This window comes from Klebsiella sp. 64, from assembly GCF_018223915.1.
Lineage (GTDB): Bacteria > Pseudomonadota > Gammaproteobacteria > Enterobacterales > Enterobacteriaceae > Klebsiella > Klebsiella pneumoniae.
In genome coordinates, this window is sequence record NZ_JAGRQZ010000019.1 from 57,672 (window position 1) to 113,825 (window position 56,154).

The following is a 56,154-nucleotide window of genomic DNA, read 5'->3' on the forward strand; positions in this document are numbered from 1 at the left end:
GCGTTCTGGCGAAATGCCGCGACGTACTCCCGCGAGGCGGCGCCCTCCACCGGCACAAAGGTCATCAGCGGGATCATCCCCAGCGCAGTGGACATGGTGCCCGGCCGTAAGCCGACGGTACTGACATAGCCATCCTCCGGGGCGCGGACGACGGTGTTCTCCAGCTGAAACTGCGCCTTTTGCAGCTGCGCCAGCAGGGAGGCCACGGTGGTGTTTTTGCCCTTCACCACCGAGTCCAGCGCATTACGCGCCTGAACCACCTTCGCCTGAGCCGCGCTGACGCTGGCTTCATCGGCTTTCCACGTCTGCAGACGGGTATCAACCATTTGATCGGAGAAGGCGCCCTGGGCATGGCCCTCCCGATAGCGGGCATACTCCCGCCGCGACTGGTCGCGCTGGGCCACCGCACGGCTCAGCTCGGCCTGCGCCTGGCTTAACGCCGCGTTTAAGGAGAGCGCATCCTGACTGGCTGCTTTTATCTGCGCCTGCAGATCGTCCACTTTCGCCTGGAACGGCGTCGGGTCGAGGGTAAACAGCACATCGCCCTTATGCAGCATCTGGTTAGGCTTCACCGGTACGCTCTGCACCCGGCCGCGTACCTGCGACACAATCGGCACGGTGCGAAACACCTGGTTACCGACGTCGGTATAAGGGAAGTTGTAGTTCATCCCGAAGATCACCGCGCCAATCAGGGCGATACCGCCGAGCACCGCCGTCGGCACGGTCCACTTATTGAGCGGGATGCGAAAAACTTTAAACACCACGATGCATAGCGCGGCGTAGGTCAGCAACATTAACGTTTCCATTATTTTGCCTCCTTCGCTTTCAGAACGTCCACCTCGCGCTGGACCTGTTCCAGCTGCTGGACCACCGTTTCCAGACGCTGATGCAGCGCCTGCTGCTCGTCGGCAATGTGGCGCATCCCCCATCCGCGGTCTTCGCGCCACAGCGTCGCCCAGATCCATAACAAGGGCCACAGCGCGTGGAGGGTAAATAAGCTGACCCAACCGGCATAATGAATCGCATCCTGATGAGGATGACGCCGCTCTTTGGCGATTTCATAAGGAATATCGTGAATAACAATCACGCCATAAAAAAGTATTAAGGCCACGGCGATCAGAATGGCCAGCGCCACATAGTCCAGGGTCATAAAATAACTCCAGAGTGCAAGGTTAAATAAATAAAACAGCCAGATTCAGGCGTAACGGGGCCGGGGGAAAAAGCGCGCTTAGCGCTTTCCCTGGCGGTAATAGCAACGTGATGGCGTGAATCTGCCGAATCGGATTTAGAATTTCTCAGGAATATGACGGTCGATGGAGATCAGCTTGCCTTTTTTCACCGTGATATATCCCCCCTCGCGCAGCGCGGCCAGCACCTGGTACACATAGCTGCGCGAGAGATTGGTTCGTTTAATAATAAATGCCGACAGGCTCTCATGCTGACCCCCATCAATTTCGCCGCGATATAAATAGCGCGACAGCATCGATTTAATGGTCTGAAAGCTGGTCTGGCTGCCGCGTTCATAGTGGGCATCAAGGGCAAATATGCCCATATAGGCCAGGATCGTGGTCAGCTCTTGCATATAGCCCGGCGACGAATGAAAGAATATTCGCTCAAAATCGCTGGCGGTTATTTTCGCCAGCTGGCACTCGCCCAGACACTGATAATAGAGCGCGACCGACGGACAATAATGTTCCAGTAATCCTAACGGCATATGCGCGATAACAATCCCGACCAGGTTCTGCTCATCGCCAAAGGCCAATGTCATTTGCCCCTGCAGCAGAAAGTAGAGATAGCCCGGCTGCGGAATAAAGCCCTGGTCTTTGCCCAAACTCAGCGTTTCACTGCAGGCGATCACCGCCGGCAGATGCGTAGTCAGCGTCAGCTTCTGGTACCGATCGTAAATATCGCCAAAACTGGGGTTCATCGCGCTACGCACTCCTTTACCTTTGGCCACCGCGGCGGGGCTAACCGCGACCTGGTGAACTATACCTAAGCGGGTGGGGAAGGAAAAGTCCAGATCTGGAGTGGCGAAATATTCCGCCTGGCTCACATTTTTTACCCTCGCCTCCCTGTTTCGTGACCCAATCGTTCCGCTTACCGGTGGGCTGTGCTTTAATGAGCTAAACCGGTTTAATAAAGTTTAGCTTAGAGGAGCTTGTCGTATGAATGGAAAAATCTGGGTACTCGGCGATGCGGTCGTCGATCTCCTGCCCGATGGAGAGGGCCGCCTGCTACAATGCCCCGGCGGCGCGCCGGCCAACGTGGCGGTCGGTGTGGCGCGGCTCGGCGGTGACAGCGGGTTTATCGGCCGCGTCGGCGACGATCCCTTCGGCCGTTTTATGCTTCACACCCTGGCGCAGGAGCAAGTGGATGTGAACTATATGCGCCTCGATGCGGCGCAGCGCACCTCCACGGTGGTGGTCGATCTCGATAGCCACGGGGAGCGCACCTTTACCTTTATGGTCCGTCCGAGCGCCGACCTGTTCCTTCAGCCCGAGGATCTCCCGCCGTTTGCCGCCGGTCAGTGGCTGCACGTCTGCTCCATCGCTCTCAGCGCGGAGCCGAGCCGCAGCACGACATTCGCGGCGATGGAGGCGATAAAGCGCGCCGGGGGCTATGTCAGCTTCGACCCCAATATCCGCAGCGACCTGTGGCAGGATCCGCAGGACCTTCGCGACTGTCTCGACCGGGCGCTGGCCCTCGCCGACGCCATAAAACTTTCGGAAGAGGAGCTGGCGTTTATCAGCGGCAGCGACGACATCGTCAGCGGCATCGCCCGGCTGAACGCCCGCTTCCAGCCGACGCTACTGCTGGTGACCCAGGGTAAAGCGGGGGTACAGGCCGCCCTGCGCGGGCAGGTTAGCCACTTCCCTGCCCGCCCGGTGGTGGCCGTCGATACCACCGGCGCCGGCGATGCCTTTGTCGCCGGGCTACTCGCCGGCCTCGCCGCCCACGGTATCCCGGACAACCTCGCAGCCCTGGCTCCCGACCTCGCGCTGGCGCAAACCTGCGGCGCGCTGGCCACCACCGCCAAAGGCGCCATGACCGCCCTGCCCTACAGGGACGATCTTCAGCGCTCGCTGTGATCCCCTTGGGCCGGTTAACGGCCCACTTTGCTGGCGACATCACAATTCTTAAACCGGTTTAGCAATTTTTATTTTCACCGCGTTACCGACATGTTTACCATATCAACTAAACCGGTTTAGCAAACATTAGCACACTCACTGATTTACCTTTGGATGTCACCAACATGTATAAAAAACGGAAGTTAGCCATTCTTATTGCTTTGCTAACCGGCACCGCCGCCGCCCATGGGCAGACAGACCTGAACAGCATTGAAGCGCGTCTCGCCGCCCTGGAAAAACGCCTGCAGGACGCCGAGACCCGCGCCAGCACTGCCGAAAGCCGCGCCGCCTCAGCGGAGCAGAAAGTTCAGCAGTTAACCCAGCAGCAGCAGCAAACCCAGGCCACCACCCAGCAGGTGGCCAGGCGCACCACTCAACTGGAAGAAAAAGCCGAACGGCCCGGCGGCTTTGAGTTCCACGGCTATGCGCGTTCCGGGGTGATCATGAACGACTCGGCCGCCAGTACCAAATCCGGCGCTTATATGACCCCCGCCGGGGAGACCGGCGGCGCCATTGGTCGCCTGGGCAACCAGGCCGACACCTATGTGGAAATGAACCTCGAACATAAACAGACCCTGGACAACGGGGCGACCACCCGTTTCAAAGTGATGGTGGCCGACGGACAGACCACCTATAACGACTGGACGGCAAGCAGCAGCGACCTGAACGTACGCCAGGCGTTCGTCGAGCTGGGCAATCTGCCGACCTTCGAAGGCCCGTTCAAAGGCTCGACCCTGTGGGCCGGGAAACGCTTTGACCGCGACAACTTCGACATCCACTGGATTGACTCGGATGTGGTGTTCCTCGCCGGGACCGGCGGCGGGATCTACGACGTGAAATGGAACGACAGCCTGCGCAGCAACTTCTCGTTATACGGCCGCAACTTTGGCGATATCGCCGACAGCAGCAACAGCGTGCAGAACTATATCGTCAGCATGAATAACTTTGCCGGCCCGGTGCAGATGATGGTCAGCGGGATGCGGGCGAAAGATAATGACGACCGCCAGGACGCGAACGGCAATCTGGTGAAAGGCGATGCCGCTAACACCGGGGTTCATGCCCTGCTGGGCCTGCACAATGAGAGCTTCTATGGCCTGCGCGACGGGACCAGCAAAACGGCCCTGCTGTACGGCCACGGGCTGGGCGCCGAGGTTAAAGGCATCGGCTCCGACGGCGCGCTGCGCCCGGGGGCCAATACCTGGCGCTTCGCCAGCTATGGCACTACGCCGCTGAGCGATCGCTGGTTTATTGCCCCGGCCGTGCTGGCGCAGAGCAGTAAAGATCGTTATGTCGATGGCGACAGCTATCAGTGGGCCACCCTCAACCTGCGTCTGATTCAGGAAGTGACGCAGAACTTCGCCCTCGCCTGGGAGGGCAGCTATCAGTACATGGATCTGCAGCCTGAAGGCTACAACGATCGCCATGCGGTCAATGGCAGCTTCTACAAGCTGACCTTCGCCCCGACCTTCAAGGTGGGCAGCATCGGCGACTTCTTCTCGCGGCCGGAGATCCGCTTCTATACATCGTGGATGGACTGGAGCAAAAAACTGGACAACTACGCCAACGATGACGCGTTAGGCAGCAACGGATTCAAATCGGGCGGCGAATGGTCGTTCGGTATGCAAATGGAGACCTGGTTCTGACGGCCACCGGGGCGACAGGGTAAATAACACATAAATATAAGGTTCGCGGCGCCTGCCACGGCTGGCGCCGCCCACGCCATATCATCATGCATTTAGAGGGTACTATGGATTTTGAACAGATTTCCCGCTCACTGCTTCCCCTGCTGGGCGGCAAGGAAAATATCGCCAGCGCCGCGCACTGCGCCACCCGCCTGCGGCTGGTGCTGGTCGACGACGCGCTCGCCGATCAGCAGGCGATTGGCAAAATCGACGGGGTGAAAGGCTGCTTTCGCAATGCCGGACAGATGCAGATCATCTTCGGCACCGGGGTGGTCAATAAAGTCTATGCCGCCTTTATCCAGGCCGCAGGCATCAGCGAATCGAGCAAATCCGAAGCCGCCGACCTGGCGGCGAAAAAGCTGAACCCGTTCCAGCGCATCGCCCGCCTGCTGTCCAACATCTTCGTGCCGATTATTCCGGCCATCGTCGCCTCCGGCCTGCTGATGGGCCTGCTGGGGATGGTGAAAACCTACGGTTGGGTCGACCCGAGCAACGCTCTCTATATCATGCTGGATATGTGCAGTTCGGCGGCGTTTATCATTCTGCCGATCCTGATCGGCTTTACCGCCGCCCGCGAATTTGGCGGTAACCCCTATCTGGGCGCGACCCTCGGCGGGATCCTCACCCACCCGGCGCTGACCAACGCCTGGGGCGTCGCCGCCGGCTTCCACACCATGAATTTCTTCGGCATCGAAGTGGCGATGATCGGCTACCAGGGCACCGTCTTCCCGGTGCTGCTGGCGGTGTGGTTTATGAGCATGGTCGAGAAGCGGCTGCGCCGCGTGATCCCTGACGCGCTGGACCTGATCCTCACTCCGTTCCTGACGGTGATTATCTCCGGCTTTATCGCCCTGCTGCTGATCGGCCCGGCCGGTCGCGCGCTCGGCGACGGCATTTCGTTTATCCTCAGCACGCTTATCAGCCATGCCGGCTGGCTGGCGGGCCTGCTGTTCGGCGGCCTCTATTCGGTGATCGTCATTACCGGTATCCATCACAGCTTCCATGCCATCGAGGCCGGACTGCTGGGCAACCCATCGATTGGCGTCAACTTCCTGCTGCCGATCTGGGCGATGGCCAACGTCGCCCAGGGCGGCGCCTGCTTTGCGGTGTGGTTTAAAACCAAAGATGCCAAAATAAAAGCCATCACCCTGCCGTCGGCGTTTTCGGCGATGCTGGGGATCACCGAGGCGGCAATCTTCGGGATTAACCTGCGCTTTGTGAAACCGTTTATCGCCGCGCTGGTGGGCGGTGCCGCCGGCGGCGCCTGGGTGGTGTCGATGCACGTCTACATGACCGCGGTGGGCCTGACGGCGATCCCGGGAATGGCTATCGTGCAGGCCAGCTCGCTGCTGAACTACATTATCGGAATGGCGATCGCCTTCGCCGTGGCCTTCGCGCTCTCTCTGACGCTGAAATACAAAACGGACGCTGAATAATGTCATTACCGTCACGTCTGCCTGCGATCCTGCAGGCCGTTATGCAGGGCCAGCCGCAGGCGCTGGCCGACAGCCATTATCCGCAATGGCATCTGGCGCCGGTCAACGGACTGCTGAACGATCCTAACGGCTTTTGCCAGGTCGCCGGGCGTTACCACCTGTTTTATCAGTGGAACCCGCTCGCCTGCGACCATACCTATAAGTGCTGGGGACACTGGAGCTCTGCCGATCTGCTGCACTGGCGGCACGAACCTATCGCCCTGATGCCGGATGAAGAGTATGACCGCAACGGCTGCTACTCTGGCAGCGCGGTCGAGTTCGAGGGTGCCCTGACTCTGTGCTACACCGGCAACGTGAAATTCCCCGACGGCGGGCGCACCGCCTGGCAATGTCTGGCGACCGAGAATGCCGATGGCACCTTCCGCAAGCTGGGGCCGGTGCTGCCGCTGCCAGAAGGCTATACCGGCCATGTGCGCGACCCTAAAGTGTGGCGGCAGGACGGGCGCTGGTACATGGTTCTTGGGGCGCAGGATGTGCAACAGCGCGGCAAAGTGCTGCTGTTTACCGCCAGCGACCTGCGGGAGTGGCGCCTGGTGGGCGAGATCGCCGGGCACGACGTGAACGGCCTGGCGAACGCCGGCTACATGTGGGAGTGCCCGGATCTCTTTCCGCTGGCGGACACCCACCTGCTGATCTGCTGCCCGCAGGGGCTGGCCCGCGAAGCGCAGCGCTTTCTCAATACCTATCCGGCGGTGTGGATGGCAGGCCGCTTCGACGCCGAACGCGGGATCTTCGACCACGGCCCGCTGCACGAGCTGGACAGCGGATTTGAGTTCTACGCGCCGCAGACCATGCAGGCCGATGATGGCCGCCGCCTGCTGGTCGGCTGGATGGGCGTCCCCGACGGGGACGAGATGCATCAGCCCACCCGCGCGCAGGGCTGGATCCATCAGATGACCTGCGTGCGTGAGCTGGAGTGGCAGGCTGGCACTCTGTATCAGCGTCCGCTGCGCGAGCTGGCCGCTCTGCGCGAGGAAGCTCAGGGCTGGTGCGGACAGACCCTGCCCCTCGCCCCGATGGAGCTGACCTTTGACCTTTCCCCCGACAGCACGCTGGGGCTGGACTTTGCCGGCGCCCTGCAGCTCACCGTCAATCGCGACGGCCTGCGTCTGTCGCGCCGCGGGCTGCAGACCGCCGAGATGCATCACCGCTACTGGCGCGGCGAAGCGCGGCGCCTGCGGATCTTTATCGACCGCTCCAGCGTGGAAATTTTCATCAACGATGGCGAAGGGGTGATGAGCAGCCGCTTCTTCCCGGGCTATCCGGGGCAGTTAATCTTCAGCGGTGCGACGCCGGTGGCATTCTGCCGCTGGCTGCTGCGGCCATGCATGGTAGTATAAGCGTTTTGCTTTCAGGCTCCTGAGTGGTGATGAAAACCAAACGCGTAACTATCAAAGATATCGCTGAACTGGCGGGCGTCTCCAAAGCGACCGCCAGTCTGGTGCTCAACGGCCGTGGCAAAGAGCTGCGCGTGGCGCAAGAGACGCGCGAGCGCGTGCTGGCGATCGCCCGCGAGCAGCACTATCAGCCCAGCATTCATGCGCGCTCGCTGCGCGATAACCGCAGCCATACCATTGGTCTGGTGGTGCCGGAGATCACCAACTACGGGTTTGCCGTTTTCTCCCACGAGCTTGAGACGCTCTGCCGGGAAGCCGGCGTGCAGCTGCTTATCTCCTGCACCGACGAAAACCCAGGCCAGGAGAGCGTGGTGGTCAATAACATGATCGCCCGCCAGGTCGACGGCCTGATAGTCGCCTCTTGTATGCACAGCGATGCCGACTATCAGAAACTCAGCGAACAGCTGCCGGTGGTGCTGTTTGACCGCTCCCCCAGCGACAGCGCCCTGCCGCTGGTGATGACCGACTCGGTCACCCCAACGGCCGAGCTGATCTCCCGTATCGCGCCTCAGCATGCGGACGAGTTCTGGTTTCTCGGCGGCCAGCCGCGGCTGTCGCCGTCGCGCGACCGGCTGGCGGGGTTCACCCAGGGCCTGGCCCAGGCGGGGATCACGCTGCGCCCTGAGTGGGTGATCAACGGCAACTACCACCCCAGCTCCGGCTATGAGATGTTCGCGGCGCTCTGCGCGCGGCTGGGGCGTCCGCCGAAGGCGCTCTTCACCGCGGCCTGCGGGCTGCTCGAAGGGGTGCTGCGCTATATGAGCCAGCATCATCTGCTGGATTCCAATATTCATCTCGCCAGCTTCGACGATCACTATCTGTATGATTCGCTTTCCCTGCGCATTGATACCGTGCAGCAGGATAATCGTCAGCTGGCCTGGCACTGCTACGATCTGCTCAGCCAGCTGATCGACGGTCAGGCCCCGGAGCCGCTTCAGCGCTACCTGCCCGCCACCCTGCAGATTCGCCATCCCTGACGGCGCGGTTGGCAATTAGCGTTTTCGCCTGGCGCGCGCCGCTTGCCTCAGCGCCAGCAGCGCGCTGGCGAGCACCCGCCAAGGCCGATCGTTACCGGCCAGCGGTAAGCCACCAGCAACGAGGGCAATCCACCATCCGGCGCCAGCATCACCAGATTCCAGCCCGCCAGCCCCGCGTTGCCGTTCAGCGCCCGGCTTAACATCCTTTGATGCGGGGCGAATGGCTGAATGGTCTGGTAGTGGCTGCCGAACAGCGGGGGCTGCATCTCTCGCGGGAACTGCGCCTGCACTTGGGCCAGCACGCTGGCCGGCAGCGCGTGCGATGCCGCCAGCAGATGCCCGTCGCCATTCACCAGCAGCAGCTGATAATGCCGCTCCTGGGCGAGGGTCTGGAGAGCGGCGCGCATCGCCGCCAGCGGCCAGGTCGCTTCCCGCTGCGGCGCCGGAATGTTCATCCGCCGCTCAAGGCGTTCCGCCACCCACTGCGCATCCTCCTCCAGCTGGCGGATCTGCCTCTCACGGTAAACCTCTCTGGCAGGCAAATTCATGCCCCGACCGAGCGCCAGGATCGCCAGCCCCGCGAGCAGCGTGACGATAAGGCCCCTTTTTCCCGCTAGCCAGCGCGGCGAGAATTTGCCAAAGGATGGTGTATTCATACGACTCCAGAAACCGCAGGCCACGCGTGGCCCCTGACGAATGGACAACGGAAGTGGCGAAACTGTACAGGATGCGCAGCGCGGGTAAAACAGACAGGCGGAGCCTGGCGGGGAGTATTTTGTTTATTTCTGGACAGGACGGGCGGCAACGGCATCCTTCGCCGTTGCCGCCCGTTGATAAGATTAGTGTTTTTTCCGGTTGCGACGCATATCGATGGTTACCGCCGCAACGATAATGATGCCTTTAATAATATCCTGCACATAGGCATCGACGCCGACAAAGGTAAAACCGCTTTTGATCAGGCCAAGGATCATCGCGCCAATCAGGGTGCCGGTAATGCGCCCCACTCCGCCCATTAAGCTGCTGCCGCCGATCACCGCGGCGGCAATCGCGTCCAGCTCGTAGGACATCCCCATGCTCGACTGGCCGCTGCTGACGCGCGCCGCCAGCACCACCCCCGCCAGCCCGGAGAGCGCCCCGGCGATGGTGTAGACGATCACCAGATATTTATTCACATTGATGCCGGACACTTTGGCCGAGGTCATGTTGCCGCCGATGGCATACACATATTTGCCATACCGGGTATGCTTCAGCGCAATGTGAAACACGGCGGCGATCACGAAGAAGATAATCACCGGCATCGCCCCCTGGCCTATCGCCGTAAAGCTGTCGGAGAGGAAGCTGATCGGGTTGCCCTGAGTGTAATACTGCGCCAGACCGCGCGCCGAAACCATCATCCCGAGGGTGGCGATAAACGGCGGGATACCGGTCCGCGTCACCAGGAAACCGTTGGTCAGGCCGCACAGCAGGCCGATGCCGATCCCCGCGCAAATGGGGATCACCGCCGGCAGGTTGACCAGCGCCGGGAACATTGGCGACAGGCTATCGGAGGTTTGCGCCAGGCTGGCCGCCACCACCGCCGCAAGGGCAATAACCGAGCCGGAGGAGAGGTCAATCCCGGTGGTGATGATCACCTGGGTGACGCCCACGGCGATGATGCCGATAATCGCCACCTGCAGCACAATCAGCACCAGCCGGTTGGTATTGAGCAGGAACGACTGGTCGCGAACATACCAGCCGGCGATTTCAAAGGTCAGGGCAATCACCAGCATCACCACAAAGATGCCGGTATCTTTCGGCATTTTATGCCGCAAATTAGCGAAGAAGGAGGAACCCTCGCTGGCCGGAGCCGCCGTTAATTTCATATTACTCATTCTCTGTGCCTCAATGGGATGCCAACGACAAAATGGTTTCCTGGTCGGCTTCGTCTTTTTCCAGGATGCCGGTGATACGACCTTCATGCATCACCATGACCCGATCGCTCATGCCAAGGATTTCCGGCAGTTCAGAGGAGACCATAATCACCGCCACCCCCCGATTCGCCAGTTCACTGATAAGATGATAAATCTCCGCCTTCGCCCCGACGTCGATACCGCGGGTCGGCTCATCGAGAATTAAGATTTTCGGTTGCGCTAACAGCCAGCGCGCAATCAGGACTTTTTGCTGATTCCCCCCGCTGAGGTTATTAATAATTTGATCCATCGTCGGCGTTTTAATATTGAGCCGGCGTATTTGCTCCATGCAGTCTTCGGCCATTTTCACGTGCTGGACAAAACCGCTCTTGCCGATATATTCCGGCATTTTGACGATACTCATATTTTCCAGCACCGACAGCACCAGAAACAGGCCCGACTTTTTCCGGTCTTCGGTTAATAATGCCATCCCCTTTTCAATCGCCACGGAGGGGGAATCGATGGTCACCGGCGCCCCGTCGATCAGCACTTCGCCGCTGTCGAAGCGCTCCATACCGAACAGGCTTTCCATCACCTCGCTGCGCCCGGCGCCCACCAGCCCGGCCACGCCCAGGATTTCGCCACGGCGTACGCTAAAGCTGACGTCATGGAACACGCCCTGACGCGTCAGGTTGCGCACCGTCAGCACCTCTTCGCCGATGGTGTTATTAAATTTCGGAAACAGCTGGGTTAATTCGCGGCCCACCATCTGGGTGATCAGCGACTGACGGGTAAATTCGGTGGTGTTTTTGCTCCCCACCCAGGTGCCGTCGCGAAAGACGCTGATCTCATCGGTGATGGCAAAGATCTCATCCATTTTGTGGCTGATATAGATGATCGCTTTACCCTGGGCGCGCAGGTCGCGGATGATGGTGAACAGGTGAGCCACCTCGCCTTCGGTCAGCGCCGAGGTGGGCTCATCCATGATCACAATATCCGCGTTCCATGAGACCGCTTTGGCAATCTCCACCATCTGCTGGGCGGCGATGCTCAGGTCGCCCACCAGCCGGTCAGCGGTTAAGCGGATATTGAGCTTATCCAGCAGCGCCTGGGTCTGGCGGGTCAGCTGGCCGTGGTCGACAAAGCCGTACTTCATCGGCTCGCGCCCCAGCCAGATATTCTCCGCCACCGTCATATGCGGCACCAGATTGAGCTCTTGGTGGATCATCGAGATCCCCGAGCGCAGCGCATCCATGGTGTCGGTAAACTCCACCGGCTCCCCTTTCACGCGAATCGACCCTTTATCGGGGCGATAGATACCGATCAGGCATTTCATCAGCGTGGATTTACCGGCGCCGTTCTCGCCCATCAGGGCATGCACCGTTCCCGGACGCACGCGCAATGAGACATTATCGAGCGCCTTCACGCCGGGGAAGAACTTACTGATACCTTCGGCTTCAAGGGCAAAAGCGTTCATACATCCACCTCCGTACCACAGGTTGGCCAGGACTATTTCTGATTACGGTTGGTAAATTCAGCCATGTTCTCTTTGGTGATCAGCTGATACGGCACGTCGATGATTTTTTCCACTTTCTCGCCGTTCGCCAGCTTGATGGCCGCGTCTACTGCGCCTTCACCCTGGCCTTTCGCATCCTGGAAGATGGTGGCGATCATCTTGCCGCTCTTCAGCATCTGCAGGGCATCCGGGGTGCCATCCACGCCGGCGATGAGAATATGGTTCGGGTTTTTGCCCAGCGCCTGCAGGGCGCCGATCGCCATTTCATCGTTGTTGGAGGCGATGGCCTGGATATCCTCACCGCTGGTCATCCAGTTGCTGACCACATCCACTGCGTCATTGCGGGTAAATTTCGCGGTCTGCTTCTGGACGATTTTGATGTTCGGGTATTTCGCTACCACCTCTTCCACCCCTTTGGTGCGGTCGCGAGTGGATTCATTCGCCAGGTCGCCGAGCAGGATCGCCACATTGCCCTTACCGTTCATCGCTTTCGCCAGCGCTTCCATCTGCAGACGGCCGGCAAGAATGGAGTCCGATCCCACATAGGCCATCTTGTCGGTCAGCTCCGCCTGCGGACGGCGGTTCACAAACACCAGCGGGATCCCGGCTTTGGTGGCCTGATCCATGATCGGTTTCACCGCGTTGGTATCCACCGGGTTGACGATAATGGCGTCCACCCCCTGGCCGATAAAGTTCTGCACCTGCTGCAGCTGCTGGGAGACATCCCCTTTCGCGTCCTCGATCTGCGATTTAACGCCATCTTTTTTCATCTCTTTTTGCATCGAGGTACGCAGGATCGTCAGGAAGTTATCGTCAAACAGCGCCATCGAGACGCCAATGGAGACATCTTTTGCCATAACCACCGCAGGCAGCATGCAGGCTAACAAAGAGGCAACAATCGTTTTCTTAATATTCATAGTTGATCCTTGATTTTGTAGGTACGCCGGTGAATGAAACAAAATGAAAAATTAATTTCAGTTACGTTGCGGCAAATGTCTGCTGGTATATCGACGACGCTGCGGCACCTCTCGCACTCCATCGTGATCTAAATCACAAATAACGGCTGTTTTATCATCACTATTTTGAAACATCAGTCCATTTACGCCGCAACCTGGATTTCAGACCATTTATTTCATTAACAAGACATTTGAAACTTTTATAAGTAAATAACTGAAATGAAAATTTTAAAACTATGCAGTAACAGAATTTTGACAGACATCTAACATTGCCGCATAAATGAGCGAAAAATGAGAAGCAGACAACGCTTTGAAGCGATCCCTCCCGGCGGGGTTGGCATTTACCCGCCGGGGAAATCCGTGTTGTCAGGAAGGGAGGCGCCGCACGCCTTAGTCCACGTTCTCGGCGCTGTAGAGGATAAAGTCGACTTTACCGTCGGCATAGGTTTGCGGCTGGTAGCCGGACTCCAGATGGCGCAGCATCAGGTCGATCGCAAGCTGGGCGTGCTGGCGGGTGTTCTGATCGAGCGTTAACGCCAGGCTGCCCTTCGCCAGCTGCTGCCGGGTGGTGTTGTAACGCTCATGGGTGATCCAGCAGACGTCGCCTTCGCGGCGGTGGCGGGCCAGCGCCTCGGCAATCTGGGTATTGCCAAGCCCGGTGTTATAGATCCCAACAATATTTCGGCTGCGGCACAGGGCTTGCTCCACCAGGCGGGTGATCTGCTCCCGCCGCTCCTCGCCCGCCAGCACGTCGCTGAGCTGCAGGTGGGGAAAGCGCTGGCTCAGCACCTCGCGGAACCCCTGAATGCGCAGGCGATGCGCGCTGTAATCTTGCCGGCCGCTGACCATCAGCACCTCGCCGGGCCGCGGCGTCATTCTCCCCAGCATTAACCCCGCCGTGCGGCCAGCCTGCAGCTGATTGATCCCCACGTGGCAGAGTCGGTCGGTGCCGGGCAGGTCCGTCGCCAGGGTGATCGCCGGGACGCCAGCCTCCCGGCAGCGGCGCAGCGCGTCATGCACCGCGGGATGGTCATTGCCGAAGACGATGATCCCCTGACGTTGCTGGCAACTGCGCGCAATGCGCCGGGCCAGCGTCGTCGGCTGCGACTCCGGGACAAAGGTGCGGTGCAAGGTCAGACGGCGATAGCCGAGGCTATCCGCCACGGCGGCAAAATCCTGCGCCAGCTGCGGAAAGAAGAACGAGTCATTGCTGCTGAGAAAGACCTCAATCTGCCAGGGAAAGCGGTGCTCCTCCGGCAGGATCCGCTTCAGCCCCGCCTCGCGCGCCGCCTGCAGCACTTTGCGCGTGGTCTGCGGCGATACGCCGCCGCGCTCGTTCAGCACCCGGTCAACGGTGGCCACGCCGACGCCAATCTGTCTGGCCAGCATCGCCAGTGAAATGTTTTTCATCGCCCCTCTCTTCATGATGGAAATCCATCAAAACGGCAGTGTCAGTGAGTTTAGCAAACCGATTATGGTGGCAGCGTCCCCTCGCCATTCTGGAGAAAAAAATGATCTGCAAACGTTTTGCCCTGGTAGGCAGTGGTTTTATCGGTCAGGTTCATGCCGCCAGTCTTGCTCGTCATGAAGGAAGTTCGCTGACGATGGTGGCCGATGCCGCCCCGGAGCGCGCCCAGGCGCTGGCCGCCCGCTATGGCGCCCGGGCGGTGACAGTGAGCGAGGCGATCCATAGCGACGCCATCGACGCGGTGCTGATCGCCAGTTCAACCCCGTCGCATGCCGAACTGCTGGAAGCCGCCGCCAGGGCGGGCAAGGCGGTCTATTGCGAAAAACCGATCGACCTCTCCCTGGCGCGCGCCCGTGAGGTGGTGGAGCGGGTGCTCCCCCTGAACGTGCCGGTCACTGTCGGCTTTAACCGGCGCTTCGATAGCAGCCATCAGCAGCTCCGCCGCCAGCTGGAGCAAGGGCTGATCGGCCGGGTCGAGCTGGTGCAGATGGTCTGCCGCGCCTCCAGCATGCCGCCGCTCGACTATCTGCGCAGCTCCGGCGGCCAGATGCGCGATCAGGCGATCCACTTCTTCGATCTCCTGCGCTTTCTCACTGGCGATGAAGTGCGCACCGTAGCAGCGATGGGCGCGGCGCTGGCCCTGCCGGACATTGCCGAATTTGGCGATGTCGACACCTCCATCCTGATGATGCAGATGCGCGGCGGCGCGCTGGCGCAGCTGGACAATACCCGCCGCACCGGCCACGGGTACGATGAACGGATCACCCTGCTGGGCGCCGAAGGCGCGCTGGAGTCCGGTAGCCAGTCGCCGGCGGGCCCTACCCTGTGGCGCGGCAATCAGCGCATTGAACCGGGCCTGTGGCCAGACTGGTTCAGCCGGGTACAGGGATCTTATTACCAGCATCTTGACGCCTTTATTCGCTCCCTGAATGGTGAAACCGTCGCCGACCTGCCCGGCCTGCTGGACGGCCTGCAGGCGCAGGCCATTGCCGAAGCGGCGGTTCAGTCCCTGCAGCATGGTCAGTTTGTCGCCGTCGACGACTGTCGCTGAGCGGGTGCGATGCAACCGCTATCAGGCGCTGCACCTGCCTTTATGCCGGGCGGCGGCGATGCCTTGCCCGGCCTACATAACACAGGCATTAATCCACTTTAATATCAAACGGTTGCATAGATATCCCAGGCCCGCGCAAGCGCAGCGCCGCCGGGCAAGAACAGCGGGTGCGGAGCCGCTGTTATGCCGGGCGGCGGCGATGCCTTGCCCGGCCTACATAACACAGGCATTAATACGATTTAATATCAAACGGTTGCATTGATATCCCAGGCCCGTGCAAGCGCAGCGCCGCCGGGCAAGGACAGCGGGCGCGGAGCCGCTTTTATGCCGGGCGGCGGCAACGCCTTGCCCGGCCTACATAACACAGGCATCAATACACTGTACTATCAAACGGTTGCATTGATATCCCAGGCCCGTGCAAGCGCAGCGCCGCCGGGCAAGAACAGCGGGCGCGGAGCCGCTTTTATGCCGGGCGGCGGCAACGCCTTGCCCGGCCTACATAACACAGGCACTAATCTGATTTAATATCAAACGGTTGCAGTAAAATCGTAGGCCCGCGCAAGCGCAGCGCCGCCGGGCAACAGACATCAGGCATAGTACGCGTCCTTTTGCCGGGCAATGGCAGATACGCTCGCGCTATCTGCAAACCAATGCCCGGCCGGCTCCTTAGCGTTCTTCGTTAAACACCGCGCCCACCTGGCGCCGCACCTCATCCATCACCTGCAGATTCTGCAGCACCCGACTGAGCGGCCGCAGCGGTGAGTCCTGCAACCCCTGCCCGATGCACCAGGCAAAATGCTCCGCCTGCCAGAACAGCTGGTCGTAACGATTGCGCGGCTCTTCCCAGCGCAGCACCTGCCCGCCCTGGCTGGCAGCGAGCGTGAAGCCGCCGGGGGCGTAAAACTGGCCGTCGATCGTCAGGGTCGCCTGACGTCCGGCCACCACCGCCCCGCCCGGCGTGTTGCTGAACAAAGTGGTGTTTAACAACCCCTGCATCCCGTTCCGCCAGCTAAACAGCATCGACGTCTGACCGTTAAGCCCCTCCGCCGTGGCGCTGCCGCGGGCGACAATCTCCTGCGGCATGCCGCCCACCATCAGCGCAAACGAGGTCAAATAGCTGCCGAGGTCCATCATCGGCCCGCCGGCAAGATCGGCATTGAAGATGCGGTGCTCGGGGGTGAAATACTCGCCGTGATCGGCCAGCAGGGTATGCAGGTCGCCGAGCGCCCCATCCTCCAGCAGCTGGCGGATCACATCATATTTCGGCGCGTAATCGCACCACATTGCCTCCAGCGCCAGCTTCTCCTGGCGGGCGGCTTCGGCCTGCAGCTCACGTCCTTCGCCGAGGTTGAGGGCGAAGGGTTTCTCAATCAGCACGTGTTTGCCCGCCTTCAGCGCCTGCATGCCGTCGGGAAAGTGATGGTTGTGCGGCGTCGCAATATACACCGCATCAATATCCGGACGCGCCAGCATCTCCTCCACCTGGCCGTAAGCCTGGGGGATCCCCCATTCCGCGGCCACCCGGTCGGCCTTCGCCTGGCTGCGGGAAGCCACCGCCACCACCTGCTGCCGGCTGTAGGTTTTCAATGAGTGCACAAAGCGCTCGGCGATCCAGCCAGGACCAATAATGCCCCAGCGCAGGATGGGAATGCTCTGCGCCGCCGGGCGGCGCGGGGTTGGTAAGTGTGACGGAAACATAGCGGCTCCTTAGTCTTTAACCACGTTCACCCAGCGACGGCTGGCCATCGAGGCTTCAATCGCCGACAGCACGCGCTGATTCTGCAAACCAAATTCAAAGTTGGGATAGCAGTCGCCCTCCCCGCAAATCCCCTGCACCAGGTCATGCACTTCGATCACCTTGACGTCAAAATAGCCCAGCCCGCCGCCGCCAAAATCGAAGCCGAAGAAGCCGGCATAGGCCGGGATCTGGCTCCCGGCATACAGCGTCTTAAAGCCGCGGTCATGTTTGTCATCGTTGAAGCGATAGACCTGCAGCTCGTTAAAGCGCTCCCCGTCCATATACAGCGTGCCTTCGGTGCCGGAGACCTCCCAGAACACGCCGAAGATCCGCCCGGCGGCGATGCGCGAGGCCTCAATCACCCCCGCGGCGCCGCTGTCGAAATTGACCAGGCACTGAACCTGATCGTCATTTTCCACTTCCCGCCACTCGGCATCGGCCGCGACCCGGCTGGCATACCCGGCATCGGTTTGCGGCACCGGACGCTGGCGCAGGCAGGTTTGCGCGCTGGCGGTCACTTCACGGATCCCGCCCAGCAAAAACTGGGCGACAGACAGGGTATGGGCGCCGAGGTCGCCAAGCGCCCCGCTGCCGCCGAGGGTTTTCGAGCAGCGCCAGGACCAGGGCAGGTTCGGGTCGTTATAAAACCCCTGATCAAAGGTGCCGCGAAAGCGCACCGGTTCGCCAATATCTCCCCGGGCGATAATCTGCTTTGCCAGCAGCGCCGCCGGCGTTTTGATGTTGTTAAAGGCCACCATGGTCTTCACCCCCGCGCGCCGTGCCGCCTGCGCCATCTCCTGCGCCTGCTGCTCATTGACCGCCAGCGGCTTCTCGCAATAGACATGTTTACCCGCCGCGATCGCCGCCATCGCCATTGTGTAGTGCAGATGGTTCGGCGAGGTGATATCCACCACATCAACCTGCGGATCGTTTACCAGCTCGCGCCAGTCGCCGTAGGCCTTTTCCGCCCCCAGTTTCGCCGCGTGGCGTTCGGCCATCGCCTGATCCTGATCCGCCAGCGCGTAGAGATGCGGGCGCTTGGGCAGATCGGGATAGAACATCGCCGCGCGACGGTAAGCGTCAGCGTGTGCCTGCCCCATAAAACCTGAGCCGATAAGGCCAATATTTAACCGCGCGCTCATGATGCGTACTCCTCTGACGATGAAGGGGAAGATAAATGGTGCGCCAGCCAGGCATAGGCGCGGCTGGCGGTGGCCAGCGGCGGCGCCATCGCCGGGTCCTGCTCGGCTTCGATAATCAGCCAGCCGCGGTAGTCGCTGTCCCGTACAAAGTCGAGGATCGGCGCATAGTCGATGCAGCCGTCGCCTGGGATGGTAAACAGCCCGGCACGCACCGCCTCGTTAAAGCTCAGGTTTTCACGATACAGACGCCCCAGCACCTGCGGACGCACGTCTTTCAGATGCAGATGGCGGATACGGTGGCCATATTTGTGCAGTACGCGCGGGATCTCGACCCCGGCGACAAAGGCGTGCCCGGTATCAAACGCCAGCCCGACGTTGTCATGGGTGTGAGACAGAAACCGCTCCAGCTCGTCATCGTGCTCCACCAGCATCATCAGATGATGGTGATAGGCCAGCTGGAGGTCATAGTCGCGCAGCAGCAGGTCAGCAAAGGTATTCAGCTTGTGGCAATACGCCGCCAGGCTGACGCGGCTTAACGGCGGCGAGAGCGAAATAGGCTCATCAAGCGGGGTTTCACCTGGCAGTTGCCCGCATTCGCCGTAAACCATCACCTTCGCGCCGAGCTGCCGGAGGAGCTGGGCGTGCTCCCGCACCGCCTCCAGCTCCGCTTCCACGCTGCGGTCGGCCAGCATGCCGCTGTACCAGCCGGACGCCAGGCGCAGGTCAGCCGCCGCCAGCAGCGGGCCCAGGGTTGATGCCTGGCGGGGAAATTTCCGACCTAACTCAATGCCCTGATAGCCCGCCTCCCGCGCCTCGCGCAGGCAGGTATCCAGGGGAATATCACCGCCTAAATCCTCGAGTACATCGTTGGTCCAGCACAGGGGGCTCACGCCCCACCGCAGTTGCTCTGTCGCCATCTTGTTCTCCTTTCCACCCTGTGGTCTTGTCTGGCGTCACTATAAGCAGGCGACGACCGACGATGAAAACGGAGAAATGATGGAAATCCATCATTGCGCTGGCGGTATATTCGCTATTTCAGGTAACCCTGAAAAATAAATGGAAATAATGCTTGCCGCCGGCTTATTTTGTGGATAAAAATTACTGGCTTAATAACCCGCTTCAGAGGTTATCCCTTTCATTCAAAATATGATGATAGCAATATGAAAAAAAACTCAACACCGCACCAGCGCGGGCTTTTGCCGTGCACCAAGGACAGACCTGCTGTTATTTGCCTGAATGACACATAGCCGCTTTTAAAACATCAAATAATTAACATTCTCTCTGCAATAATATGACAAGCAGTGGGAAGGTTGGCTTGCGAAATAAGCATGAAACTTTGATGTTTTACTAATAAATAACCCCAGAGCCTCTTGCTAATTACTTATCAGGACTGGTTGGGTTATTTTATTCTGACGCCAACGGGAGAATACACCAACGTGTATCCCTCTCTCTGGCCCGGCACGCCGCTATCGCGATGAGAAACAATAAGATGAATAAGACCTGGCTTTTCACCACCCTCACCCTGGCGCTGGTCGCCGCCGCGCCGGCCCACGCCATTAGCGCGAAATACCGGGAACAGCTTGAACGTTCCGGCTGCACGCAGATGACCGACGGGATCACCTGCGATATTCATAAAACCAAAGCCGAGAATGCCGCCGCCGCACAGCACGCCGATAGCGGCTTCGGCCCCTGGGTGGGCACCTGGTATGTTTATACGGAGTATGGCGATAAAATTGATGAGATTACCGTCACCGCTAAAACGGTGAAAACCCATGGTCATCTGGTCGAGGCGGCGAAAGCCAGCCAGGGTAAACTGACCTTCCGGGTGAAAAGCTCAGCCTTTACGCTGAACGACGCCTTTAACGGCGTATGGGCAAACGGCAGCCAGCGCGGCACGTTGCAAAAAGTCCTGTAATAACATCGCTCTGCCGACAGGCCGGGGATAATGCAGACAGAACCTCCCGGCGCAGGCCGGGAGGGAGTGCAATGGATTACTTCTGCGGACGCATGGCCGGGAAGAGGATCACGTCGCGGATGGTATGGCTGTTGGTAAACAGCATCACCATGCGGTCGATACCAATACCCAGACCCGCGGTCGGCGGCAGGCCGTACTCGAGGGCGGTCACGTAGTCTTCGTCGTAGAACATCGCTTCGTCATCGCCCGCCGCTTTGGCGTTCACCTGATCCTGGAAGCGCTGCGCCTGGTCTTCGGCATCGTTCAGCTCGCTGAAACCGTTACCGATTTCGCGGCCGCCGATGAAGAATTCAAAGCGGTCAGTGATTTCCGGGTTGACGTCGTTACGGCGCGCCAGCGGAGAAACTTCCGCCGGGTATTCGGTGATGAAGGTCGGCTGAATCAGATGCGCTTCCGCCACTTCGTCAAAGATTTCGGTAACTATGCGTCCCAGCCCCCAGCTTTTCTCTACCTGAATACCGATAGATTCCGCCAGCGCTTTCGCCGCGTCGAAGTTATCCAGATCCGCCATGTTGGTTTCCGGACGGTGTTTCTTGATCGCTTCCCGCATGGTCAGTTTTTCAAACGGCTTGCCGAAATCAAACACCTGGTCGCCATACGGCACTTCGGTTTTGCCCAGCACCGTCTGCGCCAGGGTGCGGAACAGCGACTCGGTCAGTTCGATCAGGTCTTTGTAGTCCGCATACGCCATATATAGTTCCATCATGGTGAACTCTGGGTTATGGCGTACCGAGATCCCTTCGTTGCGGAAGTTACGGTTGATTTCAAACACGCGTTCAAAACCGCCAACCACCAGACGTTTCAGATACAGTTCCGGCGCGATGCGCAGGTACATATCGAGATCCAGGGCGTTGTGATGGGTGATGAACGGACGGGCTGACGCACCGCCAGGGATCACCTGCATCATCGGCGTTTCGACTTCCATAAAGCCGCGGGCCACCATGAACTGGCGCATGGTGGCGAGGATCTGCGAACGGATACGGAACGTATGACGCGACTCTTCGTTGGCGATCAGATCCAGATAGCGCTGGCGATAGCGAACTTCCTGATCCTGCAGGCCGTGGAATTTATCCGGCAGCGGGCGCAGGGCTTTGGTCAGCAGGCGCAGCTCGGTGCAGTGGATCGAGAGTTCGCCGGTTTGCGTTTTGAACAGCTTGCCGCGAGCGGCGATGATATCGCCGAGGTCCCATTTCTTAAACTGTTCGTTGTAGACGCCTTCCGGCAGGTCATCGCGCGCCACGTACAGCTGAATGCGGCCGCCGACGTCCTGGAGGGTGACGAAGGAGGCTTTGCCCATCACGCGACGGGTCATCATCCGACCAGCCACCGCAACTTCAACGTTCAGGGAAGCGAGTTCATCGTTGTCCTTCGCATCGAATTCAGCATGCAATTGGTCAGAGGTATGATCGCGACGGAAATCGTTGGGGAAAGCTACGCCCTGCTCACGCAGCGCAGCCAGTTTTTCGCGACGAGCTTTCAGTTCATTATTAAGGTCAATGGCCTCATCGGCACCTTGTGCTTGTTGTTCAGACATATGGATTCCTCATAACCTTGCTTTCAAACTAGCTTCGATAAATTGAACCAGGTCACCCTTCCGCGCGGCCTGTCTCTGGGAAGACACCAGAGCACAATCTTAACGATCCTGGATTCACTCCAAGCTGATCTCACTCAGCTATGGCTTCAGTAACGGTATTTTTTATCGTTGGCCTCCGCGCATGCCAGAATATCCTCCTCCTGTTCAATAAGCTGTGCAAGGAGCGACTTCGCGCTCCGCTGTTGAGGTAATGCCCCCGGTCGCGCTGCGCTTACCGGGGCTACGAATCGCGGCCCGGACAAAGTGTTTACGCCACGAGCCGGGACGAGCGTCAGGCGCCGCCGCCGGTAATTTCACCGGCAGCCGCACGACGTTTGCCGACGCTACAGGCCGCGGCAAAGGCGATAATGACCATCACCGCCACGCAGCCGAGGGTCCATTCGCCCATCTGCGCGAAGAAATGCTGATAGGCGGCAATCGCCGTATCGCTGATTTGCGATTCGGTGGTTTGCTGGGCGACCACGCCCGCCAGCCAGTTGGCCACCGCGCCGGTGGCCAGCATATAGATCCCGGTCAATACGCCGGTGACGCCGGGCATGTTCAGACGGGTGATTTGCGCCATCGCCACCGGGTCGATAAACAGTTCGGCAAAGCCCATCATCGCCAGCCCGGCGACCATCATGCCCATCGAGGCCTGACCGTCAGCCGCGCCATGGCGGGCATTGAGCGCCAGCAGCATAAAGCCGCCGCCCATCAGCAGCAGGCCGAAAGAAAATTTCAGCCAGACGCGCAGCACAGAACGCACGCTGCCTTCCGGGCGCATCAGCCACGCCAGCACCACGCCGGCCGCCATCACCGCTATCGCGTTAACTGACTGGAACAGCGCGGTCGGCACGTCCCAGTTCAGCAGACGACGATTGACGAAGTGGTCGATAAACAGGCTAATCGAGCTCCCGCCCTGCTGCGCCAGCACCCAGAACAGCGTTCCGGCGAGCATCAGCAGGACGATCTGCCACAGCGCGCGTCGATGCTCCGGGGCTTTGATCATGATCCGCGCCACCATCTGGGCGGCGAACAGGCAGACGATCGCCAGCAGATAGCCGGACCAGTTGTTTTGCAGCAGTAGAGTGAAAAATACCGGCGCCAGGCAGAGCATCACCAGCAGCCAGCCCCAGGTCGGCAGCACGAACTTAACCGCCCGCAGCGCCGGTTTATCGACGCCGCGGGTATGCCGGAAGTGGCGGCTGCCGCTTAAGAAAATCATCAGGCCGATAAACATACCGATCCCCGCAAGGGCGAAGCCGATATGCCAGCCGTACCACTGCGCCGCCAGTCCGCAGGCGATGGGCGCGGCAATCGAGCCGACGTTGCCGGCGGCGTACAGCAGCGAGAAACCGCCGTCGCGACGCGGGTCGTCGTGAGCGTACAGTTCGCCGAGCAGGCAGCTGATATTGGATTTAAACAGGCCGTAGCCGCAGATGATGATCGCCAGCGCGACGTACAAACTCCATGCGGAGGTCGACTCAACGCCCAGCACCACATGGCCGAGGGTCATCAACAGCGCCCCGGCAATTACCGCCGTGCGGTTGCCGAGCAGGCGGTCGGCAAGCCAGCCGCCGAGAATAGGGGTAACGTAAACCAGAGATGCGTAAGCGCTGAACAGGCTGATGGCGTGGCTGTCGTCGAAGCCAAGCTGGTGGGTAAGGTAAAGGATGAGTAAGGCGCGCATGCCGTAAAAGCTGAAGTACTCCCAGATCTGGATCGCAACGATGTAGTAAATCGCGCGCGGCTGTGAGGGTGTTTTCATGTGTTCTCCTTGCAGCGTGAAAAAGGGAAGTGGCAAGCCACTTCCCTGGTGTGCGTCTATTACTTGTTATTCTCTTCTTTCAGCACTTTAACGGTGTAACGACCATCCGCCTGACGATAGGCGCCGTGGATATCGGTTTCGAAGCCTGGATAGTGGGCGCCGATTTCGCACAGCATCTGCAGGAACTCCAGCACCGGACGGCTCTCTTCGGTGATCATCTCACCCGGCATCACCAGCGGCACTCCCGGAGGATACGGCAGGATCATGTTGGCGTTGACGCGGCCGACCATCTCTTCGAGATACACTTCTTCCGTCTGACCGTGCAGCTCTTTCTGGAACGCGGCATACGGGGTCATCACCATCGATGGCAGCACTTCAAACGCGCGGAACATCAGATCCGGCAGGTTGTGATGCTCAATCAGTTTGTGAATGTTCTGCGCGAGGTCCTGAATACGCATGTTTTCATAGAATTCAGGATCTTCACGGTACAGCGACGGCAGCATGTTTTTCACCCGCAGGTTCAGGTCGAACGCGCGTTTGAAGTCGGTCAGCGCACGCAGCAGGCTCAGCGCTTTAGTCTTATCGATACCGATACTGAACAGGAACAGCAGGTTGTACGGACCGGTTTTCTCTACCACGATGCCGTGTTCGTCGAGGTATTTCGCTACGATGCTTGCCGGAATACCGAAGTCATCCATGGTGCCGTCTTTCTTCATCCCCGGAGTCAGCAGCGTGACTTTGATCGGGTCGAGGTACATGTGTTCATTATCGATGTTTTTGAAACCGTGCCATGCGCTGTCGGAACGCAGCGGCCAGCATTCAGGACCATCGATATGCTCCGGCTGCCAGACGTCGAAGAACCAGCCGTCAGACTCGCCTTTCAGACGTTTGATCTCTTTACGGAACTTGATGGAACGTTCAATAGAGCCGTCGATCAGACGCTTACCAGCGTTCCCCTTCATCATCGCCGCCGCGGTTTCGGTGGAGGCCACGATCCCGTAGTGTGGAGAGGTGGTGGTGTGCATCATGTAGGCTTCGTTGAAGGTCTCTTCGTTTACGTCGCCTTTCACATGGATCATCGACGCCTGGGAGAACGCCGCCAGCAGTTTGTGCGTGGACTGGGTTTCATAAATCACTTTCCCTTCGACGCGGCCGCCGCTCATCCCGCATTTGCCTTCATAGATCGGCGAGAAGTTGGTGTAAGGCACCCACGCGGAGTCAAAGTGGATGGATTTCACATCCAGGGTTTTCTTGATGAAGTCGGTGTTGTATAGCAGACCATCATAGGTTGAGTTGGTGATAACCGCGTGTACCGGCCAGGTCGCATTCGGCGTCTCTTTCACACGCTTGGCGATAGTCGCGTGCTGGAATTCGCTCTGCGGAATACCGCCGAGGATACCGTAGGCGTTACGGGTCGGACGGAAGTAGATCGGCGTAATGTCGCTCATCATCATCAGGTGAGTCAGCGATTTGTGGCAGTTACGGTCAATCAGCACGGTGCTGCCGGCCGGCGCGGAGTACATGCCGACGATTTTGTTAGCGGTAGAAGTACCGTTGGTCACCATGTAGCTGCGTTCTGCGTTAAACACGCGAGCGATATACTCTTCCGCTTCTTTGTGCGGGCCGCTGTGGTCCAGCAGGGAACCCAGTTCAGAAACCGAAATGGAGATATCGGATTTCATGGTGTTGGAGCCAAAGAAATCGTAGAAGATGCTGCCTACCGGGCTTTTCTGGAACGCGGTACCGCCCATGTGGCCTGGGGTACAGAAGGTATATTTACCTTCACGGACATATTTGAACAGCGCTTTGGTCAGCGGCGGCAGAATGGTGTCGATGTATTCGTCAGTGTTCTGTTTGATTTTGTTCGCGATATCTTCCGCAGCGCCCAGCGCATATTCGAAGAAGCGAACCTGCATGCGCAGATCGTTCAGGCTAACGTCCAGAGTGGAGTAGGTGTTAGCGAACGCATACAGCGGCATGTACTCGTTCATTTTGCTGATTTCTTCGCACAGTTCGAGATTGTATTTATCCCAGTCGAAGATCACGCCGCACAGACGAGAGTTGTTTTCAATAAGTTTTAATAAGTCGTCACGGTCGTTCGGGTAGACAATACGGAAGTCCAGGCGTTCGAGAGCACGATGCAGTTCACGGATGGGTTCTTCTTTGAAGTAAACCCCCATGTGATTCATGATTGCAATAACGTTCATAGTCAAATCTCCAGATGTAGAAAGCCCCTCCCGTCGCGTGATGACAGGTGATGGAAGGAGCCTCAGGAAAACGGGTTGCTGATTAGTGCGCGTTAGCGGTGGTGTTGTTATCCGATGCGTTGTTCTGGCGCTGGTGCATTTTGCGACCGTAGAACATCAGGATAATCAGGCTAACGATGAAAGTGCCGGCCAGTTCGAAGGAGCTTGCGCCCATCAGCGCGATGAAGCAGAACACGCAACCCAGTACCGAACAAATCAGGCTAACGAAGTTACGGATGTTGATGCCTTCGAAACGAATCAGGTCAACACAGGAGTAGAAGTAAGGCAGCATGGTCAGCAGTACCGCGATACCGGTCAGTTCGCCGAACAGGTCAGAGGCTTTACCACCGGCGGAGTTCATCAGGGTAATCAGCACCATCAGCGCGGTCATTTTCACTGCGGCCAGCAGCAGGCCTTTTTTCGGAATACCGTTGTTATCAACTTCGCCATACACTTTCGGGAAGTTACCGTCGTTGGCGGCACGTACACCGGCCTGGCCAACCAGCATCATCCACGAGCCCAGAGAAGTCAGGCAGGCAAAGGCGGTGAAAGCGGATACCATCGGTGCAGCCCAGCCGCCGAGGATGGTAGAGGCGCTAATTGCGAACGGCGCACCGGACGCGGCCATCTGAGAAGCAGGATACATACCGGCGATAACCTGAGTCGCGGCGATGTAGACGATACCGGCCATCGCAGTGCCCAGCATGGTAGCCAGCGGCACGGTACGTTTCGGGTTTTTCACCATCCCGGTACTCACGGCGGCGGATTCTACGCCAACGAAGGCCCACAGGCAGAGCAGGATACTTTTAATAACCGCGTGGCTATCGGTGGTGCTGGAGGTATTCCAGTTCGCCTGATAGGTAGCGACATCAAACCAGTGCCAGCCGACGACCGCGGTCATGACTACCGGAATAAGCACCAGTACCAGACCAATGGTGGTCAGACGGCTGACCCAGGTCCCGCCCAGCATATTAACGAAAGTAAAGATCCACACGATGGCAATACAGGCAATACCTGCTGGCACCGGGTTATTTAAAATTGGGAAGAACGTAGAGAGATAAGAAACTGCGGTAATCCCGATGGCCAGGTTACCAATCCAGTTTGCATGATAATAAAGGACACCGGTCTGGAAACCGAACGCCGGAGATATTTCGCCAGCGTAGGCAATAGGACCGCCCTGCTGCGGGTTTTTAGTGGCCAGTCGGGCATAAACATAAGCCAGAGACATCGCACCAATAATTGAAATTACCCAGCCCCAAATGGCAATACCACCGATGCTGGCCAGGTTCGCAGGTAATAATGCAATCCCGCTCCCCATCATATTACCGGCGACGACACCGGTACAGGCAAATAGCCCGATCTTCTTGGCAGAACTCATGGTTGTTTTTCTCCTAAGTTTATTTGGGAGGTACAGATCATGATACAGAACCATTAATTGACCCGACCAACTGCCAACAAGATTACTGATTTGTACGAGATAAGTCCTAAAGATAAAGTGATATAAAAACAAACATCAGACAAATGATATTTTGACCTTTTTCGCTTAACATATAAACATGACAACCGGGTGTCAGAAAAAGATAAACATCGTTGTATTACAGCAAGTTATAAGAAGCAGAGCGTGTTACCTGACTGTTATTTAAAGCCTCCTGAATGCTAAATAAAAATAACAACAAGAGGCTTCATGAGAAACATAAATTTAACCTCACCATGCCCAAAACCTTGCACATGATGAGGGTTTACTTATTCTGAAGAGAGAAAGTTGTCGAGATATGGAACTACTCGGTTAACCGACGTCTGGAAAACCCCATTTTCAATCCAGTACAGGGTATCTTCGCCAGGACGTAAATTAAACGCCGTGATGTAAGAATCGGCAGCCAGACGGTTCTCACCTTTCATCTCATAGACTTTGCCTAACAGCACATAATTTAGCCATGACATCTCTAAATCAATCGCACTATTAATTGCGGTATTTGCTTCGTCGACTTTGCCCTTCCCCAATGAATCCACCGCTTTTATTTGATAATAAATCGCCATGTCTTTTATACCCGGCATCGCCCCTACCCGCTCGACTTCACTGTAGAGGGCGGCCAGCTGTTTATCGTCAAGCGGCTGTTGTGAATGGCGCAATACATCCACCAGCGTTTTTTCGGCATAGGCGTAAATAAAATCCGGCGCCCGCTTAATCACATCATCCAGCAGGCTACTGGCCTTACTTAATGAATCGACATCGCCCTTCATTAACAGCTGATGCGACTGGTAGAAATAGGTTAACGCCACGCTTTGCGAGGGCTGATATTGCCTGAGCATCGCCTGCATTCGCGCCGGCCACGGCTGCGCCAGGGCATCCGACAGGCTGTTCATCAGATCGTTCTGGATGGTCAGCTGGTTATCGTTGGTCACAAAGTAGCGCTTATCCAGCATCGTCGAGCTGTCGGCGTTGTCCACCAGCTGGACCGACATAAAGCACTGCTGCGCCCGATAATGGCGCTGATTAACGAACTCAATGGTCAGCGTTTTGCCGGAACTGCTTGGTTCATTGATGTTGTAGTCCGTTTTGTCATGCACCATAAAGGTCGAGAAGGTGTTCAGCGAGGTGGTGATCAGGCTGGCCAGTCCTACGGCGTAGGAGTGCTGCGACGACCAGTTAGCGCAGGAGTTGCCATTCACCAGGTGGATATCGATATCGCGCGGATTGAGCAGCAGACGCGCCTTGTTGACCGGCGGCCGCGATTCCATGCTCGACAGCGCCACCAGCGCCACGCAGGTGCCCAGCGCCAACAGGAACAGCCCCCACACCAGGGCGGTAGTGAGGCGCTTGCGGCCTGACGGCGCGCTGGCCACGGTAGGAGCCGGTGGCGGCGCGGCGGCATCAGGGAGAGGGACAGAGACGTCGGATGGCGCACCGGCGGCCGGCGGCGCAGGAACGGCGGTCGACGGCGAAGGCGTCAGCGCCTCCATCGACGGGGCTAGCTCCTCCCCCTCTTCGGTGCACCAGATCACCGGCACCGTGAGCTTATACCCCCGTTTGGGTACCGTCGCGATGTACTCAAGGCTAACGTCGTCGCCGTCTTTGAGCGACTTGCGCAGTTCAGAAATACTCTGCGTGACGACGTGGCTGGTCACAACGTTCCGGGTCCAGACGTTTTCGATAAGCTCGTCCCGGCTAAGCACTTCCCCCGGATGGCGGGCAAAAAAGACCAGAAGATCGATTAAACGCGGTTCAAGGGTAAGCTGGCGCCTCTTCCTGCTGATTTGGTTTACAGAGGGGGTTACCAGCCATTCACCGACGCGAACAACAGGTTGTAGCATACAAGAAAGCCCCAGACAAAAAGGGAAAGGCGCGATGATAACACATTTGTCCTACCTATTTTTGCCAGGGGTCACTCCCTCAGGCATTAGGTCAGAATTGGCTCTTTATTAACAATAAAAAGCAATAATTCATTAACATCGTGATCATGAAATCTATATATAGCGATAAAAACGCATTTCCGCTGCCGCTATTGCCTAAGGCAATTCCGATAGCAGAAAAAAATAAGCCTGGAGGCTTAACGCGCTCCAGGCTCAATGCGTTGCGCGCCGATACGGCACGCTTTAAAAAAAGGTTATTTATACACTTCCGCTGTGGCTTCAAAGTTAGGGCCATGCTCACGCGCAGCGGTGATCACGTAGTACTTTCCGCCTTTCTCATCGGCCAGCTTGGAGAGCTGATCGTGCAAATCGGAAGGCGAAGAGAATTCGCCACCGGACGGCCCCACCGAGATCGGCCCGACTTTGGTCAGTTTGAAGTGTTTCACTTCTTCTTTGGTAATCAACTGCGCGGCGGAGGCGCCAAATGCAACGGCGGAAAGGGCTAACGCGACTATCACTTTTTTCATCCTGCAATCTCCTTGGAATTAGCCTTCAGTCAGGCCCTTTCAGTATAGACGGCGATTTACTAAGCGTGCTACCGATGCGCTTATTTTTTGGCCGAGGCGTTCAGTAACGCGGCGGTACTCCTTCCGGGCGGGTCTTAAAGCGCCGGTGCAGCCACATGTATTGCTCGGGCGCCATCAGGATGCACTGTTCGATAATCTGATTCATCCAGGCCGCCGTAACCTCGGCGCTCGCCAGCGGCGGCGTGCGCTCCGGCGTCAGGGAGATCAATTCATACCCCATGCCGTTGGGCTTGCGCCGCGGAACAAACGGCACAATCGTCGCCCCGGACATTTTCGCCAGCATCCAGGTACCGGTGGTGGTCGCCGCCTGTTCGACGGCAAACAGCGGGGCGAAGACGCTGCTGGCCGGACCGTAGTCATGATCCGGCGCGTACCAGAGAATTTCCCCCTCTTTTAGCGCCCTGACCATCCCTTTCAGATTTTTTCGATCCAACATGGTCTTGTTAGAGCGCAAGCGTCCCCAGGTTTGCAGCCAGTCAATCAGCGGGTTATCGTTAGGACGGTAGACGCCAATGCCTGGGGTAAACATGCCGTACATTCGCGCACCCATTTCGAGGGTCAGAAAATGGATACCGATCAGTAAAATGCCCTGTTTTTCTTCCAGAAGCTCCACCACCTCGTTAACGCCGCTGGTTTCGGTCCAGCGCGCTACCCGGTGCGTCGGCCAGAACCAGGCCATGCCGGTCTCCATCAGCCCCATGCCCAGCGATTCAAAGTTTTTCACCAGCAGCGCCTCGCGGTCGGCGGCGCTCATCTCGGGAAAGCAGAGTTCGAGATTACGTCTGGCAATCCGCGCGCGGCTTTTCATCACCCGCATTGCCAGCCGCCCAAGCGCCGTTCCCAGACGGTAGATCACCGGATACGGTAATTGCACCAGCAGCCACAAAAAGCCAATTCCCAGCCACAACAGCCAGTAACGCGGGTGCAACAGCGCGCGGGAAAATTTGGGTAAATTTGACATAGTAATCCTGTTAATTCACTCAATAATAGCTGAGCAAAAACCGCGAAATAAAGTAGCGGATCCTGCACGTAGTATTTTTCCAATTCGTGCGGTAATACTCAATCACAAAGCGCGTTATTATAAGCCGATTCCAGGATAAATTCAGCCCTTACGCTGGGGACTACTCTATTATTAGACGCAACGCGTAAAATTTCCTGTTTAATGCATAAATAAATAAACCTAACCTTTACGGCTCGGCCGATTGTCGATAAAATAGCCAGTACATTTGCCTCAGCCTCTCGACCAATACCTCTTTTACTCACGCTTTATTATGGCGATAGCGAACGCAAACAGTCCGTTTCGCCCGGTTTGACACTGCCAGCATGCGGTTATTTGTGACTGGGGCAAAGGTTAAGCATCGACATTGCGGATCCTTTTCCCAGATATGCTACGTTTACAGCGCTCATTCGACACAAGTGCCTTTGCCGACGTCGCCGCTTTCAGAAGCCATAGTGAGAAGGAACTATGACAATGAATTATCAATTAGTGAAGCAAGTCAGAGAAAATAACCCATTAAGAAAAAGCTTCATTGACCTTGCCGTTAAGACTTTTGACCTGTCTTTTGAAGAGTGGTATCAGCAAGGTTACTGGACCGATGCCTATATCCCCTATGCTTTTGTCGAACGCAATAAAGTTATCGCTAACGCTTCGGCCAACATCATCGACCTGCGCTGGCAGGGCGAGCCCCGGCGTTATATTCAGATTGGCACCGTGATGACCGAGCCGGACCACCGTAATAAGGGATTAGCCGGCCAGCTTATCCATCACATCCTGCAGGACTGGCAGCAGGAGGCGGACGCCTTCTTTTTATTCGCCAATCCCACCACGGTGGATTTTTACCCCAAATTTGGCTTCACCCGCAGCGAAGAGTATCAATATATTATGCCGGTCTCCCCGCGAGCCGGTGATTTTCGTAAACTGGATATGGACAGCGCTGACGATGTCGCCCTGCTCCGCCATTACTATGAAAAATCCAACCCGTTCTCACCGCTGCGGGTGGAGCATAACTTTGGCCTGCTGATGTTTTACTGCTCAGCCTTTATGAAGCATTTTGTCTATTACTCGGCAAAAAATGAGGCGGTGGTCATCGCCATGCAAAACGGTCCGGTGCTGATCTGCTTTGATCTATTCTGCGACGTGGGCAAGAGCCTGTCGACGCTGGTCAACGAACTGGCCGATGACCACGTTTACCAGGCCATCCTCGGTTTTACCCCCAGTGAAGACCGGCTCGGCGAGTATGAGAAGATAGAGGGAGAAGATATCCTTTTCATCTATGACCAGAAGGAAAACCTGTTTAAAGACAGGAAGTTGATGTTTCCTTTACTGGCGCATGCCTGACGGCGCAGTGCCGCCAGGCAGATCAGTTATAAGTCACCACGAAGGTCGCGCTGGCGTTCGCTTCGCCCGCAGTCACTGCGGGCTGCGTCTGGATATAGCGGGCCTGATAGGATAAACGATAGTTCGTCTGACTGCCTTTATTCCCGGACCAGACCTGGCTCACCTGGTTTAGCGGCACCAGCGAGCCGCCGGCACTGAGGATCTGCACGCCAAGTCCGGATGCCCCTTCAGGTTGGTCATCGATTTTAATCACTTCGTTGGCGGCGACAGCGCTGTCCACCGTCGCGTTAAACTGCATAAACACGCTGCCGACATTTTCACAGTTCGTCAGGTTGATGTTAAAAGGAACCGGGGCGGTGGTGCTGTTGAGCCCGGTAAATGCGGTTTTGTTATGCCGTCCGAGGAAGACGTTAATGTTTTTACTGTCGTCAGTAATCTTGCAGGTGGGTGATTTGACCTGAATACAGAGTCCGCTGACGCTGAAGCGCATCGCCTGTACTCCGCCAAGATAAATATCGCCAAGGTAATCATTAAGGCAATATTCGCCCGGCGGCGGTAGACCGCCGTTATCGGCAATCCGCCAGAAATAGATGGTCGGTTTTTTATTTTCCGCCTGAAATGCGCGCTGGCCGGAAAATACCGGCGCGGAAGGCCAGGCCGTGAACAGGGGATCGAAATTAATGCCATCCTGTTCCCCCATCTGAAAGCTGTAGCCGATGCCCGGCAGGCGGTCGATGCTGTAGATATCCCCCGGCTTGCCGTCTCCCGCCGGGCCGACCCGGGAACCGCCAATGCTCTGAAACCCGCCGGGCTCGCTGCCGCTGCAGGCGATCTCCCAGCGTTCGTTATTAGTGATAATCATCCCTCCGTAGCTGTATAGCAGGGAGCCGATGGGGAGATCGCTGACGTCAAGGTTGATACTGGCCTGGCTGACGTTCACTGAATACTCGATAGTTTTGCCACTGACCATCTGGCACGCTGCCGACAGCGAAGCGCAGTACCCGCCGGCCAGCAGAAGAGGTACCCCTGATGCGATGATTTTTTTCATATTACTTCTCCTTTATTCCCGGCCGGCAGACCTGATGCGGCGTGGGGCTGCTAACCTGTTGCGCCGCGTCGTCGCGGATGGCATAGGCCAACCGGCAGCGTTGCCCGCTGCGTTCGCCCCATACTACCGAGACGCTGCCGTGGTCCTGCGGCACCCGGGCATACAGCAGCCCGCCCTGACCGACGGCGCCAACCGCCCGACCGTTGTCGTCGAACACCTCCGCGCCCAGCGGGGGCGCCGCGCCATCCGGCAGCGTGACATGGGCAAACCAGGGATAGCCGGTACGCGTGACAAATTTGACCTTCACCGCGGCGCCCGAATCGGGCACCACCGTCGTGCTGCTGGAGACAATCTCCACATGGTCGTTCAGACCCTGCGGATCGAGATCCAGCCAGTTAGCGGTAAAGGGATCGAGGTAAGGGATGATCGTAAAACCCTGGCGGTTAATCGGCTGTCCAGGGCGGTTAGCCACCCGGGCCCCCACCGCGCCGGGCGCTTCCACAATGGCGAAGGTTTCCCCCAGTTCGGGGGTGGCGGTCATGCCGCCCTGATGCGCTACCAGGGCGCCCGATGCCCCCAGCGAGTACTGCTGCTGATGGCGACCGGCGCTGGCGCTGGCGTTCAGGTACGCATAATCCGTCCGCAGGCTACCGTTGGCCGCAACGCTGGCTTCATTTGGGTTCTCCCGCGGCATGTCGTAGCTGGCGGTCAAACCGTAGCTGAAGGCGTTTTTCTCGCCTGCGCTGCCGGTATAGCTGGACTGCAGCTGGCTGCCGTAGTTTTTATCGTGGTTAAAGCGGGTGGTCAGGCTGCCCGCCTGCCCGAACGGCAGCGAAAAGGAGACGCCCACCACCTGATTATTGCGGTGATGGATATCCTGGCTCTGCTGGGCATACAGATAATAATTGAGCTGACCATAGCGGTTGGCATAGCCCAGCTGATATGAGCGCCAGCGGTGGTGGCGGACATCCTCACTCCAGATTCCGTTAAATGACAGACTGCCGCTGCCGGTCTGCTGAGACAACGTCGCGCTGTAGCGGGTCATCTCCCACCAGTCGTTGGGGTGCCGGTCGTGCTCCCAGGCGGCATCGCGAATGGAGCGATAATTGCCGTCGTTGCTGTGGCTCACTGAGAGCAGCATTCGCGTATCGGATGTAAACGATTTTGATGCGGACACCCGCCAGCGGTAGCCCTCCTGCCAGCCGTGCTCCCTGCCCTTCGCCGCAGAACGGGAAAGATCGACCGCCAGCGCGCCCCAGTAGGTATTGAAGGCGCTGCCGACCAGCGTCGAGTAATAATCTGTCGTCGCGTTAGCGCCGGTATAGCCGCTGATATAGTCATTGAAGCCGTACTGCAGCGTGGCTTCGCCAAATCCCGGCCGCCCGGCGATCCCGTCCTCATCCAGATAGCCCAGCGACAGATCATAATAGACCGCGCCTGCCCGCACCAGGCCAGGCAGCGTGGCGTACGGCACGGTAAAGGTGTCCTGACTGCCATCCGCCTCGTGGATCGTCACCTGTAAATCGCCGCCGGCGTTGGTGGGATAGAGATCGTCAAAGGTGAATTTGCCCGGCGGAACCGTTGCCTCGTACAACAGGGCGCCGTTCTGGGTGACCGTTACGCGGGCGTTGGTGCGCGCCACGCCGCTGACCGACGGCGCAAAACCGCGGCGAGAGCCCGGCAGCATGCGCACATCGGTAGCCAGCCTGCCGCCGATAAAACTGACGCTGTCAAAGAAGGTTCCGTCGGTCCATCCCTGACCAAGCCGTAACGTGGACGCCCAGTTCACTACACTTCTCTCAGCCCAGGTGGCAATGCTATCCCAGTGCGTATTCCCTTCCTGCGCCTGGTAGCTGGACTGATGATGTAACCGCCAGCCAAAGGCGCGCAGGCTGGCATCCAGCCCGAGATAATGATGGCTGCTGCTATCCCCGTCAACGATGCTCTGATAGCTGTTGGCCTGATAGCGCAGCACCGCGGCGGGCACGCCGCTGTCCACCTTCTTCAGGTTCACCGCCCCCCGATAATGGGGTTGCAGCATCGCCTGGGGCATATTTACCCGCAGGACGTTTTCCCCGCTGTCATACTCCCAGCCGATCGCCTTATCGATCTGCGAAAAACGCAGGCAGGTGGCCGCGGTTGGCCACTGGGCATCCTTCAGCTGCAGAGCGTCGAACAGCGAGGGTGAGATGCAGGGCTCAAGCTGGCCATCGTGTTCCTGGATAACAAACGTTTCTTCCCCCAGGTCCCGGCCATTCACCGAGAGCGTGCTGCGGTACTGTCCGGCGTGCAGTGGATTACCGTATTGATATTTCTGGAGATCAACCTGCGCGGCGCCGTGCAAATGGGCGCGGTTAAAACTAAACGCCTCTGCCGCCCATGCCTCCTGCCAGGGAAGGAGCAGCATCAACCCAACCTTGATCTCCCTGAGTTTCATAATAATGTCCTTACTGAGGATAATTATGATTCACTACCGCGCCGTAATCATTGATGGTGGTGAAGCTGAATTTGGCTGGCAGCGTGCGCAGCGCGACCCCTTTAGGCGCGATCTCCAGCGAGGAAAACGGGGCGACCATGCCGGCAGCGTGTTTTTGTCCGTTAAGGGTGATGCTGTCGATGGTGATATAGCGCGCTGAGGCATTGCTCACCCGCAGCCCGTTGCCCGTAGGAGCCAGCGCCCAGCTCAGGGCTTTTTCCGCGGCTATTTTTTCCGCCGCCACGCCTGCCGGACGGTAAAACAGCTTGATACGCGACCGTATCGCGAGCTGCAGGTAATTGTCAGTCTTGCCATTTTTCGGCTCAGGTGGGATATCCAGAAGATTGAACCAGAACAGCGATTCCCGATCCTGCGGCAGGCGGCTGCCGTTAAACACCAGGCGCCAGCTCTGGCCTTTTCCCGGTTCGATGCGCACAATCGGCGGCAGCACAATAAACGGCGCCGCATCCTTTTCCGGTTGATTTTGCACGCGGCCATCGTCGACCCAGACCTGCGTCAGAGAGGGGGTCTCCCCCATATTGGTGGCCCGGACGGCGATCTCTTTTTTGTCGCCGGGAAAAATAATCCGTGTGCCGTCAATAACCATGCTGGCGTCCGCCGAGGGTAAATAGCTGGACAGCAGCCATGCCAGAACCATACGCCGCATATTCACCTCCTCCTTGCCGGGTGGATAAACGGCCCCTTAGCGGGGCCGTGGACAGGGTTTACGGATAGACCACCGTAAAGTTGACGTAGGTAGCGACTTTTCCAGCAGTAGCGGCGTCGGTCGCATAGTAGCGGGCATAGAAAGGTAGCGAGGCGGAACCATCCTGCTCAGCCACCGCCACCGGGATCGCTTCCAGGCGAGCAACTTTGCCGTCTGCAGCGACCGCCGGGGTCTCCGCGAGGTTAATCGGCGTAAACCGGGTGTTCAGCAGCTCCACATCGACGTTTTCTGCTTCCGTGCCGTCAGACAGAGTGTTTTTTAGTCGACCCTCCGTGGAAACGTATTGATCTTTCTCGAAGTACACCGAGACATCAGCCCCTGGGGTGCAGCTCGTCAGATCGATGGTGAAGGGAACCACGCCCGCCGTCTCACCCGCGCTGCTGAGCGCTGAACGCTGGACCGTCGGTAGGGTTACCGTCTTGTCTTTATTCACTACCGTACAAGTATTTTCGATGACTTCACCATTAAAGGTGACTTTGCCATCAGCAGCCTGTGCCGCTACCGGAGAAAGCATCATCATCACCACGAAAGATGCCATTCCTCTGCTGTATTTTTTCATATTCACTCCTCATCACCACGCTTATGGAGAATCGTTCAGGAAATACCCTGGCGTACTTTATACGTACAATTTATTAATGCTCAGTCCATTGGATTAGCCTGTTATCTTTTAACCCCTTCCCTGCACTGACATCCTACTCACTTCATTATTTATTATTCAAATTCGCCACCAGGACCATTTCTACTTTTTATAGAAAAGTCTTAACACCACTCTGAAAAACAAATAAAACAAACGCACAATAAAAACATAACCAATTGTAAATAAAAGGTAATTTTTATTTTTTATTTTCTAAAAGACATTCGAGAAATGCGATCTAACTATCTCACCCTCATTATTAACCACCTCCTCCCACGTTCTCCCCCCTGAATTGAAAGCGCAGGGAGTATGTTATTTCAGGCGGGTATTCTCTACAGTAAATTGTCGAATCAGGCAGGACAGCATGCACAGCGTATTTATGCCAGGAGGTCATTATGTTGATCTGCATTGCGGATTCAGAATATTTTAATATTGCCCTGAAAGCGTATATTAATGAACCAAACAGCAAGCCTCTGGATATTAAAGAAATACTCTGTTACCCGTTTAGTGGACAGAGTGAGATGTTCTATACTTTTTTTGCGACCGATGCCGGAGCCCGGCTAAGCACCATCCTTATTGATTACAGCAGCGTCAGCATCGAAGTACTGCAGGTCGCGCTCAGTTTAAAATCGTTTAATCCCCTGATCCGGATCTTTATTTTTGCCAAATCAGGCTACCCGTTGAGCGAGCTCGAACGCAGCCTCGCCATTGTGCTCGGCGCAGAGTTCATCACCAGTTTTGCCGGGCTCAGCGCTGCCCTTGCCCGCGGTCCGCGCTTGACATCGCCCCCCGCCGACAAGCTCTATATCGCCATACCTGACAGCTATAACCTGACCCGTAAGGAAACTTTTTTAATCAGCCTGCTGATGGGGGGAATGCCGTTGTATCACGTGGCCAGCACCATGCAGCTCACGATCAAACGGGTCTACTACTACCGTTCACGCGTCCTTAGCAAGCTGGCGGTGAAAAATAACGTGGAACTGATGAACAAAGTTCAGGGGATGGTGTTGCGCCACTACCGACAGGAGACAGGCCATGAAATCGTATCTCTACACTAAAAATCGCCTCATGTTGATTATCCTGAGCTGGCTAAGCGCAGACGAGGCGTTGCCATCTCGTCATGATTTCCAGCAGACTGAAACCATCCTCAGCACCCTGCATATACCGTATGTGCTGAAGCCCGACCTTGATCAACTGAGAGCTACGCTACAGCCATTACTCGCCACGCCCAGGCCGCAGGCCTGTGAGGTAGGCGCTTTTCTCAGCGCCCTGTTGGCGCTGTATACCCGGTTAACCGAATATACCGCCGTCGAGCACTATCTGCTCTCCCGGCATCTCTGAGTAGTAACCCGCCTGGGCAGGAAGACGCCGCGCGCCTCCTGCCTGTAAGGCATTACCTTAGCTCAGCAGACCGCTCGCCGCGTCGGGAGACGTAATCCCGATAGCCCTCGCCAACGTAAATCTGCCGTGGCCGGTAGATGGTCAGCGGCGCCTGGTGCATCTCGTTCCAGTGCGCCACCCAACCGACCGTCCGACCGACCGCGGTGACCACCGCAAACATCGACGAAGGCAGATTCATCGCTTTAAGGATCACCGCGGTATAGAAATCCACGCTTGGCGACAGGCCATTGTCCACAAAATAGGGGTCGGTCAGCGCCACGTCCTCAAGGGCCATCGCCACCTGCAGCAGGCGGTCGGACATGCCTACCTCCGCCAGCACCCGATGGCTGGTTTCACGCAGGATATCGGCGCGCGGGTCACGGTGACGGTAGCGCGAGTTGCCAAAACCCAGCCGGCGAAATGCCTGCGGATCGCGCTTCGCCTGGCGCAGAAACGCCGGAACCTGATCGACGCTTTCAATCTCCTCCAGCATTCGCATGCTCGATTCATTTGCTCCGCCATGCATCGGCCCCCACAGCGACGCCAGCCCGGCGGCGACGCAGGCGAATAAGTTCGCCCCGGAGGAGCCCGCCGCGCGCACCGTAGTGGTCGAGGCGCACTGCCCGTGATCGGCATGCAGCACCAGGATCTGGTTCATCGCCTGCTCGATAACCGGATTGAGAACGTATTTTTCCGCCGGGATAGCAAACAGCATCTGCAGGAAATTACCGGCATAGGAGAGATCGTTGCGCGGATACGCCGCGGGTTGCTCAATGGTGTACTTGTAGCTCATGGCGGCGATAGTGGGCATTTTCGACAGCAACCGGGTGGCGGCCAGCGCCCGGTGCTGCAGATTTTCCACGTCCAGGACGTCATGATAAAACGCCGCCAGCGCCCCCACCAGGGCGCACATCAGCGCCATCGGGTGCGAGTCGCGACGAAAGCCGCTGCACATGCGGGCTATCTGCTCATGGACCAGAGTATGGCGGGTGATGGTCTCGCGAAAGGTTTGATAGCAGGCCTCATCCGGCGCGTCACCGTTCAGCATGATGTAGGCCACTTCGAGAAAATCGCACTGGCGAGCCAGCTGATCCACCGGATAGCCGCGGTGCAATAGCACGCTGTTTTCCGTATCGATCCACGAGATCGCCGACTGGCATCCGGCGGTGTTGGCGAAGCCGGGGTCATAGCTGCAGAATCCGGACTGATTTAGCCCGCGCATATCAACTCCCACCGGCCCCCGTGTTCCCGGCACCTGCGGCAGGGCGATGGGCGGTTGTTGTCCAGCAAAAGAAAGCGTTAACGGTGTAGTGCTCATCCTGTTAGTCCCCCAGCAAGCTTATCAGCGACCCGAAGTCATTCTTCAGGCGGAAAGACCAACATAACCAATGTGATGCAGCTTATTCATTGATGTCATCACTATAACCCTGGCAAAGAGGATATTTTGCTGGCCTTCACGGGGAAACAGGCCGTCTTTCCCCAGCCCACCGCCGGATAGCGGCACAAATCGCCAAGGATAAAGGCGATCATCGCCGTCAAAATTTACGTTGAGTAAAGAAAGGATGAAGAGGAGCTACCATGAATTTTGTGCTGTCGATGACCCTTATCTGCATCGCCATCGCCTGGCTGATGATGAGCCTCCTGCCGGTGTAGATGCACCGCTAACCGCCACGCCAGTGGTCTGGATAACCCCTCCTTCAATTGATTTCCGCCGTGGTCTTCGCCTCTGAGGTTTCATAAGAGCCATATAAGAAGTACTGGTTGCATATCAGGCTGTTGCGTTTTCCCGCCGAGGGGTAGGCTAAAGGCCCACTGTTAAGGAGGTGATATGTCTGGACTGATCAATCCACATGCGGCCCCGGAAGAAGCAGCCTATGCGCTGCTGATTGAGCTCGTTCGCGCCCAGCGCGTGCCGCAATATGAAGGCGAAATTTCCGGCCTGCTGGCGATGTACGACGAAGCCGTTAAACACTTTAAAGAGAAAGAGACCGAGCGTTAGGCGTGGACATCGTGGTGCGAGAAAAGCGTGACGCCTGCGGAAGCCGCGCAGGCGTTGGCTGGATAGCGGCTTGGGTCATCAGCTGCCGCGGTAGGTAGAGTATCCGTACTGACTGAGCAGCAGCGGGATATGCAGTTTTTGATTTTGCTTTGTGACATTGAAAATAACCGGAATCACCGGGAAGAACGTATTCATATTTTGGCTTTTAAAATAGTCACCGGTTTTAAACGTCACTTTATACACCCCCGGCTCCATATTCTCCGCCTGCGGATAGAGCGATTTAATCCGCCCATCGGCATCCGTTTTACCGGTGGCGATATGCTGCCAGCTCTCCCCCTGCTGTTTATCCAGCTCAATCTGCACCCCCGGTGAAGGGAGCCCGGTTTGCTGATTAAGAATGTGTACGCTGAGCGTCCCCTCTGGCGCCGCCAGCGCGCTGAAGCTGAGCAGAGAAATTACGGAGGCGATAACTAATTTCATAATCGTGACCTTATTGGGCAAGTGAAAGTGCCCTAACTATAGTCAGCGCGGCGGGGAAAAAAATTAAACTTTTTGTTATCAGATTGCGGTTATTTGGCGGGGAACGGTACAACTGGGTGTACTCTGAAACAGGCCGCAAGCGGCCTCCTGCACAGAGAAGTCGGCTAACAGATATGGTTTGCGAAGCCACTTTTCATCTTGAAAAGTAGATTTTTTCCGGATAGCGGGTAACGAACGTCCGGGACCTACCGCTGATATTTATACCGTTAGACGCTCGTTGTCAGAAGAGGGATTGATTGTATATAGACTTTGGATAAATGTTTGGCCAGGATGGGAGCATAGCTTGTCACTGATGCACTCAATTTTACAAGGAATAACCCGATGCCATTACCCGAACGTCTGCAACCAGCCAAAGTAAACCGCCAGAAACTGAAACAGCTAGCGGACATGGCCGAAGAGATACTGGCGCAAATTGATAACGGGGCTAAGGAAGAGGATGCCGGGTTGAAAATGTTGATAAATGACTGGAATAGCCAGGTTATTAACCCGTATGCATTCTCTGATTTCCGGGATTTCTCTTCATGGACCAGTGCAAAAGACTTCACCCGGATGGCGTTTAATCAGGAAAAATACGTGGCGGATTTATCCTGGGATGAGCTGATTCAGATCATCCAGTTTGTGTGTCAGGCCGAAGGTAAGGAATCTGAACAAAGCTACGCGCTGGGACTGCTTGAGAAAAACTTTGATGCCAATCCATCCGACCTCATCTACTGGCCTAATGAATGGTTTCAGGATAAAGACATGCTTCATGTCGATTTAACGCCTGAAGAAATCGCCGGATACCTGATGGCAAAATCTGGCCGGCGGCTAAGCGATGCGCCGCAAATCGAGCTGAAGTATCCTATCCCTTCAAATATTTAAGGTGTATTATCCTGCCCGCAAAATGTGAGTACGGGCCCTGCTCCAGTGAGGAGTCTACCAGGTATATAGCCTGCGGATATTCAACGTAATGCGCGACTATTATGAATAATTCAGAGTAACGAACCATGCATAATTTGCGTTATGTCCGACGCCCTTCAGAAGCCAGCGATAGTGTAAGTATCACTGCAAAAAGCAGGGCGAGGCTAAACGTTGTCTTGCAATAGGTAGACCAGGCGATCAACTACTGATGAATCCGTTTAACGCTCCGCCAGGCGCCAACTCAATGAATGCCAAGTCATCGACAGCATGCACATCTTTGCTGATGAGTTACCACTTAATAACCCCCTGAGTGCTATCCAGGATTGATAGCGGAAATTAGAGGATAAAAGTACATAGCTGCAAAGGTGTTCGAGTTAGTCGGTTACGTCGTGCCCATGAACCTATTTTCGGGTAATCTGGATGTTGCTATTACCGCGGATGCGGAAAGTATTTCTCCATTTTCACGAACTCTGGTTCAACCCATTTAGGCCCCTTCACTACTTGACCATTCTCACCAGTCATCAAAATTCCGGCCTGATATAATCGGTCAAACGACTCGATTAATTCCGCATTTGTGATGTGCTCTGTTCGCCCCCTGATGATTAATGGGTCTAATCTGTACAAAGGAATCTTGTACGCAAGCGCGGTTAGCAGGTCATCAATAGACTCATCACGAAGCATTGCCTTAAATCTTTCAAGTTCAATATCTGACATATGAAATCAGGCTCCTGTTCTTTCAATATAACGAACGAGTATTCATATATTACCCAAGCCTTAATATTTTTGAGGAGGGCTCCTGACAGCAACTGTATCCTACCACAGCCGCCACGCTTAGCGCTCGCTGATTATCGGTCTGAAAACATGATGCGGGTAATGAAGTGCCCCTGCTGTTACGTGTCGTTGGCTGACAATAATGCATTCCAGCTCACGCGCATCAAACGGTGATAAAGGCCACCGCCATCAGACAGCTTATAGGGTTTGTCCTTAGTTTTAGATATATCGACCTGGCGGGCTGCGAGCTTCACCTGGGGTATCTCCTTTCATTGAACAGGAATCTCCCTCCACATGAATGTGGATTTCAATGAATCATAGAAGTCATTGAGGTAATGGAATATTTGAAAATGCCGCGTATATACTGGGTTGAGTAGACTTCAGAGGACGCTAAGAGAAGTGAGTATGGCACGCCCTACAGGATTCGAACCTGTGACCTACGGCTTAGAAGGCCGTTGCTCTATCCAGCTGAGCTAAGGGCGCCCTGAGAAGCGAGTGCTTCGCGGAGTGAAACGCGTGGAATTATACGGTCCACGTCGGTTGAGTCAATCCATTTTGCCAGGAAACTGCGGGGCTTATACGACGCTGGCGAAATATCCTCCACCAACTGTACAAGAAGCATACCGCCGGGCCTAATGCGCGCGTAAATCGACTCAGTGGCCAGGCGCAACGCACCAATAACCATGTAATAACCATGGTCATAACAGGCTAAATTAGCCTCAGACAGGATAAAACAGCAAACGAGGACTGACAGCGAGGCCCGCTTCTGACAAAATATCCTCATCCCCCTTTCGTAAAGATACAGATGGAATCCTCTCTCTGATGGCAGCAAAAATTATTGACGGTAAAACGATTGCGCAGCAGGTACGCTCTGAGGTTGCGGAAAAAGTGAAGGCTCGCGTTGCGGCCGGAAAACGCGCCCCTGGGCTGGCCGTCGTGCTGGTCGGCAGCAACCCGGCCTCGCAGATTTATGTCGGCAGCAAGCGCAAAGCATGTGAAGAAGTGGGCTTCGTCTCCCGCTCTTACGATCTCCCGGAAACCACCAGCGAAGCCGAGCTGCTGGAGCTTATCGACACTCTGAATGCCGATAAGACCATCGACGGTATTCTGGTTCAGCTGCCCCTGCCGGCAGGGATCGATAACGTCAAAGTTCTCGAGCGCATCGCGCCGGATAAAGACGTCGACGGCTTCCATCCTTACAACGTTGGCCGCCTGTGCCAGCGCGCGCCGCGCCTGCGTCCGTGCACTCCGCGCGGTATCGTGACCTTGCTGGAACGCTATAATATCGACACCTACGGCCTCAATGCGGTGGTCATTGGCGCTTCCAATATCGTCGGTCGCCCGATGAGCATGGAGCTGCTGCTGGCCGGCTGCACCACCACCGTCACCCACCGCTTTACAAAAAACCTGCGCCATCATGTCGAAAACGCCGACCTGCTGATCGTCGCGGTGGGCAAACCGGGCTTTATTCCTGGCGAGTGGATTAAAGAAGGGGCGATTGTGGTCGATGTCGGCATCAACCGTCTGGAAAGCGGCAAAGTGGTCGGCGACGTGGTGTATGAAGATGCCGCCGAACGCGCGTCCTACATCACCCCGGTTCCCGGCGGCGTTGGCCCGATGACCGTCGCCACCCTGATCCAGAACACGCTGCAGGCGTGCGAAGAGTATCACGACGTTGAGGAGGCCTGAGATGGCGACATTTTCCTTAGGTAAACACCCGCACGTTGAGCTGTGCGATCTGCTGAAGCTGGAAGGCTGGAGCGAAAGCGGTGCCCAGGCGAAGATCGCCATCGCCGACGGGCTGGTAAAAGTCGACGGCGCGGTGGAAACCCGCAAACGCTGCAAAATCGTCGCTGGTCAGACGGTGAGCTTTGAAGGCCAGAGCGTGACCGTCACGGCCTGACAACGAAAATAAAAACGCCCGCTTTTGCGGGCATTTTTTTATGGCTTACTTCCGGCGCCAGGTGGTGCCCTGCGGGCCATCTTCCAGCACAATGCCCATCTCGTTGAGACGGTCGCGCGCCGCATCCGCCGCCGCCCAGTCTTTCGCTTTGCGTGCGTCCAGACGCTGCTGGATGAGCGATTCGATCTCCGCCACTTCCGCGTCGTCAACCTGCGCGCCGCTCTGCAGGAATGCCTCCGGCTCCTGCTCCAGCAGACCCAGCACCGCAGCAAGCTTACGCAGGTGGGCCGCCATGGCGTTCGCCGCGGCCGCGTCCTCGGTTTTCAGGCGGTTTACTTCACGCGCCATATCGAACAGCACCGAATAGGCTTCCGGGGTGTTGAAGTCGTCGTCCATCGCCTCGATAAAGCGTGCTTCGAAGGCTTCGCCCCCCGCCGCGTCGACGGATTTGTCCGTCCCGCGCAGCGCGGTGTACAGACGCTCCAGCGCCGAACGCGCCTGCTTGAGGTTCTCTTCGCTGTAGTTCAGCTGGCTGCGATAGTGGCCGGACATCAGGAAGTAGCGAATCGTCTCCGCATCGTAATACTTCAGCACGTCGCGGACGGTAAAGAAATTACCCAGCGATTTCGACATCTTCTCGCGGTCAACCATCACCATGCCGGAGTGCATCCAGTAGTTGACGTATTCGCCGTCGTGGGCGCAGGTGGACTGGGCGATTTCGTTTTCATGGTGCGGGAACATCAGATCCGAACCGCCGCCGTGAATATCGAAGTGGTTGCCAAGCTGCTTGCAGTTCATCGCCGAGCACTCGATATGCCAGCCCGGACGGCCCGCGCCCCACGGCGACGGCCAGCTCGGCTCGCCCTCTTTCGACATTTTCCACAGGACGAAGTCCATCGGGCTACGCTTGACGTCAACCACGTCGACGCGCGCCCCCGCCTGCAGTTGATCGAGATCCTGGCGTGACAGCAAACCGTAGTTCGGGTCCGTCGGCACGTCGAACATCACGTCGCCGTTATCTGCCACGTAAGCATGGCCTTTGGCGATCAGCTGCTCGGTGATCTCAATGATCTCCGCAATATGGTGCGTTGCGCGCGGCTCGCTGTCGGGACGCAGAATATTCAGCGCGTCAAAATCTTTGTGCATTTCGGCAATCATGCGATCGACCAGCGCGACAAAGCTTTCGCCGTTTTCATTAGCGCGCTTAATGATTTTGTCGTCGATATCGGTGATATTGCGCACGTACTTCAGCTTATAGCCGAGAAAACGCAGATAGCGCGCCACGACGTCAAAGGAGACGAAGGTACGTCCATGGCCGATATGACAGAGATCGTAAACGGTAATACCACACACGTACATGCCGACTTCCCCGGCATGGATAGGTTTAAATTCCTCTTTCTGGCGCGTCAGTGTATTAAAAATTTTTAACATCGAAGATTCCGTGTAGACGTGTGTGGGTAATGAAGTCTCTATAATACCCATAATTCAGACCGGACGCAGCACACATTGCAAGGTGCATCGACCCCCGCGGTTATGCTATAACACCCCCCTATATCTCACCCGACACCGGGTGCTGGCACCACACTCATCGGAACAGGATGCAAAAATGGTTACTTTCCACACCAATCATGGCGATATCGTAATCAAAACGTTTGACGACAAAGCGCCGGAAACAGTTAAAAACTTCCTGGACTACTGCCGCGAAGGTTTCTACGACAACACCATTTTCCACCGTGTTATCAACGGCTTCATGATTCAGGGCGGCGGTTTTGAACCTGGCATGAAACAAAAAGCGACCAAATCTCCGATTCAGAACGAAGCGAACAACGGTCTGAAAAACACCCGCGGCACGCTGGCGATGGCCCGTACTCAGGCGCCGCACTCTGCCACCGCGCAGTTCTTCATCAACGTGGTTGACAACGACTTCCTGAACTTCTCCGGCGAAAGCCTGCAGGGTTGGGGCTACTGCGTCTTCGCGGAAGTGGTTGAAGGCATGGACGTGGTTGACAAAATCAAAGCGGTTGCCACCGGCCGCAGCGGCATGCACCAGGATGTGCCGAAAGATGATGTGATCATCAAAAGCGTCACCGTCAGCGAGTAATTCGTGGCGACACTTTTCATTGCAGATTTGCACCTGCAAACAGAAGAACCGGCGATCACCGCCGGTTTTCTGCGTTTTTTACAGGGCGAAGCCCGCCAGGCGGACGCTCTGTATATCCTTGGCGATCTGTTTGAGGCATGGATCGGCGATGACGATCCTAACCCGCTGCACCAACAAATTGCCTCGGCAATCAAAGCCGTCGTCGACGCCGGCGTGCCGTGCTACTTCATCCATGGCAACCGCGATTTTCTCGTCGGCCAGCGCTTTGCCCGCCAGAGCGGGATGATCCTGCTCGCCGAAGAAGAGCGACTGGACCTCTATGGCCGTGAAGTCTTGATCATGCATGGCGACACGCTGTGCACCGATGACCAAGGCTATCTGGCGTTTCGCGCCAAAGTCCACACCCCGTGGATCCAGCGTCTGTTCCTGGCCCTGCCGCTGTTTATCCGCCGTCGCATCGCCGCCCGCATGCGCGCCGACAGCAAAGCCGCCAACAGCAGTAAATCAATGGAAATTATGGATGTAAATCCACAGGCGGTAGTTGACGCGATGGAGCGGCATCACGTGCAGTGGCTGATCCACGGCCATACCCATCGCCCGGCGGTCCATGAACTGCAGGCCAACGGCCAACCCGCATGGCGAGTGGTACTTGGCGCCTGGCACAGCGAAGGTTCGATGGTCAAGGTGACGCCGGACGACGTCAAACTAATCCACTTTCCGTTCTAATTCCTGCGCGAGCACAATTCCGAAAGCGCCTTTTGCCCGGGCGAAGGTGCGCGCTTCCCCCCGCCCTGCATGCTAGTCTTCCACAACGTCACTCTCAAGGAACGAGCATGAGCAGGAAAAAGTGGAGTCAGCCGCTGACGTGGGGAATGATCATCGCGATCCTCAACCCGTTAGGGGTAAGTTATATCGCCTTAATCGGCGTCGTTATCGGCAACACGCTGACGTTTGTCTGGTGTGCGATGCTGGCGTGGGCTATCTATTTTTATGCCATTTATTTGCTCTGCACCCGCCCTCACGATAGCCGGCTGGTACAAATCTATTTACTGCTTATGGGCACCCTGATGCTCCCGTGGGGGTTAGTGCTGCTTATCACCTGTATCATGAGGGAGATAAAGGTCAATCAGGCACCCACGCCATCACCTCCAGGCGAGACAAAAGACGGCTAACCATGCGCACGCAACCGTTTTCCTTGCTGGCAGTTCATGCTATTCTCTGTGGCCTCTAAAGCAGTGTGAAACACACCCACAGGAGTTTTAAGACGCATGTCTTCCCGCAATAATTCGGCGCGTATCGCCATCGTGATGGGGTCCAAAAGCGACTGGGCTACCATGCAATTTACCGCAGAAATCCTTGATGCCCTGAACGTTCCGTACCATGTCGAAGTGGTCTCCGCCCACCGCACGCCCGATAAGCTGTTCAGCTTTGCTGAAAGCGCCGAAAGCCACGGTTATCAGGTGATTATTGCAGGAGCAGGCGGCGCGGCGCATCTGCCGGGCATGATTGCGGCGAAAACCCTGGTGCCGGTGCTCGGCGTACCGGTTCAGAGCGCAGCCTTAAGCGGTGTCGACAGCCTCTACTCCATTGTGCAGATGCCGCGCGGCATTCCGGTCGGTACCCTGGCCATCGGCAAAGCTGGCGCTGCGAACGCCGGCCTGCTCGCCGCGCAGATCCTTGCCCAGCATGATGCAGAACTGCACCATCGCCTGAGCGCCTGGCGTCAGGCGCAAACCGATGAAGTGCTGGATAATCCGGATCCGCGGGGTGCGGCATGAAACAGGTATGCGTGCTCGGTAACGGCCAGTTAGGCCGTATGCTGCGCCAGGCCGGCGAGCCGCTGGGCATCGCCGTTTGGCCGGTCGGCCTGGAAGCCGACCCGGAAGCGGTGCCGTTCCAGCAGAGCGTCATCACGGCAGAAATTGAACGCTGGCCGGAAACCGCCCTCACCCGCGAGCTGGCCCGCCACCCGGCGTTCGTCAACCGCGATGTCTTCCCGATTATCGCCGACCGCCTGACGCAAAAGCAGCTGTTTGACAAGCTTGGCCTCGCCACCGCCCCGTGGCAACTGCTGGCGGATAAAAGCGAGTGGCCGGCGGTGTTTGCTCGCCTTGGCGAACTGGCGATCGTTAAGCGTCGCGTTGGCGGTTACGACGGCCGCGGCCAGTGGCGTCTGCGGGAAAACGAGATCGATCAGCTACCGGCCGATAACTACGGCGAGTGCATCGTCGAGCAGGGGATTAACTTCTCCGGCGAGGTATCGCTGGTAGGCGCCCGCGCTCATGACGGTAGCACCGTCTTCTACCCGCTGACCCGTAACCTGCATCAGGACGGTATTCTGCGCGCCAGCGTCGCCTTCCCGCAGGCCAACGCTCGCCAGCAGGAACAGGCGGAAAGCATGCTGACGGCGATCATGAACGAGCTGAACTATGTCGGCGTGATGGCGATGGAGTGCTTCGTTACCGCCGAGGGGCTGCTGATTAACGAGCTGGCGCCGCGGGTGCACAACAGCGGCCACTGGACGCAGAACGGGGCGTCTATCAGCCAGTTCGAGCTGCATCTGCGGGCGATTACCGGCCTGCCGCTGCCGCCGCCGGTGGTCAACAGCCCGTCGGTGATGATCAACCTGATCGGCACCGATCTTAACTACGACTGGCTGAAGCTGCCGCTGGTGCACCTGCACTGGTATGACAAAGAGGTGCGCCCGGGTCGTAAAGTCGGCCACCTGAACCTCACCGACAGCGATACCGATCGCCTGAGCGCGACGCTGGAAGCGATCAAGCCGCTGCTGCCGCCGGAGTACACCAGCGGCCTGTTCTGGGCGCAATCGCAGCTCAGCTAAGCCCTTCGTGCCGGGGATTTGATCTATCCCCTTCCCCGGCACACCTTGAGGCGCGTACAATCCCCCCCTTGCTGTAAAGCTCATTTCTGTTTTGACTTCAGAGGATACCCCATGACCAATGGGACGGATTATCGCGCCATTCTCGCCAGCGATACGCCACTGATTGACGTACGCGCCCCGGTGGAGTTTAGCCAAAGCGCGATGCCGGCGGCGATCAACCTGCCGCTGATGAATGATGAAGAACGCGCCGCGGTCGGCACCTGCTACAAGCGTCAGGGGCCGGAAGCGGCGCTGGCGCTCGGCCATAAACTGGTCCAGGGTGACCTGCGCGCCAGCCGTACTCAGGCGTGGCTGGAAGCGTGCGCCCGTTACCCACACGGTTACCTGTGCTGCGCCCGCGGCGGCCAGCGCTCGCATATCGTCCAGCAATGGCTGAAAGAAGCTGGCGTGGATTACCCCCTGATCGTCGGCGGCTATAAAGCGCTACGCCAGGCGGCGATCCAGGCCACCGACGAACTGGTGCAGCGCCCGATCGTGCTGATTGGCGGCTGTACCGGCAACGGCAAAACTCAACTGGTCTGCTCGCGCCCGGACGGTATCGACCTGGAAGGGCTTGCTCATCACCGCGGTTCTTCATTCGGTCGAACCCTGCAGGATCAGCATCCACAGGCCACCTTTGAAAACCACCTGGCGGTCAGCCTGCTTAAAAAAGCCGAACAGCAGACCCGCTGGGTGCTGGAAGATGAAGGCCATATGATCGGCGCCAATCATCTACCGGAGAGCCTGCGCCTCCGCATGGCGCAGTCGCCGCTGGCGGTGGTGGAAGATCCGTTTGACGTTCGCCTCGAACGGCTGCGCGAAGAGTATTTCGATCGCATGTATCGCGACTTTATCGCCGCGTATGGCGAAGAGAAAGGCTGGCAGGCATACGGCGAGTATCTGCATCACGGCCTGTTTGCCATCCGCCGTCGCCTGGGGCTGCAGCGTTTTGCTCAGCTCACTGAACGGCTCGATGAGGCGCTGGTGCAGCAGCAGCGCACCGCCAGCACCGAGGCGCACTTTGCCTGGCTGGTACCGCTGCTGGAAGAATACTACGACCCGATGTATCGCTATCAGTTGGGGAAAAAAGCCGGGAAAATTCTCTTTCGCGGCAGCTGGCAGGAGGTCGCAGCCTGGCTGGCGAAGTAATCGCATGCTCTATTGTCCCGGCTTGCGGCGTAAACGCCTTAGCCGGGCTACCGGTCGGCGCGATTTGTAGCCACGGTAAGCGCGCGCGACCGGGGAGTTGTGACTGCTTAGAAGTCGTAGCGCAGACGGACCAGGTTCATATCGCCAAGGTTGTCGGTGCTGGAGGTAAACACGTGTTCGTAGTCAACGCGGAAACCGTAATCCAGCTGGAAGCTAATCCCCAGACCGTTATCGATACGCTGATAGTTGCGGCCGTTCACATATTCCAGACGGTCGCCCATAAAGTACGGCTGAATAGATTTAACAGCGTATTGATTGATCGGGAATTTATAGCCCGCAAAATATTCAATCCCCCAGGCGTCACCGGCAAAGTAATTATGCACATCGGTTTTCTTGGTGGTGAGGAAGTTCTGATACCAGCCGCCGCCGAAGGAGAAGGTCCAGTTATCCGGGGTCCAGCTCAGCGCGGTACCGACGATATTCTGGTCATAGGTTTTGCTGTCGGCGCTTGACGGGTCGCGCATTTCCGCGCGGGTGTAGTTCCACGCGGTACCCCAGGTCAGATCCTTCATGATGTGATAGTCCGCGCCAACAGAACCACCGCCTTTACGCTTGTAGCGCAGGCCGTTACCCGGCAGGTATTCGCTGTCTTCGAACAGATAAGAGCCGTAAAGATCGACATCACCTACAGTTTTCTTATATTTCAGCATATTACGTGAACGATAGGAGCCATCGTAATCGCCATTAATACCGTTCCCCGGGGCCTGACCGATCATATCGTAGTCCCAGATATCGGTTTTCACCCCCACCACATCATAGTAAATGCTGTTCTGCTGCCCGTAGGTTAACGTACCCCAGGTATCGCTTTTCAGGCCGGTATACAGCATGCGGCGGGTGGTATTGTTCGCGCCTTCCGCGTAGTGGTTATCCCAGTCAAACAGCGCCGGAATGTTCACGCCCAGCTCATAGTAGCTGATCCAGCTAATATCATCGAACAGGTAGTAATCCGCCGCGAAGCGGAAGCGGGTGCCGCCGTCAAAACCGTTACGCTTATAGGAGCCTTTGTCGCCATCGCCGGTCATCATGTTGAACTGCGGCCGGATACTACCGCCGACGGTAAAGTTAAGCCGGCTTAACGGATCGCCCGCCTGCGGATCTTGTTTCAGCAGCGTAATCTCCGCGTGGGAAGGCAATGACGTTAACGCTAATGCTGCGCCGATCGAGATCGCCAGCGCTTTTATTGTGTGTGCCATAGTTTTTCCTTGATTAATAAGCCACCTTATATTTTCCAGTTGAATATTAACCGCGAATCAGCATAGCGTGTTGTTGGGTTTTTAATGTTTTGTGCTCTTAAAAATCAATGATTTATCAATTTGTGCGTTTAAAATAAAAGCGCCGCCAAAAACGGCGGCGCATCATCAAAATGCAATATTCTTACTGGCTAAACTGGCGGAATAGCGCTTTTCCTTTTAACAGACGCAGCCCCAGCCCGCCGCCGCACAGGGATAACAACACCGCTCCCGTCAGCGGCAGCAACACCCACAGGCGCCAGTCCGGCGCCCAGGGAAAATCAAAGACTTTCGTCTGCAGCATCGCCAGCGCCACTTCCGCGCCTATCGCCGCCACCAGGCCGGATACCAGCCCCAGCAGGGCAAACTCCGCCCACAGCGTAGCGCGCAGCAGCGATTTTCCTGCCCCCAGCGTGCGCCAGACCACCAGCTCCTGATGGCGTTGACGCATACCGACCTGCACCTGCGCCAGCAACAGCAGCACGCCGCAGGCCGTCACCAGGCCTACCATCACCTCCAGCGCCCGGCTGACCTGGGAGAGCACCTGGCCGACCTGACGCAGGATGGCGCCGATATCCAGCAGACTGACGGTGGGAAACTCGCGGTTCAGCTGGGTCAACATCGCGGGACCGTTATCCCAGCGGAAGCTGGTGAGCCAGCTCTGCGGCTGCCCGTCCAGCGCCCCGGCGGGGAAAATAAAGAAGAAGTTTGGCCGCAGGCTCTCCCAGTCTACTTTGCGCGCGCTGCTGACCTTCGCGCTGAACTCCTGGGTATCGCCGGTAAAGGTCACTGTATCGCCGATCTTTATCCCCAGCCGCTGCGCCAGCCCCTCCTCAATCGATACCTCGCCCGGCTTCGGCGGCCAGCTGCCGGCCACCAGCGGATTATGATCCGGACGCTGTTCGCTCCAGGTGAGATTAAGCTCGCGATTCAGCGCTTCGTCTTTGTTCCCGTCCGTGGATTGACCGTTGATCTGCGTCAGACGGGCCCGGACGATCGGATAGAATTCCGCCGCCCGCGTCTGGTGTTCGGCGAGGAAGGTCTTCACTGGCACTATCTGCTCAGGGGCGATATTGATCAGAAAGTAGTTCGGGCTCTGCGGGGGCAACTGCTGCTGCCAGCGGTCAAGCAGATCGCCGCGCAGCACCAACAGGAGCGCCAGCAGCATAAACGACAGGGAAAACGCCGCCAGCTGGCTGAGGGTCGACCACGGCTGGCGCAGCAGGCGGTTCACCGCCAGACGCAGCGGCAAGGCTTTGAGCGTCAGGCGTTTAAGCAGCCACAGCAATCCCCAGCCCACCAGGCCGCACAGCAGCGCCAGCACCACCGCCCCGGCCAGCACCGACCACAGCAGCGGGCTGCCGCCCAGCAGCCAGGCCAACAGGCCCACCACCACGACGCTAACCGCCGGGATCCAGATTTTCAACGGCCAGACGTTAGCCACCACATCCTGACGCAGCACTCGCAGCGGCAGGGTCGCCAGCAGCAGTCGATAGGGTCGCAGGCCCACCAGCAGGGAAATGACGCCTGTCGCCCCGATAGCCCACAGCCACGGCCAACCGCTGGCAGCGGGTAACGCGGCGGGCAGCACCGGTTTGAGAACCAGCAGCAGCAGACGCTCCAGCGCCAGGCCCGCCACCCCGCCGGTTATCACCGACAGCGTCAACAGCAGCAGCCATTGGCCGACGATAAGCTTGCGCAGCTGCGACCTTCCGGCGCCCAGCGTCTTGAGTATGGCGACCAGATCATAGCGGCTGCGGCAGTAGTGGCTCATCGCTACCGCCACTGCGGCGACGGCCAGCAGCAGCGTCAACAGCGCGGATAACAACAGGAATTGCTGCGAGCGTTCGAGGGATTTGCCCAGCGCGCTGTCGTCCTGGTCAAGGCCAATCCAGCGATGCTCCGGGCCGAGCTTCGGCAGCAGCCACTGCTCATAATTGGCCAGCTGTTCAGCGTCGCCGGCGAACTTATAGCGCCATGCGACGCGACTGCCGGGCTGCACGGCCCCGGTTTTTGCCACGTCGGCCATATTCATCATCAGTCGCGGCGCCATCTGGAAGGGGTTAAACCCTGCATCCGGCTCCTGAATCACCTCCCCGGCAATGCGCAGCGTGGCATCGCCAACGTCAATCGTATCGCCGGTTTTCAGGTTCAGGAGCGCCATCAGCCTTGGCGCCAGCAGCACGCTCCCCGCCTGCGGCTTCAGCCCCGGCGGCTGCGTTTCGAGGGTGCCATACAGCGGATAGCGGTCGTCCACCGCCTTAACGTCCGCCAGCTGCGGCGTATCCCCGGCGAACGTCATGGTGGCAAAGCTCAGCTGCTCGCCGACGGTCAGCCCTGACTTCCGCGCCTGTGCGATCCACTCGGCGGGCACCTCGCGCGAACTGCGCAGCGTACGGTCGCCGGCCATAAACTCACGGCTTTGCTGGCTAAGGCCTTTCTCCATCCGATCGCTTATCGACCCCAGGGCCAGCACGCAGGCCACGGCGAGGCTTAACGCCAGCCAGACGATCAGCAGCGACGGCGAGCGCCATTCGCGCCAGAACCAGCGGGCGATCATGCTTCCTCCCGCAGCTGGCCATCCACCAGGCGCAGACGGCGATCGCAGCGCGCCGCCAGCAGCGGATCGTGAGTGACGAGGATCAGGGTGGTGCCGTGTTCGCGATTAAGCGAGAACAGCAGATCGGCAATTTTGTCCCCGGTCTGGCGATCGAGGTTGCCGGTGGGCTCATCGGCGAACAGAATGGCCGGGCGCCCGTTAAAGGCCCGGGCCAGCGCCACCCGCTGCTGTTCGCCGCCGGAGAGCTGCGCCGGCAGGTGGTGCAGGCGTTTGCCAAGTCCCAGCTGCTCAAGCAGCGCGCGGGCATCGCCCCGGCTCTGGCTATCGCTGGCGCCGCGCAACAGCGCCGGCAGCTCGACGTTCTCCAGGGCGTTGAGCGTCGGGATCAGCATAAACGACTGAAAAACAAAACCAACGTGCTGCGCCCGCAGCGCCGCCCGCGCCTCTTCATCCATCCGGTGCAGCGGTTTGCCCAGCATCGATACTTCCCCGCTGCTGCCATCGTCGAGGCCGGCGAGGATCGCCAGCAGGGTCGATTTACCGGAACCCGACTCGCCGATCAGGGCGATGGTCTGCCGCGGTTTGACAACCAGCTCAACTCCGGTAAGGATGGAGAGCTGATGCTCCCCCTGACCGACGGACTTCTTAAGATGATGAACTTCAAGTATGTTTTCCGCTGGCATGTGCCTTTCCTGTTGTTGTTCCTGTTTACCTGCCGCGCGATGGCGGCGGACACGCTGCTGATCCTCGGCGACAGCCTGAGCGCTGGCTATCGGATGGCGGCCAACTCCGCCTGGCCTGCGCTGCTCAATGAGCAGTGGCAGGCGAAAACGCCGGTGGTGAACGCCAGCATCAGCGGCGATACCTCGCAGCAGGGGTTGGCTCGCCTGCCAGCGCTGCTTAAGCAGCACCAGCCGCGCTGGGTGCTGGTTGAGCTCGGCGGCAATGACGGACTGCGCGGTTTTCCGCCGCAGCAGACCGAGCAGACGCTGCGCACCATTATTAAAGATATCAAAGCGGCCAACGCCGAGCCGCTGCTGATGCAAATTCACCTGCCGGCGAACTATGGCCGCCGCTATAATGAAGCCTTCGGCGCGATTTACCCGGCCCTGGCCAAAGAATTCGCTATTCCTCTCCTGCCCTTTTTTATGGAGGAGGTCTATCTCAAGCCGCAATGGATGCAGGACGACGGCATTCATCCAAATCGCGACGCGCAGCCGTTTATCGCCGACTGGATGGCGAAGCGGCTGGCTCCCTTAGTTAATCATGACTCCTGAACGCCAGGGGTCGCTGACAGGTAAAGTTATGCAAAAAACGGTTTTAGTGACAGGCTGTTCCAGCGGAATTGGTCTGGAAAGCGCGCTGGATTTAACCCGCCAGGGCTTTCGCGTGCTGGCGGCCTGCCGCAAAGCAGAGGATGTCGCGCGGATGCAGGAGCTGGGGCTAACCGGTATTTTGCTCGATCTGGATGACCCGCAGAGCGTGGAGCGCGCGGCAGCGGAGGTGATTGCGCTGACC

53 protein-coding genes, 1 tRNA gene and 1 pseudogene (2 of these 55 running past the window's edge) are annotated in these 56,154 nt (G+C 57.7%); 23 read left to right on the plus strand and 32 right to left on the minus strand.

Annotated elements, in window-relative coordinates; translation table 11 throughout:
- From KHQ23_RS14935 to KHQ23_RS14945, 3 genes are all read right to left on the minus strand, one after another.
- Positions 1-806 carry the 5' portion of an HlyD family secretion protein gene (locus KHQ23_RS14935; RefSeq protein ID WP_002892697.1) on the minus strand. Its footprint begins 337 nt before the window's first position, so the window shows 806 of its 1,143 coding nt (coding positions 1-806); the start codon lies at positions 804-806; the stop codon falls past the left edge of the window.
- Entirely contained in the window at positions 806-1,150 is a 345-nt protein-coding gene (locus KHQ23_RS14940) for a DUF3302 domain-containing protein (RefSeq protein ID WP_002892695.1), read from the minus strand. Before KHQ23_RS14940 ends, KHQ23_RS14935 begins: the two co-directional genes overlap by 1 nt.
- 135 nt (positions 1,151-1,285) lie before the next feature.
- On the minus strand, positions 1,286-1,927 hold the full coding sequence (locus KHQ23_RS14945) for a helix-turn-helix domain-containing protein (protein WP_004151802.1): 642 nt from the start codon (positions 1,925-1,927) through the stop codon (positions 1,286-1,288).
- Between the two features lie 238 nt (positions 1,928-2,165).
- Between KHQ23_RS14945 and KHQ23_RS14950 the strand changes: the two genes are divergently transcribed.
- From KHQ23_RS14950 to KHQ23_RS14970, 5 genes are all read left to right on the plus strand, one after another.
- Positions 2,166-3,089, plus strand: a complete 924-nt coding sequence (locus tag KHQ23_RS14950) for an aminoimidazole riboside kinase (protein WP_004183254.1) — start codon at positions 2,166-2,168, stop codon at positions 3,087-3,089.
- Between the two features lie 164 nt (positions 3,090-3,253).
- The gene (locus tag KHQ23_RS14955; protein ID WP_004147437.1) at positions 3,254-4,771 is read left to right on the plus strand and encodes a carbohydrate porin; all 1,518 of its coding nucleotides are present in this window, start codon (positions 3,254-3,256) and stop codon (positions 4,769-4,771) included.
- Positions 4,772-4,875: 104 nt separating this feature from the next.
- Positions 4,876-6,246, plus strand: coding sequence for a sucrose-specific PTS transporter subunit IIBC (locus KHQ23_RS14960; protein ID WP_002892640.1), 1,371 nt, complete (start codon positions 4,876-4,878; stop codon positions 6,244-6,246).
- Positions 6,246-7,646 (plus strand): sucrose-6-phosphate hydrolase, encoded by a 1,401-nt coding sequence (locus tag KHQ23_RS14965; protein ID WP_032434156.1) that lies wholly within the window; start codon positions 6,246-6,248, stop codon positions 7,644-7,646. Before KHQ23_RS14960 ends, KHQ23_RS14965 begins: the two co-directional genes overlap by 1 nt.
- A 23-nt stretch (positions 7,647-7,669) precedes the next feature.
- Positions 7,670-8,680: a LacI family DNA-binding transcriptional regulator gene (locus KHQ23_RS14970; protein ID WP_073553777.1), complete on the plus strand. Its 1,011-nt coding sequence runs from the start codon at positions 7,670-7,672 to the stop codon at positions 8,678-8,680.
- A 47-nt stretch (positions 8,681-8,727) separates the two neighbouring features.
- Here the strand turns inward: KHQ23_RS14970 and KHQ23_RS14975 are convergent, their stop codons facing one another.
- The 5 genes from KHQ23_RS14975 to KHQ23_RS14995 form a co-directional block, all read right to left on the minus strand.
- The gene (locus KHQ23_RS14975; RefSeq protein ID WP_032434155.1) at positions 8,728-9,336 is read right to left on the minus strand and encodes a hypothetical protein; all 609 of its coding nucleotides are present in this window, start codon (positions 9,334-9,336) and stop codon (positions 8,728-8,730) included.
- A 183-nt stretch (positions 9,337-9,519) separates the two neighbouring features.
- On the minus strand, positions 9,520-10,542 hold the full coding sequence (locus tag KHQ23_RS14980; protein WP_172095807.1) for an ABC transporter permease: 1,023 nt from the start codon (positions 10,540-10,542) through the stop codon (positions 9,520-9,522).
- A gap of 19 nt (positions 10,543-10,561) precedes the next feature.
- The gene (locus KHQ23_RS14985; RefSeq protein WP_004142660.1) at positions 10,562-12,046 is read right to left on the minus strand and encodes a sugar ABC transporter ATP-binding protein; all 1,485 of its coding nucleotides are present in this window, start codon (positions 12,044-12,046) and stop codon (positions 10,562-10,564) included.
- A 32-nt stretch (positions 12,047-12,078) separates the two neighbouring features.
- Positions 12,079-13,002, minus strand: a complete 924-nt coding sequence (locus KHQ23_RS14990) for a sugar ABC transporter substrate-binding protein (RefSeq protein ID WP_002892597.1) — start codon at positions 13,000-13,002, stop codon at positions 12,079-12,081.
- 429 nt (positions 13,003-13,431) lie between these two features.
- Positions 13,432-14,451 (minus strand): LacI family DNA-binding transcriptional regulator, encoded by a 1,020-nt coding sequence (locus KHQ23_RS14995; protein WP_032434153.1) that lies wholly within the window; start codon positions 14,449-14,451, stop codon positions 13,432-13,434.
- Positions 14,452-14,552: 101 nt separating this feature from the next.
- Here KHQ23_RS14995 and KHQ23_RS15000 point away from each other — a divergent pair, with 101 nt between their 5' ends.
- A complete protein-coding gene (locus KHQ23_RS15000) occupies positions 14,553-15,560 on the plus strand; it encodes a Gfo/Idh/MocA family oxidoreductase (RefSeq protein ID WP_032434152.1) in 1,008 nt (335 codons plus the stop codon).
- A gap of 666 nt (positions 15,561-16,226) precedes the next feature.
- Here the strand turns inward: KHQ23_RS15000 and KHQ23_RS15005 are convergent.
- The 3 genes from KHQ23_RS15005 to iolE are packed head-to-tail and all read right to left on the minus strand — an operon-like array spanning position 16,227 to position 19,357.
- Positions 16,227-17,258 carry a Gfo/Idh/MocA family protein gene (locus KHQ23_RS15005; RefSeq protein WP_032434151.1) on the minus strand — a complete coding sequence of 344 codons (1,032 nt, stop codon included), beginning with the start codon at positions 17,256-17,258 and terminating at the stop codon, positions 16,227-16,229.
- 9 nt (positions 17,259-17,267) lie between these two features.
- Complete coding sequence (locus tag KHQ23_RS15010) at positions 17,268-18,440, minus strand: Gfo/Idh/MocA family protein (protein ID WP_004142667.1); 1,173 nt, start codon at positions 18,438-18,440, stop codon at positions 17,268-17,270.
- Positions 18,437-19,357 (minus strand): myo-inosose-2 dehydratase, encoded by a 921-nt coding sequence (gene iolE, locus KHQ23_RS15015; RefSeq protein WP_002892496.1) that lies wholly within the window; start codon positions 19,355-19,357, stop codon positions 18,437-18,439. The genes KHQ23_RS15010 and iolE overlap by 4 nt, the downstream gene beginning before the upstream one ends.
- Before the next feature lie 572 nt (positions 19,358-19,929).
- Between iolE and KHQ23_RS15020 the strand changes: the two genes are divergently transcribed.
- On the plus strand, positions 19,930-20,355 hold the full coding sequence (locus tag KHQ23_RS15020) for a hypothetical protein (protein WP_004191485.1): 426 nt from the start codon (positions 19,930-19,932) through the stop codon (positions 20,353-20,355).
- 76 nt (positions 20,356-20,431) lie between these two features.
- On the opposite strand, the gene lysS is transcribed toward KHQ23_RS15020, so the two are convergent.
- From lysS to KHQ23_RS15055, 7 genes are all read right to left on the minus strand, one after another.
- Positions 20,432-21,949 carry a lysine--tRNA ligase gene (gene lysS / locus KHQ23_RS15025; protein WP_002892491.1) on the minus strand — a complete coding sequence of 506 codons (1,518 nt, stop codon included), beginning with the start codon at positions 21,947-21,949 and terminating at the stop codon, positions 20,432-20,434.
- Positions 21,950-22,280: 331 nt separating this feature from the next.
- Positions 22,281-23,756: a dipeptide permease DtpD gene (dtpD, locus tag KHQ23_RS15030; protein WP_004151795.1), complete on the minus strand. Its 1,476-nt coding sequence runs from the start codon at positions 23,754-23,756 to the stop codon at positions 22,281-22,283.
- A 59-nt stretch (positions 23,757-23,815) separates the two neighbouring features.
- A complete protein-coding gene (cadA, locus tag KHQ23_RS15035) occupies positions 23,816-25,963 on the minus strand; it encodes a lysine decarboxylase CadA (protein WP_002892486.1) in 2,148 nt (715 codons plus the stop codon).
- A gap of 82 nt (positions 25,964-26,045) precedes the next feature.
- Positions 26,046-27,380 (minus strand): cadaverine/lysine antiporter, encoded by a 1,335-nt coding sequence (gene cadB, locus KHQ23_RS15040; RefSeq protein WP_002892484.1) that lies wholly within the window; start codon positions 27,378-27,380, stop codon positions 26,046-26,048.
- 365 nt (positions 27,381-27,745) lie between these two features.
- On the minus strand, positions 27,746-29,314 hold the full coding sequence (gene cadC, locus KHQ23_RS15045) for a lysine decarboxylation/transport transcriptional activator CadC (RefSeq protein WP_047694405.1): 1,569 nt from the start codon (positions 29,312-29,314) through the stop codon (positions 27,746-27,748).
- Positions 29,315-29,607: 293 nt separating this feature from the next.
- Positions 29,608-29,880 (minus strand): DUF1471 domain-containing protein, encoded by a 273-nt coding sequence (locus KHQ23_RS15050; RefSeq protein ID WP_002892402.1) that lies wholly within the window; start codon positions 29,878-29,880, stop codon positions 29,608-29,610.
- Between the two features lie 100 nt (positions 29,881-29,980).
- Positions 29,981-30,901 (minus strand): Kdo(2)-lipid IV(A) acyltransferase, encoded by a 921-nt coding sequence (locus tag KHQ23_RS15055; RefSeq protein WP_002892400.1) that lies wholly within the window; start codon positions 30,899-30,901, stop codon positions 29,981-29,983.
- A 510-nt stretch (positions 30,902-31,411) separates the two neighbouring features.
- Here KHQ23_RS15055 and KHQ23_RS15060 point away from each other — a divergent pair.
- Positions 31,412-32,278, plus strand: a complete 867-nt coding sequence (locus KHQ23_RS15060; protein ID WP_023300797.1) for a GNAT family N-acetyltransferase — start codon at positions 31,412-31,414, stop codon at positions 32,276-32,278.
- A 22-nt stretch (positions 32,279-32,300) separates the two neighbouring features.
- On the opposite strand, the gene KHQ23_RS15065 is transcribed toward KHQ23_RS15060, so the two are convergent.
- From KHQ23_RS15065 to KHQ23_RS15080, 4 genes are read right to left on the minus strand one after another with little or no spacing between them, the layout of a single operon-like run.
- Positions 32,301-33,326 carry a fimbrial protein gene (locus KHQ23_RS15065; RefSeq protein ID WP_023158656.1) on the minus strand — a complete coding sequence of 342 codons (1,026 nt, stop codon included), beginning with the start codon at positions 33,324-33,326 and terminating at the stop codon, positions 32,301-32,303.
- 1 nt (position 33,327) lies between these two features.
- Complete coding sequence (locus KHQ23_RS15070; RefSeq protein WP_032434150.1) at positions 33,328-35,763, minus strand: fimbria/pilus outer membrane usher protein; 2,436 nt, start codon at positions 35,761-35,763, stop codon at positions 33,328-33,330.
- A gap of 10 nt (positions 35,764-35,773) precedes the next feature.
- Positions 35,774-36,469, minus strand: coding sequence for a molecular chaperone (locus KHQ23_RS15075; RefSeq protein WP_032434149.1), 696 nt, complete (start codon positions 36,467-36,469; stop codon positions 35,774-35,776).
- A gap of 58 nt (positions 36,470-36,527) precedes the next feature.
- Entirely contained in the window at positions 36,528-37,088 is a 561-nt protein-coding gene (locus tag KHQ23_RS15080) for a fimbrial protein (RefSeq protein ID WP_004191498.1), read from the minus strand.
- A 470-nt stretch (positions 37,089-37,558) separates the two neighbouring features.
- On the opposite strand from KHQ23_RS15080, the gene KHQ23_RS15085 reads away from it, so the two are divergent.
- Together KHQ23_RS15085 and KHQ23_RS15090 are read left to right on the plus strand one after the other, a co-directional pair.
- The gene (locus tag KHQ23_RS15085; RefSeq protein WP_032432742.1) at positions 37,559-38,221 is read left to right on the plus strand and encodes a LuxR C-terminal-related transcriptional regulator; all 663 of its coding nucleotides are present in this window, start codon (positions 37,559-37,561) and stop codon (positions 38,219-38,221) included.
- Positions 38,199-38,504: a hypothetical protein gene (locus KHQ23_RS15090; RefSeq protein WP_023316526.1), complete on the plus strand. Its 306-nt coding sequence runs from the start codon at positions 38,199-38,201 to the stop codon at positions 38,502-38,504. Before KHQ23_RS15085 ends, KHQ23_RS15090 begins: the two co-directional genes overlap by 23 nt.
- A gap of 52 nt (positions 38,505-38,556) precedes the next feature.
- Here the strand turns inward: KHQ23_RS15090 and KHQ23_RS15095 are convergent, their stop codons facing one another.
- The gene (locus tag KHQ23_RS15095) at positions 38,557-39,861 is read right to left on the minus strand and encodes a citrate synthase (protein ID WP_025368381.1); all 1,305 of its coding nucleotides are present in this window, start codon (positions 39,859-39,861) and stop codon (positions 38,557-38,559) included.
- A 45-nt stretch (positions 39,862-39,906) separates the two neighbouring features.
- Positions 39,907-40,047, minus strand: a complete 141-nt coding sequence (locus KHQ23_RS15100) for a hypothetical protein (protein ID WP_020316410.1) — start codon at positions 40,045-40,047, stop codon at positions 39,907-39,909.
- 324 nt (positions 40,048-40,371) lie between these two features.
- On the opposite strand from KHQ23_RS15100, the gene KHQ23_RS15105 reads away from it, so the two are divergent.
- Entirely contained in the window at positions 40,372-40,542 is a 171-nt protein-coding gene (locus KHQ23_RS15105) for a hypothetical protein (protein ID WP_002892370.1), read from the plus strand.
- A gap of 78 nt (positions 40,543-40,620) precedes the next feature.
- Here the strand turns inward: KHQ23_RS15105 and uraH are convergent, their stop codons facing one another.
- On the minus strand, positions 40,621-41,022 hold the full coding sequence (gene uraH / locus KHQ23_RS15110; RefSeq protein ID WP_002892366.1) for a hydroxyisourate hydrolase: 402 nt from the start codon (positions 41,020-41,022) through the stop codon (positions 40,621-40,623).
- A 381-nt stretch (positions 41,023-41,403) separates the two neighbouring features.
- On the opposite strand from uraH, the gene KHQ23_RS15115 reads away from it, so the two are divergent.
- On the plus strand, positions 41,404-41,943 hold the full coding sequence (locus tag KHQ23_RS15115; protein WP_004183237.1) for a hypothetical protein: 540 nt from the start codon (positions 41,404-41,406) through the stop codon (positions 41,941-41,943).
- A gap of 468 nt (positions 41,944-42,411) precedes the next feature.
- Here the strand turns inward: KHQ23_RS15115 and KHQ23_RS15120 are convergent, their stop codons facing one another.
- From KHQ23_RS15120 to KHQ23_RS15125, 3 genes and pseudogenes are all read right to left on the minus strand, one after another.
- Positions 42,412-42,696, minus strand: coding sequence for a hypothetical protein (locus tag KHQ23_RS15120; RefSeq protein ID WP_004183235.1), 285 nt, complete (start codon positions 42,694-42,696; stop codon positions 42,412-42,414).
- A gap of 230 nt (positions 42,697-42,926) precedes the next feature.
- Positions 42,927-43,007, minus strand: a pseudogene (locus KHQ23_RS26340) (DUF4102 domain-containing protein); the annotation flags it as partial.
- A 152-nt stretch (positions 43,008-43,159) separates the two neighbouring features.
- Positions 43,160-43,236: transfer RNA gene (locus KHQ23_RS15125), tRNA-Arg, on the minus strand.
- A 339-nt stretch (positions 43,237-43,575) separates the two neighbouring features.
- Here KHQ23_RS15125 and folD point away from each other — a divergent pair.
- Positions 43,576-44,442 carry a bifunctional methylenetetrahydrofolate dehydrogenase/methenyltetrahydrofolate cyclohydrolase FolD gene (gene folD, locus KHQ23_RS15130; protein ID WP_004143017.1) on the plus strand — a complete coding sequence of 289 codons (867 nt, stop codon included), beginning with the start codon at positions 43,576-43,578 and terminating at the stop codon, positions 44,440-44,442.
- A gap of 1 nt (position 44,443) precedes the next feature.
- Positions 44,444-44,656, plus strand: a complete 213-nt coding sequence (gene ybcJ / locus KHQ23_RS15135; RefSeq protein ID WP_004143016.1) for a ribosome-associated protein YbcJ — start codon at positions 44,444-44,446, stop codon at positions 44,654-44,656.
- A 45-nt stretch (positions 44,657-44,701) separates the two neighbouring features.
- Here the strand turns inward: ybcJ and cysS are convergent, their stop codons facing one another.
- Positions 44,702-46,087 (minus strand): cysteine--tRNA ligase, encoded by a 1,386-nt coding sequence (gene cysS / locus KHQ23_RS15140; protein WP_032434111.1) that lies wholly within the window; start codon positions 46,085-46,087, stop codon positions 44,702-44,704.
- A 175-nt stretch (positions 46,088-46,262) separates the two neighbouring features.
- Here cysS and ppiB point away from each other — a divergent pair, with 175 nt between their 5' ends.
- The 6 genes from ppiB (at position 46,263) to mnmH (ending at position 50,787) form a co-directional block, all read left to right on the plus strand.
- A complete protein-coding gene (gene ppiB / locus KHQ23_RS15145) occupies positions 46,263-46,757 on the plus strand; it encodes a peptidylprolyl isomerase B (RefSeq protein ID WP_004151319.1) in 495 nt (164 codons plus the stop codon).
- Between the two features lie 3 nt (positions 46,758-46,760).
- On the plus strand, positions 46,761-47,483 hold the full coding sequence (lpxH, locus tag KHQ23_RS15150) for a UDP-2,3-diacylglucosamine diphosphatase (protein ID WP_004178782.1): 723 nt from the start codon (positions 46,761-46,763) through the stop codon (positions 47,481-47,483).
- A gap of 107 nt (positions 47,484-47,590) precedes the next feature.
- Positions 47,591-47,929 carry a hypothetical protein gene (locus KHQ23_RS15155; RefSeq protein WP_004178781.1) on the plus strand — a complete coding sequence of 113 codons (339 nt, stop codon included), beginning with the start codon at positions 47,591-47,593 and terminating at the stop codon, positions 47,927-47,929.
- A gap of 96 nt (positions 47,930-48,025) precedes the next feature.
- Positions 48,026-48,535, plus strand: coding sequence for a 5-(carboxyamino)imidazole ribonucleotide mutase (gene purE, locus KHQ23_RS15160; RefSeq protein WP_004893772.1), 510 nt, complete (start codon positions 48,026-48,028; stop codon positions 48,533-48,535).
- Complete coding sequence (gene purK / locus KHQ23_RS15165) at positions 48,532-49,599, plus strand: 5-(carboxyamino)imidazole ribonucleotide synthase (RefSeq protein ID WP_004143002.1); 1,068 nt, start codon at positions 48,532-48,534, stop codon at positions 49,597-49,599. Before purE ends, purK begins: the two co-directional genes overlap by 4 nt.
- A gap of 111 nt (positions 49,600-49,710) precedes the next feature.
- Positions 49,711-50,787: a tRNA 2-selenouridine(34) synthase MnmH gene (gene mnmH, locus KHQ23_RS15170; protein ID WP_004151323.1), complete on the plus strand. Its 1,077-nt coding sequence runs from the start codon at positions 49,711-49,713 to the stop codon at positions 50,785-50,787.
- Positions 50,788-50,894: 107 nt separating this feature from the next.
- Here the strand turns inward: mnmH and KHQ23_RS15175 are convergent, their stop codons facing one another.
- Positions 50,895-52,040 (minus strand): porin, encoded by a 1,146-nt coding sequence (locus KHQ23_RS15175; RefSeq protein ID WP_004142997.1) that lies wholly within the window; start codon positions 52,038-52,040, stop codon positions 50,895-50,897.
- A gap of 91 nt (positions 52,041-52,131) precedes the next feature.
- On the opposite strand from KHQ23_RS15175, the gene KHQ23_RS15180 reads away from it, so the two are divergent.
- Positions 52,132-52,245: a hypothetical protein gene (locus KHQ23_RS15180; RefSeq protein WP_004219504.1), complete on the plus strand. Its 114-nt coding sequence runs from the start codon at positions 52,132-52,134 to the stop codon at positions 52,243-52,245.
- On the opposite strand, the gene ybbP is transcribed toward KHQ23_RS15180, so the two are convergent.
- Together ybbP and ybbA are read right to left on the minus strand one after the other, a co-directional pair.
- Positions 52,222-54,636: a putative ABC transporter permease subunit YbbP gene (ybbP, locus tag KHQ23_RS15185; RefSeq protein ID WP_032411673.1), complete on the minus strand. Its 2,415-nt coding sequence runs from the start codon at positions 54,634-54,636 to the stop codon at positions 52,222-52,224. The genes KHQ23_RS15180 and ybbP overlap by 24 nt on opposite strands.
- Positions 54,633-55,319 (minus strand): putative ABC transporter ATP-binding protein YbbA, encoded by a 687-nt coding sequence (ybbA, locus tag KHQ23_RS15190; RefSeq protein WP_004146399.1) that lies wholly within the window; start codon positions 55,317-55,319, stop codon positions 54,633-54,635. The genes ybbP and ybbA overlap by 4 nt, the downstream gene beginning before the upstream one ends.
- Here ybbA and tesA point away from each other — a divergent pair.
- Both tesA and KHQ23_RS15200 read left to right on the plus strand, forming a co-directional pair.
- Complete coding sequence (gene tesA, locus KHQ23_RS15195) at positions 55,290-55,913, plus strand: multifunctional acyl-CoA thioesterase I/protease I/lysophospholipase L1 (RefSeq protein ID WP_029503605.1); 624 nt, start codon at positions 55,290-55,292, stop codon at positions 55,911-55,913. The genes ybbA and tesA overlap by 30 nt on opposite strands.
- Positions 55,903-56,154 carry the 5' end (the start) of an SDR family oxidoreductase gene (locus KHQ23_RS15200; protein WP_009484702.1) on the plus strand. It continues 558 nt past the right edge of the window, so only the first 252 of its 810 coding nucleotides appear in the window; it begins with the start codon at positions 55,903-55,905; the stop codon falls past the right edge of the window. Before tesA ends, KHQ23_RS15200 begins: the two co-directional genes overlap by 11 nt.

Coding starts and splice junctions, on each gene's coding strand:
- ppiB (WP_004151319.1), top strand. CDS start 46,263: ATGGTTACTTTCCACACCAATCATGGCGATATCGTAATCAAAACGTTT.
- KHQ23_RS15080 (WP_004191498.1), bottom strand. CDS start 37,088: ATGAAAAAATACAGCAGAGGAATGGCATCTTTCGTGGTGATGATGATG.
- KHQ23_RS15105 (WP_002892370.1), top strand. CDS start 40,372: ATGTCTGGACTGATCAATCCACATGCGGCCCCGGAAGAAGCAGCCTAT.
- KHQ23_RS15055 (WP_002892400.1), bottom strand. CDS start 30,901: ATGTCAAATTTACCCAAATTTTCCCGCGCGCTGTTGCACCCGCGTTAC.
- tesA (WP_029503605.1), top strand. CDS start 55,290: ATGAACTTCAAGTATGTTTTCCGCTGGCATGTGCCTTTCCTGTTGTTG.
- KHQ23_RS15115 (WP_004183237.1), top strand. CDS start 41,404: ATGCCATTACCCGAACGTCTGCAACCAGCCAAAGTAAACCGCCAGAAA.
- KHQ23_RS15155 (WP_004178781.1), top strand. CDS start 47,591: ATGAGCAGGAAAAAGTGGAGTCAGCCGCTGACGTGGGGAATGATCATC.
- KHQ23_RS15060 (WP_023300797.1), top strand. CDS start 31,412: ATGAATTATCAATTAGTGAAGCAAGTCAGAGAAAATAACCCATTAAGA.
- KHQ23_RS14985 (WP_004142660.1), bottom strand. CDS start 12,046: ATGAACGCTTTTGCCCTTGAAGCCGAAGGTATCAGTAAGTTCTTCCCC.
- KHQ23_RS15095 (WP_025368381.1), bottom strand. CDS start 39,861: ATGAGCACTACACCGTTAACGCTTTCTTTTGCTGGACAACAACCGCCC.
- KHQ23_RS14950 (WP_004183254.1), top strand. CDS start 2,166: ATGAATGGAAAAATCTGGGTACTCGGCGATGCGGTCGTCGATCTCCTG.
- cadB (WP_002892484.1), bottom strand. CDS start 27,380: ATGAGTTCTGCCAAGAAGATCGGGCTATTTGCCTGTACCGGTGTCGTC.
- iolE (WP_002892496.1), bottom strand. CDS start 19,357: ATGGCGACAGAGCAACTGCGGTGGGGCGTGAGCCCCCTGTGCTGGACC.
- KHQ23_RS14965 (WP_032434156.1), top strand. CDS start 6,246: ATGTCATTACCGTCACGTCTGCCTGCGATCCTGCAGGCCGTTATGCAG.
- KHQ23_RS14940 (WP_002892695.1), bottom strand. CDS start 1,150: ATGACCCTGGACTATGTGGCGCTGGCCATTCTGATCGCCGTGGCCTTA.
- purE (WP_004893772.1), top strand. CDS start 48,026: ATGTCTTCCCGCAATAATTCGGCGCGTATCGCCATCGTGATGGGGTCC.
- ybbA (WP_004146399.1), bottom strand. CDS start 55,319: ATGCCAGCGGAAAACATACTTGAAGTTCATCATCTTAAGAAGTCCGTC.
- KHQ23_RS15085 (WP_032432742.1), top strand. CDS start 37,559: ATGTTGATCTGCATTGCGGATTCAGAATATTTTAATATTGCCCTGAAA.
- KHQ23_RS15065 (WP_023158656.1), bottom strand. CDS start 33,326: ATGAAAAAAATCATCGCATCAGGGGTACCTCTTCTGCTGGCCGGCGGG.
- KHQ23_RS15010 (WP_004142667.1), bottom strand. CDS start 18,440: ATGAGCGCGCGGTTAAATATTGGCCTTATCGGCTCAGGTTTTATGGGG.
- lysS (WP_002892491.1), bottom strand. CDS start 21,949: ATGTCTGAACAACAAGCACAAGGTGCCGATGAGGCCATTGACCTTAAT.
- KHQ23_RS15020 (WP_004191485.1), top strand. CDS start 19,930: ATGAATAAGACCTGGCTTTTCACCACCCTCACCCTGGCGCTGGTCGCC.
- KHQ23_RS14980 (WP_172095807.1), bottom strand. CDS start 10,542: ATGAAATTAACGGCGGCTCCGGCCAGCGAGGGTTCCTCCTTCTTCGCT.
- KHQ23_RS14990 (WP_002892597.1), bottom strand. CDS start 13,002: ATGAATATTAAGAAAACGATTGTTGCCTCTTTGTTAGCCTGCATGCTG.
- uraH (WP_002892366.1), bottom strand. CDS start 41,022: ATGAAATTAGTTATCGCCTCCGTAATTTCTCTGCTCAGCTTCAGCGCG.
- cadC (WP_047694405.1), bottom strand. CDS start 29,314: ATGCTACAACCTGTTGTTCGCGTCGGTGAATGGCTGGTAACCCCCTCT.
- KHQ23_RS15050 (WP_002892402.1), bottom strand. CDS start 29,880: ATGAAAAAAGTGATAGTCGCGTTAGCCCTTTCCGCCGTTGCATTTGGC.
- KHQ23_RS14945 (WP_004151802.1), bottom strand. CDS start 1,927: ATGAACCCCAGTTTTGGCGATATTTACGATCGGTACCAGAAGCTGACG.
- KHQ23_RS14975 (WP_032434155.1), bottom strand. CDS start 9,336: ATGAATACACCATCCTTTGGCAAATTCTCGCCGCGCTGGCTAGCGGGA.
- dtpD (WP_004151795.1), bottom strand. CDS start 23,756: ATGAAAACACCCTCACAGCCGCGCGCGATTTACTACATCGTTGCGATC.
- ybcJ (WP_004143016.1), top strand. CDS start 44,444: ATGGCGACATTTTCCTTAGGTAAACACCCGCACGTTGAGCTGTGCGAT.
- ybbP (WP_032411673.1), bottom strand. CDS start 54,636: ATGATCGCCCGCTGGTTCTGGCGCGAATGGCGCTCGCCGTCGCTGCTG.
- KHQ23_RS14995 (WP_032434153.1), bottom strand. CDS start 14,451: ATGAAAAACATTTCACTGGCGATGCTGGCCAGACAGATTGGCGTCGGC.
- mnmH (WP_004151323.1), top strand. CDS start 49,711: ATGACCAATGGGACGGATTATCGCGCCATTCTCGCCAGCGATACGCCA.
- KHQ23_RS15005 (WP_032434151.1), bottom strand. CDS start 17,258: ATGTTTCCGTCACACTTACCAACCCCGCGCCGCCCGGCGGCGCAGAGC.
- folD (WP_004143017.1), top strand. CDS start 43,576: ATGGCAGCAAAAATTATTGACGGTAAAACGATTGCGCAGCAGGTACGC.
- KHQ23_RS14955 (WP_004147437.1), top strand. CDS start 3,254: ATGTATAAAAAACGGAAGTTAGCCATTCTTATTGCTTTGCTAACCGGC.
- KHQ23_RS15000 (WP_032434152.1), top strand. CDS start 14,553: ATGATCTGCAAACGTTTTGCCCTGGTAGGCAGTGGTTTTATCGGTCAG.
- KHQ23_RS14960 (WP_002892640.1), top strand. CDS start 4,876: ATGGATTTTGAACAGATTTCCCGCTCACTGCTTCCCCTGCTGGGCGGC.
- KHQ23_RS15175 (WP_004142997.1), bottom strand. CDS start 52,040: ATGGCACACACAATAAAAGCGCTGGCGATCTCGATCGGCGCAGCATTA.
- purK (WP_004143002.1), top strand. CDS start 48,532: ATGAAACAGGTATGCGTGCTCGGTAACGGCCAGTTAGGCCGTATGCTG.
- KHQ23_RS15070 (WP_032434150.1), bottom strand. CDS start 35,763: ATGAAACTCAGGGAGATCAAGGTTGGGTTGATGCTGCTCCTTCCCTGG.
- KHQ23_RS15090 (WP_023316526.1), top strand. CDS start 38,199: ATGAAATCGTATCTCTACACTAAAAATCGCCTCATGTTGATTATCCTG.
- cadA (WP_002892486.1), bottom strand. CDS start 25,963: ATGAACGTTATTGCAATCATGAATCACATGGGGGTTTACTTCAAAGAA.
- KHQ23_RS15120 (WP_004183235.1), bottom strand. CDS start 42,696: ATGTCAGATATTGAACTTGAAAGATTTAAGGCAATGCTTCGTGATGAG.
- cysS (WP_032434111.1), bottom strand. CDS start 46,087: ATGTTAAAAATTTTTAATACACTGACGCGCCAGAAAGAGGAATTTAAA.
- KHQ23_RS15075 (WP_032434149.1), bottom strand. CDS start 36,469: ATGCGGCGTATGGTTCTGGCATGGCTGCTGTCCAGCTATTTACCCTCG.